Genomic DNA, 55,455 nt, shown 5'->3' with positions numbered 1-55,455 from the left:
GATATCCACACCCATCTCGACAAGGGCCATATCTGGGCGCGTAACAACAATCCCGACGGCACCTTCATGGGCGCCCTGACCGCCGTCGGCACCGACCGCGCCACACACTGGAATGCCGAGGACGTGCGCAAGCGCATGGAGTTCTCTCTCCGCTCCGCCTACGCCCACGGTACCAGCCTGATCCGCACCCACCTGGATTCGCCGGCGCCGCAGCACCTGATCTCCTTCGAGGTCTTCGCCGAAGTGCGCGATGCCTGGAAGGACAAGATCGCGCTGCAGGCGGCGGCACTGTTTCCGATGGACGACATGGTCAACGAGGCCTATTTCGCCGAACTGGTCGCCATCATTCGCAGAACCGGCGGATTGCTCGGCGGCGTGCCGAAGATGGGGCCTGACCTGGCTTGGCAACTCGACACGCTGCTGCGCGCCGCCGCAGACAATGGCCTCGACGTCGATCTGCATGTCGATGAAACCGATGATCCGGGAGCCGAGACGCTAAGAGCGATCGCAGAGGCGGTGCTGCGCAACAGCTTCACCGGCAAGGTCACGGCAGGCCATTGCTGCTCGCTCGCCCGGCAGGAAGACGAGGTTGCGAAGCGCACCGTCGATCTCGTGGCAAAGGCTGGAATATCAATCATTTCGCTGCCGATGTGCAACGTGTACCTTCAGGACCGCTACCCCGGCCGGACGCCGCGCTGGCGCGGGGTGACGCTGCTCAAGGAGCTGGCCGCGGCCGGTGTCGAGACCGCGGTCGCCTCCGACAATACTCGCGATCCCTTTTATGCCTATGGCGATCTCGATGCCGTCGAGGTGTTCCGCGAGGCGGTGCGCATCCTGCAGCTCGACCATCCTCTGGATACCGCTGCGCGCGTGGTGACGACATCGCCGGCCGGCATTGCCGGGCGCCCCGACATGGGCCGTATCGCCGTCGGCCGGCCGGCCGATCTGGTGCTGTTCAGCGCCCGCCGCTGGAGCGAATTCCTCTCCCGTCCGCAGTCCGACCGCGTGGTGCTACGCCGCGGCAAGGTCATCGACCGCAGCCTGCCTGATTACCGTGAACTCGATAGTGTTGTTGGAGCCTGACATGCCGGATTACCAGAAGATCAAACAGGAACTCGAAGGCATCGCCGTCGAGGATAATCCGGCGCTGGTGCGCCAGAAGAGCCGTGATTTCTACTGGTACTCGCCGATCCTGAAGGCGCAGCTCGACGGCGTCACTGCCGATCTGGTCGTCACGCCGAAGAACGAGGCCGAGGTGATCCGAACGCTCCGGATCGCGTTTGCGCACGGCGTCCCTGTCACCCCGCGCGGCGCCGGCACCGGCAACTACGGACAGGCCATGCCGCTGTCGGGTGGCATCGTGCTCAACCTCGCCGCCATGGACCAGGTCAAGGAGATCCATCCCGGCCGGGTGATCAGCGAGCCGGGCATCGTCATCGCCCAGCTCGACAAGCAGACCCGGGCGCATTCCGGCCAGGAGCTGCGCTTCCACCCCTCGACCGCGCAGACGGCGACGATCGGCGGCTTCATTGCCGGCGGCTCCGGCGGCGTCGGCTCAATCACCTGGGGCGGCCTGCGCGACATCGGCAACATCATCCGCCTGCGCGTCGTCACCATGGAGGCCGAGCCGCGCGTGCTCGATCTCACCGGCTGGGACCTGCAGAAGGTCAGCCACGCCTATGGTACCAACGGCATCATCACCGAGATCGAGATGCCGCTGGCACCCTCCTACGACTGGGTGGACGTGCTGGTAGGCTACGACGACTTCCTGGACGGCGTGCGCTATGCCGATGCGCTGGCCAAGTGCAACGGCATCCTGGTCAAGGAAATCGCCCCGATCGCCGCCCCTATTCCGCACAGCTATTTCACCCGCCACAAGCCCTACATCCGCGAGGGACAGTCGGTCGTGGTGCTGATGATCGCGCCACATTCGATCGACGCCTTCGAGGCCTTCACCGTGTCGCAGAAGGGCGAGGTGATCTTCCGCTCCGACAAGGTGGAGAGCATGAAGGGCATTCCGCATGCCTACGAGCTGGCATGGAACCACACGACGCTGCGGGCGCTGAAGGTCGATCCCGAGTTCACCTATCTGCAGGTGCAGTATCCCGGCCCCGACCACGTGGCCAAGGTCGCCAAGATGGTCGAGATCTTCGGCGACGAAGTGCCGGGCCATCTCGAGTTCATCAAGTTCAACGGACAGATCCAGTGCTCGGGCCTGCCGCTGGTGCGCTACACCACGGAGGAGCGGCTGGAGGAGATCATCAGGATCCATCAGGAGCATGGCTGCCCGATCTTCAACCCGCATCGATACACGCTGGAGGAAGGCGGGATGAAACAGACCGACAAGGTGCAGCTCGCCTTCAAGCACGAGACCGACCCCAAGGGGCTGCTCAATCCCGGCAAGATGATCGCCTGGGAAAACCCGGACTTCGATTTCACCGCCGGCGAGAACTATCTCTTCCCCGGTCTGGCATCGGTGATGGAGACCGCATGAGGGTTCTGGTCCTTCATTCGCACCCGGTGGAATCGAGCTATGGCAATGCGCTCTACCGGCAGACGTTGGAGAGCCTGAAAGCGGCGGGGCACGACGTCGACGACTGCAATCTCTATGCCGAGGAATTCGATCCGGTGCTGTCGCGCCACGACCGGCTGGTCTACCACGACTACCCGGAGAATACCGAGCTGGTGAAGGACCATGTCGAGCGGCTGAAGCAGGCAGAGGGACTGGTGATCGTGACGCCGGTGTGGAACTTCGGCTTCCCGGCGATCCTGAAGGGCTATTTCGACCGCGTCTGGCTGCCCGGCGTCTCCTTCGAACTCGTCGACGGCAAGGTGGAATCGCGGCTGCGGCACATCCGGAAACTCGGCGCGGTGCTGACCTACGGCGCCACGCCGTTCCGCGCCTTCGCCGCCGGCAATCCGCCGAAGAAGATCGTCAAGCGCGTGCTGCGGGCGCAGATCAACCCGGTGCGCCCGGTGACCTTCCTTGCCCACTACGACATGAACAACTGCACGGCGGAATCGCGGGCAACGTTTCTCGGCAAGGTGAAGACGGCGATGGAGCGGTTCTAGAGCGCCTGCCCCGCCATGCCCGCGCCCTTGCGAAAGGTGCGGCTGGAGACGGAGATCGGATTGCGGGACGGGTCACGGGCATTGGCTTAGAGATAGCCGTCCGCCTGATGCAGCGGACCAAAGACCAGTCCCCGCGCCGCACTTTTCGCGCAGAAGCCGGCGCGGCGTCCTCGACGGCAAAGATCAGCTTGACCGTCGACTGCCCCGGCGTCACTGCCCTGGCCGCCTGATGCACCATGATCCGGCCGCCGGTCTCGTGGAAGAGCTCGATTGTCATCGGATGCGTGCCTTGAATCCAAATACCTTTTTGTAGAATTCGACGTTGCTTCGAGGTGCCTGGCGTAGATCACCACGCCTGACAATTGCACGGTCATCGGCCATCCTCCCTTCTCACGTCCCGCCTAAGGCATCACCTTGGCCGCCGTCACCTCCACCTCGACAAGGAATTCTGGCCGGGTGAAGCCGCTGACGATGATGAGCGTCGAGACCGGCCTTGGATCGAGCGTATAGCGATCGCGTACAGTCATATAGGCCGGGAAGTCCTCTCGCCTGGTCACGAAGCCTGAGATGCGGATAACGTCGGCAAAGGTCATGCCGGCGTCGTCAAGGATCGCGCCGATCGCCTTGAAGCAAAGCTCCGCCTGCGCGGTGACATCTTCGGGGATGGTATCGTCAAGCGCAATGCCGAGCTGGCCCGAGGTGACCAGCAGCGACGCTCCGGCGGGTGCCAGCAGGCCATGATTGTAGTTTCCGAAGGGCTTGCGGACGGAAGACGGATTGAAGGTATTCTTCATGAGATAACCTATATAAAGCAATATTTTGAACGTGCTTCCTCATGTTAGCTTTCGAGGATCAGCCCACCTTGTTGGATGCGAATACAATACTGGCATCGCTGACGATGGCAACATGCCCGTAAAGCCTGGCGGGCCGCCATCGCATCGCCGCGCATGATCGCGGTGACGGTGACATCGTGCTCGTCATATTGCCCTCAGGCTTCCTGCCGTCGAGCACGTCCATACAGTTTGGTCGAGGTTTGACCCCCTCCGCGAGATCAGCTGGCTCGTCGGTATGGCCGACCACGCCGCTCACCTCCGGAAGCACGCCGGGCCAATTGGGCGCCTTGCAAGAAACGCAAAATTGGATCGCGCCTCGTAGCGGAAACTCATTTCGCGGCTGGAATGACGCAGAGCGTCGACTTTCCCTCATTCACCGCAGCCACCGACAGCTTCCGGTCGAAGGTTGCCAGCCGGCCGCCATGAGCTCTGGCGAGCCCAAGAAGATAAGTATCCGTCACCTGTGCCGTGGTCAGGATTTTTGCAGGATCGATGTCCTTGGTTCCAACCAGTCTTACATCGTCGTTCCAGAATGTGTGGCCGGGCAGCTTCGTCAATTTGGCGATGATTGGCGCAACGTCAGCAGGCGAGCCTGGAGAATTTGGATATTTCGGACTGCCAACAATTCGGACGACACCGTTCTCGGTGATGGGGCAGGTCGCCCAGCCTGCTTGGCCTGTCGAGGCGAACCAATCATGTGCGTCATCATGCGCAACATGACCCGGATCGATCAGCGCGATCAGTACGTTGACGTCGAGCAGGTAGATCACGGGAGCTCGTCACGCAACGCGTTGACAATTTCAAGCGTCACCGGCTGCGCATCGGGACGGGGCGACAGCAGAGGAATACCGTTCCGTTCACCTCCGGCTTGCGGCCGCCGCAGGGATCGCCGGGCGAGATCGGAGATGATTTCGCCAACGCTGCGGTGCTGTTGCTGCGCCATTGCCTTGGCTGCGCCGAGAACATCGTCGTCAATCGCCAGTGTCGTTCTCATTGCCGCCTCCATTCTGTGCATCAATCATCACGCATCATATAGACGACAACCGCCAGCATCTCAAGGGAAGTCGCAAGGCTCAATGCATCGATCGGTGAACGCTGATGCGCGAAAAACAGCTCCGAAGCGAAAGAGCGTCTTGGGCCGCGCCCGCGCAGTCCGTGGTCCTTCCCACGCTGAAGGCCGTTGGCTGGAGTGTCGTCACCGCCTGCATGCCATTCGCCACCGCCGTAAGCTTGCGAAACGCCACTGCAAAAGTGTGGCCCGGTGATTGTCTCCTTCGGGCCGACAGGCGACAACGCCGCGGCCGCCGGAACGCGCCAGAGGCGGTCATCGTACGGATTGAACTTTCACGCCTGTTCAAAAGATTCAAGTCCAGCCCCCTTCAGCCAGGACCTGAAGGAGCGTAGTTCGGGATTGATCTGGCGCAATGCGTCGAGATCGGCGTTCCCCGCCAGTCGTCCGTCGTCCACAAGTTACGGGCCGTGATGGTATCGCTGGCGATCTCGAAGGTCTGCGCTGCGAAGCGGTTGACGCTTTTACGTCAGCTAATATCTCAGAAAGTCTCCCTAAGCATCGAAAACATAAACAAAAAAGGAAAGACTAGGAAACAGGCAGATGGGCTTTCTTTACAAGTTCCGCTTTGAGCAGCGCAGTCTCCAACCCTAGTTGGATGAATTGGCGGGCGTGTTTTGCGAGCGCGATGTTGTCATCCCAGAGGTTTCTCCAGATCGCAGTCTTAAGCGAAAGGTCCTTGTCAACGATCGTCGTGGAGAAGGATTCGAACGTCACGTAGTCGTTCCACCCAATCGCGACGAGCGCGTCAAAAATTGCCGCAAAATCAATGTTGCCCGTTCCGAGATATCCACGATGGCTTTCACCGATGTGCACATAACCGATCTTGTCGGCTGCATTTCGGATCGCAAGGCCGACGTCGGCCTCCTCGATATTCATGTGAAACGTATCGAGGTGAAGCAACACGTTCGACGCGCCAGTATCAGCGATGTAGGCCAAGCCCTGGGCTGCCGTGTTGAGCATATTGGCTTCGAAGCGATTGACGATCTCGAGATTGAGCGTGACACCCGCAGCCTTGGCTCGATCAGCAACCTTCGAAAGCGTCACAACGCTGGTATCCCATGCCCTCCGGGTAAGCGCCTGCTCCCGCTTCCCATGAGCTGAGCTCAGAATTCCAGCGAGTTTCGAACCTCCAAGGTCCCTAACAAGCGCAACAGCACGATCAAGAATTGCTTCGCCGTTGGCATTAACCGACTGGTCGCAGCTGGTGATATCGCCTTCCGGAGGAAGACCCATGCTGACAGCGACATCAAGACCAAGCTCCCGTAGCCGAGACGAAAGCCATTTTACGTCGACCTGTTGCGGATCAAGATACGAGAACTCTACGAGCTTGAAGCCGAGTTCGTGCGATCGGACGAGCGTCCGTTCAATCTCGTCCCTGGAAGAGCCGGCACTCCAGACAAACGAGTGAACACCGATTTTAGACATGGCAGCAGATTCCTGATTGGGTATCAAAGGAAACGACCCGCCGAGCCCATAGGCGTCGGCGGATCATCCGGGAGGAGACTTTAGCGAGCTGCAGTCCAGCCCTTGTAGTCCTTGATGTTGTCAGCAGTGATCAGTTGCGGATCGAGCAATACGGTGTCCTGGGCGGGCTTCTTGCCATTGAGGACATCGACCGCCAACTTGAGCGAGTCACCCGCCATTGTGTACGGATCCTGCGACGCGGAAGCCTTGATCATCGACTTGCTGCTCGCCAGCGACTTTTCGATATCTGGGGCACCATCAACCGCCGTGAGGAAGAATTCATTGCGGTTCAACTGCTTGGCAGCCAGTTCCGCGCCGATGGCGGTCGGATCGTTGATCGCAAAGACGGCGTCGATCTTGTCGAAGCGTGTCAGCAGACCCTGCATCACAGCCAGGCCACCGTCGCGCGAGCCCTGGGCGTTCTGATCGTCGGACAGGATCTTGATGTCCGGGCTCTTGGTCAGGACGTTCTTGCAGCCCTGAACTCGATCGATAATGGACGAGGAAGCAGGTCCATTGATGATGACGACGTCACCCTTGCCCTTGAGCTGGTCAACGATGTACTGGCAAGCTTCTTCACCCGCCTTGATGTTGTTGGTCATGACCGTGACGTCGGCCCCCGGCGCGGACACGTCGAACGCAGCAACGATGACGCCCGCTGCCTGAGCTTTTTTGACCGCAGGCGCGATCGCCTTTGCGTCAACGGCGTTCAACATAATGATGTCGACGCCAGCGGCGACAAAGCTGTCCATCTGCGAGACCTGCTTATTGAGGTCATAGTCAGCCGACACTGAAGTCACCTGCACGTTTGGATTGATTTCTTTGGCGCGGTCTTCGATGCCTTTAATGGTCGCCACGAAGAATGGATTTCCAAGAAGACCAACCGAGATGCCGATCTTTTGCAGGTCTTTCGCCGATGCAGGCATCGCAATGGCCGCAGCAACCGCGGTACCCATGAGCAGTTTCGAGATCAAACGCATACTTTCCTCCATAATGGCGCTCCCAGCGCCAGTGATCCGGCAAACCCCGGTCCCATCAGCCGCACGTCATGTGCGGCTAAGCCCTTTCAACCGATAGCGGTCGAGCGCTACGGCAACGATGATGACAAGCCCCTTGATAATGTACTGCCAGATGTCAGACACACCGACGAGGATGAGCCCGTTCGACAGCACCGCAATAATAAGAGCGCCAATTAGCGTTCCCCAGATGGAGCCGACCCCACCGACAAAGCTGGTGCCGCCGAGGATGACAGCGGCGATGGCGTCCAGTTCATAAGCCTGGCCAAGCTGCAGTCCGTTGGCAGCGTAAAGCCGCGCGGCTGACATCACGCCACCGACGCCGGAAAGCAGGCCGGACATCGAATAGACAAACAGGAGAACCAACGGCACCTTGATCCCGGTCAGGCGTGCTGCCTCGACGTTGCCGCCGACGGCATAGATCCAGGTGCCGAGCACCGTTCGCTTGAGAATGAACCAGGAGATAACGATGGTCGCGAGCGCGATGATCGCAAGCCAAGGAATGCCGAACAGCGATCCGTTTCCAATGAAGTCGAAAGGCAGATCGGCATTGAATACCGTGGTATCATTGCCGAGAAGACGGGCAATCCCGCGCATTGCGGTAAGGGAACCCAGGGTCACGATGAACGGCGGCAGCTTGAGGAAGGATATGATGACGCCGTTGACGACACCGCAGGCAAGGCCAACGCCTATCGCAGCCGGGATGCCAAGCATCCCTATATCGGGCCACAGCGATACAATGACCCCCACCATAGCGGACGCGGCAAGGATGGAGCCAACGGACAGGTCGATGCCGCCCGTCAAAATGACGAATGTCATGCCCGCGGCGAGTACCGTGTTGATCGACGCCTGCTGCGTGACGATCGAAAGGTTGTTGACGCTGAGAAACCGTCCGCTCAGTAAGTGGAACGCGATCGCAAGAATGACGAGCACAGGCAACATGCCCAATGCCGTCAATGTGGAGCGGAACCTCGCCTTACTGGCAATCGGCTGATCGGTCGATGTCGCGGTCATGGTTTCTATCCCGTCGTTCTATTATCGTTTGCCGTCAGGCGTGCTGTTCCGATGACCCGGTGGAGAATGCCATGATGGCTTCCTGGCCAATCGGGCGATCCGGCGTTCCCGTCACCTCTCCCGCTATCCGCCCCTCCCGCATCACCAGCACACGGTCCGCAATGCCGATGATCTCAGGCAGGTCGCTCGAGATGACGACAATGGCGATGCCTGTCTGGGCGAGTTCATCGATAATCCGGTAGATTTCGGACTTTGCCCCGACATCGACACCGCGTGTCGGTTCGTCAAAGATGATCGCACGTGGCTTGGTCTCCAGGAGACGGGCGATAAGAGTTTTCTGCTGATTGCCGCCCGACAATGCGCCAACGTTGATCGAGGCGCTCTGCGTCCGGATCGAAAGCGCGGAGATCGCTTTCGCCGCCCGCGCTTTCGCGGCCGCGAAATTGAGGATGCCGCCGCTGGCAGCGTCATTGCCGATAACACCGATGTTGATGTTTTCGCTGATCGTCATGTCGAGAAACAGTCCAAGGCCCTTTCGGTCTTCCGTCAGATAGGCGATCCCGGCGTCGAGTGCGTCACGCGGTCCGGAGATGAAAAGTTCTTTTCCATCAAGCGAGACGGAACCCGACGTCCTGGCGTCCGCGCCAAAGATGAGCCTCGCGAGCTCCGTACGGCCGGAGCCAACCAATCCGGCGATGCCAAGAACCTCTCCGGCACGTGCCTCGAACGAGCATTCATGGACCCGTCGATCATCTCCGAGATCACGGACGGATAGAACCGCCTTTGCTGATCCTTCGGACGAACGATGTTCTTTCTTGTAAAATGAGGAAAGATCGCGGCCGACCATCATCGATACCAGCTTCGCGGCGGACAGTTCGGAGCGCTCCAGGGTCCCCACGAACGCGCTGTCGCGAAGCACGCTGACGCGATCGGCAAGCTGGTAGATCTCTTCCATACGGTGGCTAATGTAGATAATCGCGATACCTTGCGCCTTGAGCCCAGCGATCACATCGAACAAGCGATCGGTCTCCCGGGAGGTTAGGGAGGTGGTTGGCTCGTCCATGACAATGATGCGGGCATTGGTGGTGAGCGCACGTGCGATCTCGACCATCTGACGTTCGCCAAGCGATAGGGAGGCGACCAGTTGGGACGGACCGAACTCGATCCCGAGCCGCTTGAGAATCGGCTCAGCGCGTTCACGGGTGGTCGTCTTGTCCAGGACGCCGTAGCGGGACGGCTCCGCACCGAGGAACATATTTTGCGCGACCGTTAGATTGGGCGCTAGCGAGAGCTCCTGGTAGATGACGGAAATTCCGAGTGCCTTGGCCTTTATCGGATCGCCCGTGACAATCTGATTGCCGTCGATGAGGATCGATCCACCCGCATCGGCGGTATAGGCTCCCGACAGCACCTTCATGAGCGTCGATTTGCCCGCGCCGTTCTCGCCCATCAGTGCGTGCACTTCGCGGGGATGGACCGTCAACGACACGTTCGACAGGGCTTTCGTGTTGCCAAAGGTCTTGCTGATGTTGCGCATCTCCAGGACGGGCGTGCGCGCCTTTGAAAGCTTGACGACATTACTCATGCGAAAAGCTCCTTTTTATCTTGTCCGCTTTCACCAACCCGATCGATTTCGATCAAGGCTCGCCAGGCATCCCGGTATGCTTCCAGGCCAAATACATCGTGTGGTGCCGCTCTGATTGTTTCGTCGACGAACGGACTGGATCCGATTTGGTCAAACACCAGAGCGGCAGCTCCAAACGCGCTTCCTTCAGCGTTGGCACTTGTGAACACGGATTGGCCCGGCCGCAGTTGCGCGAGAAGCGCTGCGAAGAGCCCGGTCTTGACGAGCCCGCCATCTATGACGATCGGGTTGGCGGAGCGCATGAGATCGAGCGAAAGGTCGGTCATCAACGCGACATAAAGGAGAGCTGCGGCGGCACGCTCCTCCCCCTCGACGGAAGGACCGACAAAACGACCTTCACGGCCTTGCATCGGTCCGCCCGGCGCGAACGAGGGCAGAGCAAAAACGCCCCTGGAGATCACCGACACAATAGCTTTTCGACTAACAGGTTTTTTCCAACCGCCACTGGCGATGTCGTATTCACGGCCGCCCATAAAGCGGATCGTTGCCACGGGCTGATGGTCGACCGTCACATTGGCGAGCATGTCCCGCTTTTCGTCGAGAGCATCCAGTGGGCAGGATGGGTTGAACACAATGACCCACGTTCCCGTCGACACCAGTGTGAAGTCGGTAAAACCGATCGAACGATAGAAGTAGAGCGCCGAATTGCTGTCATGCACTCCGTTGTGCACGATAACGTCCGCATCGTTTCCGTTGGTCAACTCCACCTTGAACGAGCCGAGTTCCTCGCCCGCACGCACAAGCCGAGGCATTTTCGACCGCCAACCTTGTCCGTCGACAAGACTGCTGAAGTCGTTCTTCAATGGAGCCCAGAGGTGGGAATGGCATCCGAGATAGGACACCTCCGAAACCCTGCAACCGGAGAATTTCCACGACCAGAACTGCGGGTACGCCAGAATGGCGTCTGACTTCGCCACAATCCCGCCTTCACGGTCCTCCAGCCAAAGGATGTGCCGTCCGTAGTTGAAACCGAGCGGCAATTTCGGGGAGAACGTCTCCCCGAAATGGGGAACGAGTATGTCGATGCGGTCAGCAACGGCGCGCGGCGGTTCCTGCTCGTAATCCAAGATCGGATGAACGAGTTCATCGGCGCTCACGAGCGCGAACGTGCACCCGTGACCTGAAAACATCACCCGGCCAACGCCGTGATCCTCGACCGCCCGCGCCAGCGAGACTTTCATCCATTGAAACAGCGCCCTGTCGTCGAGCACACGGACATCGCCGACGTCGATCCACTCGGGTTTGGTGCGTCCCTCCCCGATGACAGCGCCATCAGCAGAGATCACAAAGAGCTTCGAATTCGTCTTGCCCAGATCGAAGACGGCAATGGCGGATCGATCGGTCATTCCTGCTCTCCAGCATCGGCGATCAGAATGGTCACTCCCGCATCCTCAAGCATCTTTGCGCCCGCGTCCGACAGACCGTCATCGATCACGATCGTTCCGATACGCGAAAGTGGCAGGACCACATTACGGGGCCGGATCGAGAGCTTTCGACTATCGGCAAGAAGGACGATCTCGTCCGCGCAGCTGCTCAGTTCCCCGATTGCCTTGGTCAACAGCGGGTGGCTTTCGAGCAGGCCGTCGCTGCTGATGCCCTGTGTTCCGACAAAAAAGCGGGAGGCAAAGAAATCCGGAGCGCTCGCCGAGCGATCATGGACAATTCCGGGCTCGCGATAGAGCTCGCCGCCGGCCAATGTCAGGTGGCATGTGCCGTGTTCGCCCAGATAGGCGGCCAAGGGCATGGAGTTCGTGTAGATCCGAACGTTGCGGCGGGCCAGCTGGATGCCGAGCTGATAGCAGGTCGATCCAGCGTGAACGATGATGGAATCGCCATCGCGTACGAGAGATGCAGCTTTTAGCGCGATGGCCCGTTTTGCTTCGACCGCGATGTCTCGGTTTTCATCGTAGGGCCTTGCAGACAAACGCGCGGAGGTGATGGCGTCGGTAGCCGAAATTCCACCGTATACCTTACGAGCCTTTCCGACTTCATGCAGCTTGTCGATGTCGCGCCGTATCGTCGCTGGTGATACGCCAAGGCGCTCCTGGAGATCGCGAACAGACGCAAATGGCGTCTCGCGCAGCAAATCAGTGATCATCCGATGGCGATCAGAGTCGTTCAAACCAGGCCTCCACTGGCGCTTCTCCCTAGCGCAATGACGGACTATAATCACACAGCATCTCTGATCGCAACACGAAAGATGCTAATTCTTCACGGTTGACGATCTTTGGTCACCAAAATACAGTTGCGCTCGAAGTCGCTCAGCGCGAGCAAGGCGGCAATGGAGGAGAATGGCATGGCACCCCCGGACCTGCGCACCACACAGGCGTTCGAAGACTTCCTGCGGCTGTCCGCCGAGATCGGAAACGATATTCTCAAAACGCAGGGCGCTGGTGGAAACACGTCGATTAAAAGCGACGGGGTGATGTGGGTGAAAGCATCCGGAACATGGCTGGCCAACGCGGGCTCGCAGGACATTATGGTGCCGGTATTCGTCGAGCCACTGGTCAAGGCGCTGCGCGAGGGTGACGAAAGAGCTGAGAAGTCGACTGATTTTGTCGTTCAGGAGCTCAATACGAGCGGCCTGCGGCCATCGATCGAGACAAGCTTCCACGCGGCCCTGCAAAGTCCGGTCGTCGCTCACTACCACTGCGTCAATACGATCGCCCTCGCGGTACTTGTGCGGCGCGAGGAAGTTCTGGCTGCCCGGATGGAAAAAGTGCCAGATCTGAAATGGCTATCGATCCCCTACCGCCGTCCGGGAACGCCGCTCGCCCGGGAAATCGAAAAGGTTGCCGATGGCAACCCCGACGTGCTCATCCTTTATAACCACGGCATTGTCGTTTGCGGCGACACCGTCGCACAGGTCGCCGAGCGGATCGATAGAGTGACCGAGGCGCTCGGCGTAACGCCCCGTTCGGCTTCCGCGCACGATGGCGCCGCGTTGTCCGAAGCGTCTTCTGGCTCCGGTTTCCATCCCGCTGAGGATCCGGAAAGCCACGCCCCCGCACTCCTGACCGTAAACCGAGACTTCGCGCTGGGCGGCGCCATGTATCCGGATCACGTCATCTTTCTCGGCACGGAGATCGGCACACTGAAGGACGGGCAGACTGCTGCCGATCTTGAAGCGTCACGCCAAGCAGAAGGTCGCGACGCCCCAAAGATGGTGATCGTACCCGGCAAGGGTGTTCTCCTGTCCACCTCCCTGACTGCGGGTGGTGAAGTCATGGCGCGATGCCTGGCCGAGGTGGTTGGGCGTATCCCCGAGAGTGAAAAGGTAGCCTACCTGACGCCGGGTGACGAATATGAGCTTACCCACTGGGAGGCCGAGCAGTACCGCCAAGCGCTTGATCGCAAGACTGCCGGACAGTCCGCGTGACAGCGCGACGCGAAGACGCCGTAACCTTGGGGATTGATATCGGTACTTCGGGAGCCCGGGCAGCGGCTGTCGATCGTTTCGGCAACCCGGTCGGGTTCGCGGCCGCTCCCTTTGTGTCCGCGGAAGAATTTCGTCAACCGATGGCATGGTGGAGGTGCGTACGCGAAGCGATCGACGGTCTCACCTCACAGGTTGATCTTGCAAGCGTGCGCGGCGTCGCCGTCGATGGAACCTCGGGCACCGTTCTAACCATCGATAAGGATAATGCCCCGACGGGCGGTGTACTGATGTACAACGACCCCTGCCCGGACGCCGAAATCGTCACCCGGATATCGATGCATGCGCCACCGGCAAGTACAGCGGTTGGCGCGAACTCCGGTCTTGCTCGTGCAATCTTTCTGTCGAGCCAGAATGGCGTCGATGCTGTTGTGCATCAGGCCGACTGGATCGCGATGATGCTTGGGTGTCCAGGGCGCCTGAGCGACGAGAACAACGCTCTGAAATCCGGCTATGATCTGGTTTCGGAAGAATGGCCTGACTGGATTGAGGCTGCCGGGATGGATCGCATCAAGCTTCCAAAGGTCTTCCGGGCGGGAAAGCCAACTGCAGAAATGGCCGGATATCTCAGGGGCGCTGGAGTACCCAGGACTTCGTTCTTCCATTCGGGCACGACCGATGGCTGCGCGTCTTTTCTGGCGACCGGAGCCTCAAAGATCGGAGACGCTGTGACTGCGCTCGGATCAACCATTGTCCTTAAATTGGCCTCCGCCGAACCGATCAGCGCCCCGGAGTTCGGGGTCTATTCACATCGCGTAGGGCAGTTCTGGCTGGCCGGGGGAGCATCGAACAGCGGAGGCAATGTCCTGCGCGCCTTGATTGGTGATGCCCGCCTTGAGGAGCTGACGACAAAAGTCGATCCCCTAAACCAGCTGGGTCTCGACTTTTATCCGCTGCTCAAACCTGGCGAACGTTTTCCCGTCAACGATCCCAACTATCAACCGCGCCTTTCGCCCCGTCCAGCGGATGACGGCCACTTCTTCCAGGCAATACTCGAAGGCATGACCGAAATCGAGCGGTTGGGCTATCAGCGCCTGAGGGAATTGGGCGGCCCGGCGATTTCCAGTCTTAGAACTGTGGGCGGCGGGGCCCGAAACACAGCTTGGGCCAGCATGAGGGCGAAAGCCATGGGCGTCGAGGCGTTGCGGGCAAAGTCGGTGGAGGCAGCTGTCGGAACCGCATCTCTGGTCCTCGCCAATCTGGACATCAGAGATGCATAGTCCCCGCGAAGCTACCCTTCGCGAACTGATTGACGACTACGATGTCTTCTTCGTGGACCAGTTTGGCGTTCTCAGGGACGACAATGGTCCCTACGACGGCGCAATCGAAGCCCTCTCGCAGATCAAGGCAGCTGGCAAGACAGTCGTCATCCTCTCCAACTCGGGTCGCAGTGGCGACTTCAATGCCGACAGGCTCGTCAAGATCGGATTTGCGGCGGACGGTTTCGATTACTTCGTCACCTCGGGTGACGTTGCCCTCGACGTCCTGTCTCGACCCGCCTCCGCCCTGCCCGCGAACTCGAAGTGCCTTACAGTGTCTAGCGGCAGCGACAGCAACCTGGCTGACCGACTGGGATTGACCTCCACAAATTCGGCGCTCGACGCCGACCTTGTCATCATCTCGGGCAGTGAAGCCGAACGTGTTTCGATGGAAGAGTACCGTGAAATGCTGCGTCCGGCTGCGGAGCGAGGGTTGCCCTGCTATTGCACGAACCCTGACATCCACAAGCTTCATAAGGGATCGATAGCGCCCGGCGCGGGCGCCATTGCGAAACTGTATGAGGACCTGGGTGGAACTGTCGGCTGGCTAGGCAAACCTTACCCGGAAATCTACGAATATGCCCTCCAACTTGTTGGCAATCCAGATCGCCGAGGTGTCATCTGCGTCGGTGACAGTATCGAACACGATATCCTGGGCGCACAGACGGCGGGTCTGGCGTCGGTGCTGGTCCGCACCGGGATACTCGCAGAAATGAGCGGAGCGGAGCTCGATGAACTCATGTCGCGAGCCGGAGCTGTCCCGACCTACATTGTGCGTGAATTTCGGCTCTAGTTTTGAGCTTTCTGGAGGTTGTTCACTCGGAGCGGAGACCGGCGCTATAACACCCCTGGCGTGCGCCAGATAAGTAGCGCCGCCGGGTTGACCACGCAGGCGCGAATGGCGGTACGGCCACCCGCGCAGCTCTGATCAAGCCGGGGCTGACCGCATGGAATAGAACTCAATTGTCATGTCTTCGGCGAGCAGCCGATTGAGTTCAGGCAGAAAGGCACGCAGATAAGGCATGTCGAAATGGTCATCGAGTGCCTCCTTCGACGTCCAGTTCTCGTAGAGGAGCCAGATGGATGGATCGTTGTTCGATTGATGCAGGTCGTAGTTGAGGCAATCGGCCTCGCTCCGCGATGGCTCTACCAAGGCATACAGGTATTGGCCCAATTCCTCCGCAAACTCCGGCTTGGCCTTCAGCTTTGCAACGACAGTGAGTTCTTTTGACATTAAGCTTCCCTCGATGGGCGTTGGATTGACAAAGCGAGCTGAGCAGCAGGTCTGGACTAGCCCGAGACCGACCAGCCAATCCAGCCCCAGACTGAACCTGATGCCCGATCTCGCTGCTCTTCCATTTGCGTTAGATCGTGACGACAATTTTGCCAAACTGCTCGTTTGTTTCGAGATAGCGATGTGCCGCAACAATCTCCTCCAGCGGAAAAGTCTTGGCGATAATCGGTCGCAACGCGCCGGAACCCAGGCCTTCGAGTATAAACTCCATTGCCGCTCTCAGTCGGTCCGGATTGGTGAGCAATTCGTGCACCAGATATCCGCGTATTGTCAGTGTCTTGCTTAGTACGGCAAACAAGGGAAACGGCGTCGGATCGCGGCTTAGGCCGCCGTATTCGATCAGGACACCTCCCCGCGACATGGCCTGCGTCAAAGGTTCGAAAATTGGTCCACCGATTGGGTCCAGCACAACACGGGCCCCCTCCGCTCCTGTAATCTTCGCCAGCCGGCTCGCCAGATCCTCTTCGGAAAAGGCCACCACATGAGCGGCACCAGCGTCCAACAGCGCCCTCTTTTTTGCTGATGTCCGTGTGATGGCGATGGACGTGGCACCGATGCGGTTTGCCAGTTGAATGGCGGCAAGGCCGACACTGCTCGAGGCTGCGGTGATGACGACAAAGTCCCCATGGCGCAGTTCGGCAATGTCGATCAACGCGCCGTAGGCCGTCAGATATGGCATCCAAACGGAAGCCGACTGAACGGCGCTGAACGTCCCGGGCATCCTAACTGCCCTTTCAGCCGGGACATTGATCACTTCGCCATATGCAGGCCATTGGACCATCGAGACGGGGGGAACAATGCTTACCGCCTCGCCCTCCCGAAAGCCGCTAACCCCTGCCCCAACGGATCCAATGATCCCCGCCGCTTCAAGGCCAAGGCCGGAAGGCAGCGAAGGTGTTTCAATATAAGTTCCGGCCCTGAGTAAGGCCTCAGCCCGATTCAGCCCTAGGGCTTGAACATGGATCTGAACTTCCCCTGCACTGGGAAGCGGAATCTGGATTTCATCGATCCGCAGCACATTCGGATCGCCATGTTCATAAAAGCGCACAACGCGTGCCATTTGCAAATTCCTTACCAATTGCTTCGAATACAGTTTGTCATTGCGTCATCAGCGGATAAATTGGCGTATCTGCACAACAGTCGAAACCATTGGTTCTGAATATGGATCGCCTCACAAGCATGACTGTCTTCGTGAAGACCGTTGAAGTTGGGTCATTTGCCGCAGCCGCCAGCGTCCTTAATTTGTCAGCACCCATGGTCGGCAAACATGTGCGTTTTCTGGAGGATCGCGCTGGTGTGCGCCTTCTCAATCGAACTACCCGCCGCCAAAGCCTGACCGATTTCGGCCGGGTCTATTTTGAACGCTGCAAATTGATACTCGCGGAATCAGACGCGGCTGACGCGCTAGCCGCGGATCAGGCTTCTGAACCGCGGGGAAAATTGAAGGTGACAATGCCTGTGCATCTGGGACGACATTGTGTCATGCCAATCCTAGTGGGGTTCGCACATCGGCACCCGCATGTGGAGCTTGATCTGTCATTGAGCGACCGCATTTCGGATTTGGCGGAAGACGGCTTCGACCTGGCAATCCGTACCGGCGTCCCGGGAGATAGCGCCACATTGATGGGGCGCCGTTTGGCGCGCCAGCGGATGATAGTCTGTGCTTCCCCGTCCTATCTTGATTCACACGGTCGTCCAATGAGCGTCGAAGACTTGACGCAACATAGGGCAGTTACCTACAGGCGCTCCGGGCCTATTCCGCCATGGCAGTTCCCCATGGCCGACGGGTCAGCGGCCGACATTTTCCCTCCCACGCGGTATCGCTTCGATGACCTTGCCGCGATCGCTGATGCGGTCGCATCAGGAGCCGGTCTGGGTTGGCTTCCGTCGTGGCTTGTGCGCGAACGTATTCAAGAGGGTGCACTTGTCGAGCTTTTGCGAGAGCGCTCAGGCTACCCATATGATGTCTACGCCCTGTGGCTGCAGACCCCGCACCTTTCGCAGAAGGTCAGGCTGGCAATTGACACTCTGGCTACGGAATTGCCAAAGCTCGTGGACTAGCGACATCATATCTTCAATTTGATCAAAGAGGCGATGTGCCGCAAATCCAGTGACATTAAGCCGCTCCCGCTACAATCCACCGGCACGTTCTTCGCGTTCGAGATCACCGGCGACACAAGCACCCTGATACCGCTGCTCTCGGCCACAGTTTCCGCATACGCCGTCACCGCGCGATACTCAATCTCAGCATGAGCGTTGGCTGCACCCAGATAAGTTTGCGCGCGCCGGCCTACGCGACGGAAAGCGACTTCCGCTTCAGGCGATTTAGCATTTCCCACCTTCCGTTCAATCGTGGTACTCGCATCGTTTCAAAGTGAAGTTGTTGTGTATGAAAATCTCATGACGGACCGTGTCGCTTTCTGGCCAGATAGGAGGCTGGAGCGATGAGTGAAAAACGTAAGCGTGTGTACGAAGCATTGCTGGATGGGGCTACCGAAGGTCACTCAGCCAAGGAACTCTACGAATTCGTATTGAAGCGCTGCCCAAAGGCGACAAGCAAAAAGATTGTGCGCGCGTCTCTGCTTGCACTAACGGACCCTCACGTAACCGATAGGAATATCCTCCATACTATCTACGCTCTAGCGATAGCGCATCGAATGGACGAAGTCGGCGCGGAGTCCGATCCAGACGACGGTGAAGACCCAACGGAAAAAAGTCCGGTGCTCCGCAAGCTGAAGAAGAAGGCCCTCGCTTTAACAGCGCTGGAAGCCCACTCGGACTGAAATGTGCAGGCCTCTGATCTCCTGCACCGGCGCCTGACATCATCGGTTCATACGCGAATGGCATTGTGACCTCCCAGAGAGGTTTGATTATGGGAATGGGGTGATCGCTCTTGCTGACACCGCCATCCGAAGGACAATGCCAATGAACCGCACACTCCTGGCCGCAACGGTCGCTGCGCTCCTCAACGTGTCCGACTTTTGAGTCAACTAAGGCGGCTCCAGTTCCATCGACACAGCAACCCAACTCAACGGCAGTGAGTAAGCAACACACAGCGTCGACGACACAGGCGACCAATGGCATGCTTACTCCCCGAATGATGGATCGCAAGCGTCCGATGAATCCAATCTGTGCCCACGGTTTTAAGCCTCGCGCCCCGTCCAGCTGTCATTATTGACACGCTAGGGATTACATCGAACAGCACAGGGCTCGCTTCGACCGAAACGCTAAGCTTTGCGGATCGCGTGTCTCATTCGATGTTGAAAACAGCGGCATTGTCCTGCATCTCGCGCAGCCCTGTAGGACGCATGCCGCAGCTTCCCGTCGTGGGTCCAGGCGCGGTACTCGATCTCAGCAATGAGCGTCGGCTGCGCCCAGACGAGATCTTTGCGTTTCGGCAGAGGCGATCGGCGGTGTCTTCCGCTTCAGGCGATCGAGCATTGTGCGGAGCTGGAGCGCGTCGCGCTCTTTGTAGGGGTCCATTCCGGCCCAGTGGCCTCGACTTCAGCAGCGCCAAGCACGGTTCGACACGATCGGGCATCGGATCGAACGGTAGATGCGGCTGTGCCGGGTCGCGCGGCTTTAGCGCATGGGAGCGGAGAGGTTTGTCATCCGCCACTAGAGGCTTGGATCGACGCAGAGCTGCGCTAGCTGGCTTTCCTGATCTGATCCACGTCATCAGGCAAGACGTGCATGCCTGCCGCATGGGCGGCTTCCACAAAGGCAGCCCGTGCCGAGCTGGCATCGAGATACAACTGCATCGCTTCGATTGATGTCACCAAGGCCCGGTGAAACGAGGCAGACGACTTTGCGGGCCACTTTTCGCTGAGAAGGTAGGCTGCCAGATCGTCGACCGAATGCGCCTGACGATAGCTGTTGGTGCCATCAATCTCGACGTGGAGCGGCTCGATCGGAACCCGAACATGAAAATCTTCCATAGGGAACAACCTTATTGACATGTCGCGAGTCGCTAGATGGCACGTGATTCGTTTTCGTCCAGATTGACTCTTGGAAATGGGCAGAACAGAAAAGGAACATGAGCGAGTATCCGCCGGAATACAAAGGGCGAGGCTCGCGGCCGGGCGATACCGGACTGGACGGAAAGACGATGCAGGATTTGCAAGGCTGGGATGGGGAAGTGCAGGTCGGTCGCATCAGACGTTCCCAACGAGCTTCTCAATGGGATTAATTCCGTGGCGTGAAATGTGAAAAGGTTGGCAATTCGTACATCGATCGAGACGGAACGCTGAACCGGTCGTGTGACCTGAAGCGTATCTGATCCTCTCACCCCGTCCGCAAACTCAGTTCGGGTGGAAATCGGTCGCGACAAGAGAGCAGATCCCGGGCAAGGTCATGCCATTGCCCAGCTTTCGGGAAAGTCGGTTAAGTTGACGACGCCACTGGCGTCATTGCCCGAGCCATGCATTTCTTGTCGACATATTGCATACAGCATGTAATATGGTTGAAATCCTATTGGAACAACGATGGAAACAGTGACAAAAAGCAAAGCACTGGATGCAAGCCGTACACGCGGTTCCGGCACCCAAACAGTCTATACCACTATTCGGCAGGAGATTCTTGCCATGACGCTGGAGCCCGGCAGTCCGCTTGACGAAGTTAAGCTGTCTGACCGTTTCGGAATGTCCAGAACGCCCGTCCGAGAAGCGCTGCTGCGTCTGTCCGCCGATGGCCTCGTCACAACTCTGCCGAACCGTAACACTATCGTTGCAACTATCGACTTTGCCACCCTGCCCACCTATTTTGACGCGCTGACGCTGATGTACCGGGTGACCACGCGTGGCGCCGCAGCCAAAAGAAATCTGGCGGCGATGGCGCGGATTCGCGCTAGGCAGGACGATTTTGCGCGTGCCGTGGCGGCGCGCGACGCTTACGCCATGATCGAGGCCAACAGGGATTTTCACGTTGCCATCGCTGAGCAGGCGGGTAACCCCTATTACACGGCGTTCTTCTCACGCCTGCTTGACGAAGGTCGGCGAATTCTCCGACTTTACTACTCCACATTCGACGATAGATTGCCCCACCAGTATGTCGATGAGCATGAGGAGATGATTGCGGCGATCGAAGCCTGCGACATCGAAAAGGCCGATGCGCTGGCAATCGAACATGCAAGGCAAATCGTCAGGCAGATCCAGGAATACATCGCCCGTGAAACCAATAACGCGCGCCAGATCAGGATCTGACTTCCTCGTCAAACACCGCGCGCCGCGATACGCGTCGCGACATCGCTAGGTCCGCCGCACCAGGAACTGTGGGTGCATATTGCCGAGACCGATACCATTGTCATGGGTGCGGGATGATCGGGCCATGTCGACGCTCTATATAAGGGCCGATCGCCGCTCCGGCCGCCGTGTCGTCGGATATCGCGGTCGCGCGCAATGTGTCGATCCCCGTGGATCCGATCCGGATGGCCGGATTTTGTGAAGGCGGGCGCATGCTGAAATGTGCCGTTGTCAGCGTTCGGAAACCGGCCTCGTCTGCTATGGTCGCTTGACCCTGCCGATGACGGCCGGTGTTTCAGAAGTTCTCGTCGATCACGGCGTCTCGGTTTTTCTGTGCGCGACCAACAACGATCCCAGACTGGCAAAGCTCCATCTTGAAGCCTTGTTGGACAAGCAGGTCGATGGGATCATTTTTACGGCCACCCGCCTGGATTCTACGCCCCCGGTAGACCTACTCAACCTTCCCATTCCTGTTGTCTACGTCTTTGCGATAGCCCCCCGGACAGCGTGGTTTTCTTCCCCGACGATGTTCAGGGCGCCCGCCTGGCGGCAGAACACCTTGTAGGCCTTGGCCGGCGGAACATTCTTCACATCACCGGCGCGCAGGTTGGGCCGCCCGTCTGAGAGCAAGAACCTATCAGGAAACGCTCAGCAACAGCGGTGTGGTGATGTTCGGGGCCCGGACTGAAAAATGGGGGCATGCGGCTATTGAAACGGTCTTTTCGCGCAATGGCGCAAAACCAGATGCGATATTTTGCGGCAATGATCAGATCGCAAGAGGCGCGATCGACGCCTTGCGAGACTGCGGTGTAAAGGTTCCGGATGATGTCGCTGTCGTCGGTTTTGACAATTGGGAGGTCATCGAGCAGACCCGACCGTCGCTGACGACCATCGATATGGAGTTGAAGGAGCTCGGGCGTCGAGCCGGTCTTGCAATTCTAGCTCTCACCAGAGGTGAGCCGGTTGCGTGCGGGGTAACAACGATTCCATGCAGCTTGGTCGTGCGGCAAACGGACGAACTCGGTAGTGCGGTCGTTGGTACAACAACTTCCAAATTAGCGATGCGGCGCGCTCGAGCCGGTGGGCCGCTTCGCCTTCAATTGCAGGCATGCCGGTTCATTGAAACGGAGCCGTGCATTGCACACGTAGCGCTATCGATGAATAGACAGGACGACGCTGGTGTCGTGCTGTCGGGGAAATCTCGTGAATCGTCCCAGTGATGGCGCTCTGCGCGACGATCGCCATTCAACGCACTGCAAGCGCGCTACATCCGATCGATCGCGTGAACGTGCGTTCACATGGAGCCTCTTTTCCTGCCCGTCCTCAGTGCCCGTCACGAGGGACTTCCTCGTCGGGAGTATCGCCGGTCAGGTTCTTCCGATGGAAAATGAACAGGCCGGCGAGGACAATCACGGCGGAGCCCGCCACGATCTGGCTGTCCGGTAAATCCCCGAAAAAAAGGAAGCCCAGGACGATCGCCCAAAGTAGCAGGCTGTACTGCAACGGCGCCAATAGAGAAGCCGGGGCGAGCTTGAGCGATCGGGTGATCATCATATGGGCGCTACCGGCAACAATGCCGAGCGCCAGCATAGCTGTAAAATCGAGTGCCGAAACCGGGCGCCAGTTTCCGATGCTCAATACGAGCCCAGTGACGAGGGCGGCGACGGTCTGCCAGGTAACCAGCGTGACATCGCTCGTCTGACGCAGGCGACGGCTGAGGATAAGCGTCAGCGCGAAAGACAGACTGCCGACGAGCCCAAAAATCGAAGGCCACGACAACATCGCCGCCGAGGGCCTCAGCGCGATGACAACCCCTATGAAACCAACGATCACAGCGAGCCATCGGCGGCGGCCAATCGTCTCGCCCAGAAAGAAATGCGACAGAGCTGCCACGTAGATTGGCCCAGCCATGTAAAACGTCATGACATCGGCAAGGGGAAGATAGGCAACCGCCGCATAGAAGAACGCGACATCCGCTGTCGTCAGCACAATGCGAAGGAAATGCAGTGCAGGGCGTTCCAGACGCAAGAGCGCGTCTGTTCCCTGCCCGACGATCATCGGCGCCAAAATGACAAAGGAGCCGACAGAGCGCACCACCAATACCTGGCCAACAGAGAAGCTCGTCACCAGCCACTTGCCCATGGCATCATTGAGCGAGAAGAGGAAATCGCCGAGGAGCATAAAAAAGACCCCGACGAGCACCACATTGCCGGCGGCACCGGTCGCGCGAACGTTCATGATGCCTCCTGCCAATCACGTCATTTTGAGGGGCCTTTACCTGCTTCTGACAATTTTGCAAGGCGGATCGTTGTTGGACGTTTCGAGCGTGCCGATTCGGCGCCGGGCTTTTGCGGATGGGGGTGGGTCCGCGCAGGGCCAACAGCAATCCTGGTGCGCCAGCCGCAGCTTGCTCTGCACTGCTGCGATGCGCTGGCGGCATGGGTGCGACCTTGCTCGCCGACACGATGATCGCCATCTAAGATCGGTCCGACGAGATTTCACATCTCTAGTCCCCAACAAAACGACACCGACGCCAGTGCGCCAGACGCGCTTGGCCACGCGTGAGACAGTGGATGGATGATATGCATGGAAAGACCTTGAATGAGATGACCCTGCGCGAACGATCCGACATGATGGTCATGGTGGCAGATGCGCTGGAGGCGGTTGCCGAAGAGGCGGAAGAGCGCGGCGATGCACGCTCTGCTCAGAATTCGACATGTCTTGCGCGCACAGTTCGAGGCTGCGCTGTCGATCTTGGCGAGGGCGATCTGCGCGCCGCAGAACTTTTACTGGAGCACGGGATTACATTCGTCGCGACCATATCCGAACGCTTCGAGCGCACTGGAGCCTCCCAGGGCGCGGAGACGCGATCGCGTCACTGAATTTCCGCTTCGCCTCGTGGGTATTGCGATGTGATCGATCCGGCGTTGATGACCGCCTGGTCGGTCACTCGCTTTCAATGCCTGCCATCAGTCCGTCGAAAACCTCAATCATCGCGTCAGCAATCGCCTGGCCCAGCGCATTGCCGGCTTCGCCTATGGCCTTCTCGTCCATGTCGCGTGCCGCCATCGCCAGGGCGGTTCCTTCCTGGGAGACAATTTCGCGCGCGCGCTCGACCGCCCATTGAGCGAAGTCAGCGCGATTGTCGATGGTTACGGTTTCCATAGTTGGGTTCCTTCGAGGCTAGACTGAAGGTGCGTCATACCGCCTTACGTCGGACTATCGAAGCCCGAAGAGCCGGTTCTGGAGAAAAAATCCTTGAACCGCCAATGTGGTTTCGCGCAGGGCGAACCGAAGGGTGCGCGAACGCAATACCTGTCACGCGCACCACCAGTATGGTTCGCTGATCGTCAACATTTGATGAAGATCCATACGCAAGCCTAATCAACAGAAAGAAACGTCACAAAAGCGTGCCCTCGCCGCCGACATCTGCGGACCTGTCATGAAAATTGCATGTTTTCCTGCTTATCGATAGGGCATTGAGGAGAGCGACGCGATGAACAAATCTTGGGCCGAAAGCAAAGGCGCCATTGCCGCTAGTGCTGCCGACATCGAGAAGGCGGAGGCCATCGCAGCATTGCTGGTGCAACCAATCGGGCTTTTGCCTCAGGCATCAGGCGATCCGATCAAACCTTTCGCGATTGGCGTCTGGAACGACATTCGTATGCTGATGAAGCCGAATACGCCGGTCACTTCACTGCGCCGGGCGACATCCGCCTACACCCATTCCAAACGATACCTTTTAGCCTGCGCCCAGCCTGATGCATATCGGCATGGCATCGACGGCAATCCAAGCACTCCGGTTTCCGCCGAAGACCGGACCGCAGCACAGCTCGCCTTCTCGAAGTTGAAGAAAGGTGCGTCTGAGCCCCCGTCTCCTCCTCCGCAACCGGCCCAGCCGACACCCGATATATCGAGAGCCAACCAGATCCGCGCCGGCATCCTTGGCCGTAGCCAACGCAAGGCCAACTCAATCTAGGCGGCCCGCCGCATTCCAAGGCGCGCCACTTTGCAAAGCGCGGCCGGCAGTCAAGCCGCTGGGCTTTTCCGCGTCAGCAGGCAGACGAGATACGGGCCGCCGATGAGCGTGGCGAAGAGGCCTACAGGCACCTGATAGGGATAGATGACAATCCGGGACAGCCAATCCGCCACCATCAAGACCGACGCGCCGATCAGCATGCTGGCGAGCATCTGATGGCGATGCTGCCGGAAGCCGAGCAACCTCGCCAGATGGGGCGCGATCAATCCGGTCAGGGTCAGTGGACCGACAAGGAACGACGCAATGGCCGTCATTGTCGCGGCGATCGTTGCCAGCAGCAGCCGGCTGCTTCCGACTGAAAGCCCCAGTGAACCGGCCGAAGCACTGCCAAGGGTCAGCACCTCGAGCCAGCGACCCAGCAGGACGAGAGGTGCGGCAAATGCGACGACCGAAACGACGGCAATCCAGGCCTCGAAAGCACCTGCCCTACTCGTCGACCCCGACAGCCAGTTGAGCAGGATATAGCCCCGAATATCGCCTTGTGCGAGCACCATTGTCACTGACGCCATTGAAAATGCACTGATTGCAATGCCTGCAAGAAGCATTCGTTCGGGCGCAAAATGGGCACGTGCTGAAATAATCATCATGACGAGTAAAGCGGCCATCGCCCCAAGTGACATCGCGACCAGCATCACTACAGGCGAAGGAAACGCAAACAGGAACAATGCGATGGTCAAGCCGGCTCCACCACCTGCACTGACACCCAGCACTTCAGGGCTTGCAAGTGGGTTAGCGGTAACGCGCTGCATAATGAGACCTGCAACGGCAAGCATTGCTCCAGCGCCGCCAGCGGTCACGGCACGCGGGAACCTGAAGGGCAGTAAGTCGACGAATAGCTGTCCTGTCGCCAGGTGCCAACCGTCGGGTCCCAGTCCGATCGTCAGGGCCGCAGTCAGAACGACCAGCAAAGCGATCAGCAACAGGACAAGCGCCGTCGCGGGCCTTTTCCGGCGTATCGCAGAAAGCGCCTGGGCCGTCGGCGCCGCGGTCGAGTAAAAGCGTGGCAGAAGAAAGAGAAGCAGCGGTCCACCGAGGAGCGCCGTTGCTGCGCCCGCCGGCGCGATATCGGAAAATCCGGGTCCCAGCAGCTGCGCCAAGGCGTCGGTCAAAAACAATAGGGCAGCGCCCGTCAGGGGTGATGCGGTCATGATCTGCCTGGTTGTCCGGGCACCGAGAAGCCGCGCGACCGTCGGAGCGGCAAGGCCGACAAAACCGATGATCCCGACCAGTGCCGTCACCGAGGCCGACAGCCAGACACCGAGCGCAAGAACGACGAAACGCGTCGAATGAAGTGCGACGCCAAGGCCCCTTGCCCCGCTGTCGTCCAGAGAGAGCATCTGGAGTGGCCTCACAAGCAGCACGGCGACGCAAAAACCAAGCGCCACGCGCGGGACAAGCCAGATGACACCATTCCAATCCTGCTGGCTGAGCGAGCCCGCCCCCCAGATGTAGACCGACATGGCGTATTCGCCGCGCGCCAGGATGATCGTGGCGCTCAATGCCGAGGCAATCAGCGTGACGATCATGCCCGACAGTGCGACAGTCACCGGGTCGAGACCCCTTCGCCAGCTTAGTCCCAGAACGATTGCAACAGCGCCAATCCCGCCGGCAAAGGCGACGATCTCACGCGAGACGCCGACCAACAGCGGCGAATAGCTGATCGCGGCTGTCAGCGCCAATTGCGCACCCGAGGCGATGCCAAGCATCGAGGCGTCGGCGATCGGATTGCGAAGCACGCGCTGGAGGAGCGCACCGGAAAGCCCGAGCGCACCCCCGGCGACAAGGGCGAGTATTGCGCGAGGCAAGAGACTGTCCCAGAGCAGGATCGCATCGAGAGAAGCCTCGGCGGCAGGCAATCTGGGGCGTAACAGTACGAGTGCAGCGAACATCGCCACGCAAGTGCCGGCGATGAGCACGCCCATTACCGTAAGCGAAAACCGCGTGCGCCCTGCCAACATCCGATGGCTAGCCGTTCCATGCATGGGCGAGCCCTTCAATGAGGAGATCGGCAAAACGCGTCGCGGCGGGCAATGCACCATAGGGGTTGATCGACCCTAGGGTGAGGACGTGACGCTCGCGAACGGCAGGTAAGGCATTCCAGAAGGCGCTGGTGCTGAGGGCAGTCATCGCCTCGTCCGGCTGCGGCGGAATAAGGACGATCCAGGCGTCCGGCATCGAGGCCAGCGTCTCGATACCGACCGGTGCCATTGCCGAATACGCGCTCGCTCCTTGCCAGGCGTTCGTCAGACCAAGGCGCTTCAGCACCTCGCCGAACATGCTGTCGGAACCAAAGGCGCGATAGTGTCGTGCATCACCAAGATTGATCGGCAGGATCGGGCGCCCGTCGCCCATTGCTGCAACACCCCGATACCGCTGGAGTTTTGATGCTAGCTCCTCTGTCAACCGACGGGCGCTGTCCAGCCCCAGGCGGCTTCCGATCGCGATCGTCGCACGTTCGGCAAGGTCGAACGGGTTCTCACCGGGCAGGTAGATTGCGAGGCTCTCAACCGGCGCGATCCGGCCCATCAGGCCATCGGCCCAGGCGTAGAAGTTCGAGTTGAAGATAAGATCGGGCCGGACAAGGCGCAGCGCCTCGAGATTTGGCGTTCCTCGCAAGCCAAGATCGGCGACACTTCTCGGAACGACTGGCGTCACCGCGACGTCGCGGAACTGCCGCAGTTCGGTGCCGGCAACCACGTCAGCACCAATCGCGAGCAGCGTTTCCAGCAGTGCCCAGTCGAGCGTCGCGACACGCTGGGTCGGGGCCGCGCGTGTGACTGCGGGGGCGGTAAGTACCGCTGCCAACGTCATGAAATGTCTGCGTGTGAAATCCGTCATTGCTGCCAAGAAAATGCGACTGGAGGAAGGGGCTTAGCCTCTCCCATCCAGTCGCTTAGAACAAAACTTTACTTTAGATGTCAACTTACCATTTCTTGGCAAGCTTGAAGGTCACCGTCCGGGCATCACCATAGCCGCAGACGCTGAGGCCACTGCAACCGGATACATACTCCTTGTCGAAGAGATTGGTAACGTTGAGGGACGCAACCCAATTCTCTTTTTCGTACCGGATAGCGGCATCGAACAAAGCCGCGGCCGGAACCTTCGCTGTGTTTGCTTCATCTGCCCAGGACCAGCCCTGATAGCGCACGCCCGCACCGAAGCTCATGCCCTCGAAGGCACCGTTCGTGAGCGTGTAGTCAAGCCAAAGCGCGCTGGTTACTTTGGGCACTATGTAGGGTGACTTACCGATCAGGGCGATGTTGGCTTGGTTCTCGGTAACTTCCATATCGGTGTATGCGAATGAGCCGAGCAGCTTCCAGTTGTCATTCAGGTTAACCTTGGCTTCCAGCTCTGCCCCACGCGATTCCACCTCGCCCAGCTGGCTCTGCCTGAAATCCGGGTAGGTAACCGTATTGTTGTGCTTGGTGATATGGAAGACGGAGGCGGTGATCAAGCCATCGAAGAATGTCGGCTCGTATTTGACGCCGCCTTCGACCTGATAGCCGTCTTCAGGTTTCAAGGCACCGGAAATGCCGGTTCCAATTTGCGGATTGAAGAATGTGGCGACACTGACATAAGGGGTCAGGCCATTGTCGAACTCGTAGGCAAGGCCGGCACGGCCACTGGCTGCGCCTTCGTTCGTGTCGTAGCTGGTTCCGACAATCGAATCTGCATGTGTGTCAACAAAATCATAGCGACCGTTCAGCGTGGCCAGCCAGCCATTGCCGAAGTGTATCTGATCCTGGGCATAGATGCCGAGTTGCTGCTGTGTCACGACCTGATCGATCTGAACGTCGTTGGCCGGCTGCGGCAGCCCGTAGATCGGATTGGCGGGGCTGATCGGCGTTGCGGCGGCGGGCCATGTCGGCCACTTCTGGACGTGGTCCAGCCTGTAGTATCTGTAGTCGACGCCAACCATAACATTGTGTGTCAGGCCGCCAACATCGAATTCATTTTCGGCGCGGTTGTCGACCGAGAAGGTGTCGGCCTTGGATGTGCCCTCGAATCCAACGCGATAGAGCTTCGTCATACTCGTGTCGGTATAACCATAGGGATATGGTCCGATCTCGTGCTTGCTCAGATGTCCGTAGCGCAAATTCTGGGATACCGTCCAGCCGTTGTCGAACTCGTGATCGAATTCGTAACCGAGCATCTGCTGGGCGTAGTTGCCGTCATCGATATCGGGCTCCCCAAGGAATGTCCTTCGGTCGATCTTCCCGTACGGCGCATTCACGACCGTTCCTACATAGGGAAGGAAGCCGTTGCTTGAATGAACCTGATCGAGCGCTCCCACGTAGCCCCAGGCTGTAAAATTCGTCGCGTCGTCAGGAGAGATCGTCACCTGCGGCATGATGAAGCCACGCGTGTCCTCGGTATAGGCAACATAGTTGTCCCCACCGGCAAGCTTACCTGTGAGGCGGTAGGTCATGGTATCGCTCGAGCCGAGTTTGTCCGAAATGTCGAACCCGGTGAACGCGTTGCCGTTGGAGTTGATGCCGATCTCGGTGTAGTAGAGCGGGTCGTCCGTCGGACGCTTGCGTACAAAGTTCACGATGCCGCCGGGGTTCGCTCCACCCAGAAGTACGGATGATGGCCCTTTGAGGACTTCTACGCGTTCGAGCATGAACGGATCGATCTGGAAGCCGCCGAAGCCGTAGCTGAACAGCGACAAATTATCCATGAACACGCCGGTCTGCGTGGCGTTGAAGCCGCGAATGTAGAACCAGTCCGTATCGCCATCGTTTCCGTATGGCTGCGCAACAACGCCCGGCGTATAGAACAATGCCTGATCGACCTTGTTGGTGACGCCGCGATCGTCCAGCTCCTGCCTACCGATGACCGAAACCGACTGCGGAATCTCGCTGATCGGCGTAGCGGTCTCTGAACCCGTCGTCGTCGTTCTCGCGACATAGCCATTGACCGGCCCGGTGCCAGTTGACTGGGCAGAACCGTTGCCTGCAGAATTGCCGGCGCGCCCACCCTGGATAACCACCGGCTGCAGCTCCGTCGCATCCTGCGCCAGAGCCAAGGTTGCGGTGGCTCCGAACATGGCGACACCCGCCAACAGCTTTGCCTTGAAGATGAACCGGTTGGCTTTCGTGCCCATATCTACTACCCCACTCATGCCGTTGCCGTCGTCGCGACCGGCTTGGCCAATCCTTGCGAATAAGATGAGTGATTAACTCAATTTTAGTGGTGCAGCTTGTCGCGATCCGGGAAGAATTGAACGTTCTTGGGCAATTTTTCGTGGTGCAAGCAGATGCAATGGCCTCTGTGTCCCTCAGGCCACGCGCGACTTTTTCCAGTTGGCCGGCGTCGTGCCGATATTCTTGCGGAAGACCCGCGTGAAATGTGCCTGATCTGAAAAACCGGTTTCTGCGGCAATCACCATGAGCGGCTGCTCCCCCTGTACAAGGAGCTTCTTTGCCCGATCCAGCCGCGCATTCATTTGCCACTGATGGGGTGCCATTCCCGTCGACGCCTTGAAGGCGTGACTGAAATGGGACTGCGACAGGCCGGCGAGGACTGCCAGTTCCTCGAGTCGGATATTGCGCATGCAGTTTTCGTGAATGAATTCCGTCGCCTTGCGCAATTGCCAGGCGGCAAGCTTGCTGCGCTTGCGGGGAGCAATCTTTGCAAGATTCATGACATCTATGATGAGAGCGAGCGACAGGCCGTCGCCGTAGAGATCGTGGAGGGGTGCCGGGTTCAGGCATTCAGCAGCAATCAGCTGCGCAAGCGTCAGAATGCGCTCATCCGAAAATAGCAGCCGCGCATCCCTCAAACGCAACGGATCAAGGTCCTCCATCAACCGGCGTGCGACGATGTCGGCGTCAAAATGAAGATCGAGATGGCGCAAATACTGAACGTCAGTCAGGTCGGCCCAGAGTTCCAGACCTGCCGGCACATAGGAGATCGGACGCCGTTCGGTATCCTGTACTCCGCCCTCGCCTTTTGGAGCGAGCCTAACCTTGGAATTGCCTGGGCCTTGCAGGTCGAGAAGGATGAAAAGACGCGGATCGTCCGAGACATAGTAGCCGCCGGCATATGGCGCACATTCCACGTCCCACACATCAGCAACGATGCCGTTCCAGGATCGGCGATGAAGGTTGCCGACAACGGAAAAACCTTCGATCTTGTTTTGCATGCGCGGTTGAAATGTCATGAGCAGGAAATAGCACTATACCTTCGTTTATAACTCAAGTTTAGCGCATACGATTGCGAATGGCAATCTGCAACCACGCCAATCGCACAACGGCACGCTAGACACGGGTGACCGCGCCAATGACAATCCCGCTAGCCGCCTCGGATCGAGCCGCGCCAGATCAGCTCTGCCGTCAGCCGGACGGAATGCTCCTCGCCAGCGTCCTCGTCGGCCTTGGCAAGCCATTCGACGGCATGCGCCGCAATCATGGACACCGGTTGTGCAAACGTCGTCAGATCGTAAGAAGTCCACGACGCCTGCTCGATGTCGTCGAATCCCGCGATGCACAGCTGATCCGGGACCGAAATGCCGAACTGATGGCGCGCGGCGTCCATGAAGCCGCAGGCAAGAAGATCCGTCGCACAGAACACGGCGTCCGGCCGTTCCGTGCGGGTCAACATACGCTGCGCGAGCACCTTCCCAGCCTCGTATCCCGTCCATCCGTAGCGCTCGACAAACACCTCCATGCCAAGCCTTGCCGCGGCGGCAATGAAACCGCGCTCTCGGCCCATCAGGCTGGGAGTTCCCGCTTCGGAGTTGGCAAAGGCGAGGTTGCGGCATCCCGCGCGAACGAATGCCGTGGCGATCCTGCCTCCGGACTCGTAGTCATCCAGATTGATCTTGAGCGGCCCCGGCTGATCGTCGTCGCGATTGATCAGCACAAGACGCTGTCCATTGCGAAGGCAAAGCTGCGTGATGGACTTGTCGGGAAGGCCTGACAAGATGACCGACGCATCGGCACGGTAGCGAATTGCCTGACGCAACGCCCTGTCGACGCTGCCATCGGAGCGATCGGTATTGATCAGCATCGCGATCTTGCCGGCATTCTGGAGCTGTAGTGTCAGCTCGCGCAACAGGGCGGATCGGTAGGGCGTTGCAACATCCGAAACAATGAGGCACACAATGCCGCTCTCGTTGCGCATGAGGCCGCGTGCGAGATGGTTGACATGGTAGCCGAGTGCTTCGGCAGCCTCGAGGACGCGCCTGCGCGTGTCGGCCGAGACGCTGGCTCCCGGCGTAAAAGTTCGCGAGACCGCCGAGCGGGACACTCCTGCCCTTTCGGCGACCTCTTGCGCACTGACGAATAGTTTCGACGACATCGACGTGCTCCCGTTGCACATGATTTTGCACTATATTGCACTGGCGTGCAATACCGATCACGTTCATATTTGCGAAGCTTTTGTGAAAATAGTGTTGACATCGGTTCAGACGATGTGCACCGTTTGCACACGCTTGCAAAGCGACCGGCGTGGAGGCGCCGCTATCACCAGGAGGACAATATGCGACCGATTAAATTGGCCGCGGCACTGCTTGCCGCGGGGGTATCTTTTGTTGCCTTTTCAGCGAACGCTGCGGGCGACCTCAATCTCATTTGTTCGGCTGATCCCGTGGTTTGCGATCTGATGAAGGAACTGTTCGAGAAGCAGTCCGACATCAAGGTCAACATGGTCCGTCTGTCCGCTGGCGAGACCTATGCGAAGATCCGCGCCGAAGCCCGCAACCCGAAGACGGACATCTGGTGGGCCGGCACCGGGGACCCCCACCTGCAGGCCGCTACGGAAGGGCTGACACAGGAGTACAAATCACCACTGTTCGACCAGTTGCAGGAGTGGGCAAAGAAACAGGCGGAAAGTTCGGGCTTCCGGACGGTCGGCGTCTATGCCGGTGCGCTGGGCTGGGGTTACAATACCGATATCCTTCAGAAAAAGAGTCTCAAGGAACCCAAATGCTGGGCCGATCTCCTCGACACGTCCTACAAGGGCGAGATCCAGATCGCCAACCCGAACTCCTCCGGAACGTCCTACAACACGCTTGCGACACTCGTGCAGATCATGGGCGAGGACCAGGCGTTCGACTATCTCTCGAAGCTCAACGCCAACGTTTCGCAATACACCAAGTCGGGTTCCGCACCGGTCAAGGCGGCCGCCCGCGGAGAATCCACGATCGGCATCGTGTTCATGCATGACGCCGTCGCGCAAACGGTCGAAGGCTTCCCGATCAAGGCCGTCGCGCCGTGCGAGGGCACTGGCTACGAGATTGGTTCAATGTCGATCGTCAAGGGCGCGAAAAACCTGGACAATGCCAAGAAGTGGTATGACTGGGCGCTGAGTGCCGAGGCGCAATCGCACATGAAGGATGCCAAATCCTTCCAGCTCCCTTCGAACAAGTCGGCCGAAATTCCCAAGGAAGCCCCGAAGTTCGAGGACATCAAGCTGATTGACTACGACTTCAAGAAGTTCGGCGACCCGACTGTCCGTAAAGCGTTGCTTGGACGCTGGGACAAGGAAATCGGCGCGAAGGCGAACTAGGACCAAAACTGGCGCGGCCGGAGTTGGACCCTCCGGCCGGCTTGTCGTTCGAGATAACTCATTGGGATGCAGATCCGATCATGACCAATAGCAATCGCAGGCTGGATATCGCCCTGCTCGTTGGCGTCGCCGCATTGGTGCTTCTGCCATGGTACCGGATAGAGGGTGGCTTCTTCGGGCTCGGCTGGGCAGCTGGTTTCGCACGTGAGCCGTCCACGGCGCCCGGCCTGCTGGAGATCGTGCGCTACGGCCGCCCGTGGCTTGCGGCAGTAGTGGCGTTTCTCTTGATGGCAGGCACAGCACGCTTCATCTCTGCTCCATCCCGGCGCGGCGCGCTGCTTGCGTGGGCGGGCGGCCTTGGCGTTTTCTTTCTTGCCCTCCAGGGGTTGGCGATCAACTTCTCCGGTTGGAGCTGGACGATCAGCGAGACCCTGTTCGGCGCGCTTGCCGACGGCCAGCCCTCCATGGGCGCGGGCGCAATCGTCACCGGCGTCGTCTTCGTTCTCCTCTTTTCCTTCGGCCTTGCAGAACGTGGCGCCATGAAGGGCGATGTCTTCGTGGTGAGTGCGATCACGATGCTCGTTGTTCTGGTCGCGATCTTCGTGTTCTACCCCGTCGGCAGCATGTTCATGGGGGCGTTCCAGGCCTTCGATGGTTCGTTCAATCCGGATGGCTTCATCAGCAATATTCAGGACCCCTCCATCTGGAGCCTGAGCTGCCTGACGGGTGGCGATCGCTGCGGCGTTGCCTGGCGCACGCTCTTCCTGGCGATCATGACGGCCGGCGGCGCGACGTTGCTGGGTCTGTGCTTTGCGCTCGTTGCCACCCGCACGCGCTTTCCGTTCAAGACGGGGCTGCGTCTGCTCACCATTCTGCCGATCATTACCCCACCCTTCGTGGTCGGTCTCGCCCTGACGCTCCTCTTCGGCCGCGCCGGTGTCGTCACTCAAGCGGCCGCCTCGATCTTCGGCACGGAGCCCGGACGTTGGCTCTATGGTTTGACCGGCATCTGGATTGCGCAGGTCCTGTCCTTCACCCCCATCGCCTTCCTCGTCTTGATCGGCGTCGTCGAGGGCGTAAGTCCCTCGATGGAGGAAGCCTCGCAGACATTGCGTGCCGACCGCTGGCGCACGTTCTGGTGGGTTTCGCTGCCCTTGATGAAGCCGGGCCTGGCAAATGCGTTCCTGATCGGCTTTATCGAAAGCATGGCGGATTTCGGCAACCCGATGGTTCTGGGCGGCAGTCACGGCGTTCTCTCCACTGAGATCTTCTTTGCAGTCGTCGGTTCTCAGAACGATCCGTCGCGCGCCGCGGTGCTCGCAATGATCCTGCTGTTCTTTACCATGTCGGCATTCATCGCGCAGCGTTTCTGGCTGTCGGGAAAGAGTTTCGCCACGGTCACCGGCAAGGGTGACTCCGGCGTTCATATCGCCCTGCCCCGCGGTCTGTCGATCGCCGCGCATGGCCTCGTCATTCCCTGGATGGTCTTTACCATCGTCGTCTACGTGATGATTCTCTTTGGCGGTTTTGTGCGGACCTGGGGCCTGGACAACACGCTGACGTTCGAGCACTACATCAAGGCCTTCTCGATCGGGTGGCGTAATGACGGCGGACTTGCGTGGACCGGCGTTGCCTGGAATTCGTTCTGGACAACCATGGAGATCTCGCTGATCTCGGCGCCACTGACGGCAGCCGTCGGATTGCTCACCGCATACCTGATCGTGCGCCAGAAGTTCGTTGGCCGAAACCTCTTTGAATTCGCCCTGATGATGAGTTTCGCCATCCCGGGTACTGTCATCGGCATCAGCTACATCATGGCATTCAATCTGCCGCCGCTGGAAATGACGGGCACGGCCCTCATCCTCGTCGCGTGCTTCGTCTTCCGCAACATGCCGGTTGGCGTGCGCGGCGGCGTTGCAGCCATGAGCCAACTGGACAAAAGCCTTGACGAGGCCTCGCTGACGCTTGGCGCCGGAACGTTCCGGACGATCCGCAAAGTGATCCTACCACTGTTGCGCCCAGCCATTACCGCCGCACTGGTCTACTCGTTCGTGCGCGCCATCACCTCAATCAGCGCAGTGATCTTCCTGGTCAGCGCAGAGTACAACATGTCGACTGCCTATATCGTCGGCCTTGTCGAGAACGGCGAATACGGGGTCGCCATCGCTTATTCCTCCGTGCTGATCGTTGTGATGATCACGGTCATTACAGGCTTCCAGTTTCTCGTCGGCGAACGGAGGCTGCGCCGGGAAAACCGCGTGGGCAACGCGACCCGCAAAACTTCCGCACCCATCGGTCAGGAGAAAACCGCATGACCCTGAAATCCCAAGGTTCCGTCGTCTTCGAGAACGTTCGCAAGACCTTCGGCGCATTCACCGCGATACCGGACCTGTCCCTGACGATCGAGCCGGGTACGCTCGTCACCCTGCTGGGACCTTCCGGCTGCGGCAAGACCACCACGTTGCGGATGCTGGCGGGGCTGGAACATCCGTCGTCCGGTCGGATCCTTATCGGCGGCAAGGACGTGACGATGCTCCCCGCCAACGAGCGTGACGTGTCGATGGTGTTTCAGAGTTATGCGCTGTTTCCGCATATGACGGCGCGCGACAATGTCGCCTATGGACTGGAGTCCTCGGGCATCAAGCGGCAGGAAGCGCGCGAACGCGCAGAGGAAGGCCTGCAACTCGTGGGGCTTGCCGGAATGGGCAAGCGCTTGCCTGCCGAGTTGTCGGGTGGCCAGCAGCAGCGGGTCGCCGTTGCCCGCGCGCTCGTCCTGGAGCCGCAGGTTCTCCTTCTTGACGAGCCGCTCTCCAATCTCGACGCACGCCTGCGCCGGCGCGTGCGCACGGAAATTCGTGAACTGCAGCAGCGGCTGGGTTTCACCGCTGTTTACGTGACACACGACCAGGAAGAGGCGCTCGCCGTCTCGGACCGGATCATCATCATGAAGGACGGGTACATCGCGCAGCAAGGCGCGCCTCGCGAACTATATGAAACGCCGACCTCCGCCTTCATCGCCGACTTCATGGGCGAGGCAAATGTCATGGCCTGCGATGTCGTTGGTGTCGACGGGAACAATGCGACGATCAAGATCGAAGGTCTGCAGCACCGCGTCGTGGGCCGCAACGTGAAGACGGGACCGGCGCAGCTTGCGATCCGCCCCAACGCCATCACGCTTTCGCCACGCTTGGCCAGCAGTTCCTTCAACGGCCAGATTACCCACGCGGCCTACCTGGGCGATCACGTCGAGTATGAAGTCAAGACAAGCAATGGGACGCTGTTTGTTGTCGACCCGGCGGTCGAGAAGGCGCTCGATCCTTTGACCGAAGTCTCGATTGGCTTCAAGGATCGTGGTATCGCGATTATCAACGATTGAGTACAATTATCTGTTTTATAAAGGAAATGTTGTCATGACATCGCATGTCATATCAGGACTTGAAACGCGCCTGGCGCTCGCCGAGGCCGTTGCCCGTGAAGCGGGAGACGTCGCTCTCGACTACTTCAAGCGTCGCGAAACGCTTGTTGTCGAGACCAAAAGGGACCCGCAGGACGTCGTATCGATCGCAGACCGCGAAGTCGAAAACCTGATCCGTGCGAGGTTCCACGAAGCCTACCCGACCGATGGCATTCTGGGTGAAGAGTATGGGCTGACGCGCGGAACCTCTGGATTCACCTGGGTCATCGACCCGATCGACGGCACGAGCCCCTTCGTCAATGGCATGCCAAACTGGTGCGTATCCATCGGCCTCTTGTATGGCAACGAACCCGTCGTCGGCGTGATCTCGGCACCGTGCCATGATGAGCTCTATGCCGCTGCACTCGGCATGGGCGCGACACTAAATGGACATGCGCTAAAGCTCGATCCGGCTCGCAATATCAGAAATGCCGTCACCGGCATTGGCGCGAACAACTATGTGACCCCCGCCTTTGTCGCTAAGATGGTCGAAGATCTTCTGAGCGCGGGCGGCAACTTCATTCGAAATGGCTCCGGCGCGCTTATGCTCGCCTACGTCGCAGCCGGTCGCCTGGTTGGCTATTACGAGCCCTACATGCACGCTTGGGACTGCCTTGCCGGCTATTGCCTGGTCCGGGAGGCCGGCGGCTGGTTCCATCCCTTCCCGACCGAAGGCGAACAACTGACCAAGGGCTCGCGCGTCCTTGCCGCAGCGCCAGGCGCAATCGACGATCTGCGCAAGATTGCCGGCATCTGAGCCCTGCCTGTGACAGGCCATTCTGCTCCCTGTGGAGCGAGTGGCCAATACGCGCGTCAGGCAGCCTCAGTGCTTCATCAAGATCATTTTGCACAAGGCGGCAGAGAATAGGGGATGGCAGCCGGGCCATTGGCTGAATTTCTTGGAAAAGCGAAAAGGCGTCGGCGACGGAAATTGAACCGAGCCCATCCAGTGCTACGACAATCCGCACCCCGGCGCCCAGCGGCGTCGGGTGAGCCATGGCGCAGAGGTCTCTGGCAATGGACGTCGGGCCGACCTTGCCAAAGGAGAACGACCCGACACTATACTTGGACGACGTACGGTTAGGGACCGCTATCGAGGCTTCGTCCCTGTTAGCTCCTCATGCTCCGGCTTTAAGGCCCCTACGAGAGACGCAGGAAACCTGAGGCATGAAGCTGGACAAGCTGGACATAGGCGGAAGGTCCGCCTCGTCCCAGCCATCTATCAAGCTCGCTCTTGGGGAATGACGGGCCCGAGTGGTTCCCCTTGGAATGCTCCCCACACATCCTTGAGATCGAGCATTTTCCCGATCGTGCCTTCGAACCATGCCCCAACGGGAGTTGCCCCTTCCATGTCGAAGTATTCGACCGGCGCAGGGTCCGTGGCGGAGCTGGAATTCGTGCCTCCAGCTCCCTCGGCAGAATATCCACCCTCGCCCACCGAACCGCTCATACGCTCTGATCGTACCCCTCGTCGGAGGGCGATCAGCAACCTATATACGTGGCGACAAGCGGGCGGTATTAGCCGGCTGAACCGGAGACATGTATGAGCCGCGATCCATACGAGCTTTTGGGCGTAAAGAAGGACGCCACGCAGAAAGACATTCAAAGCGCCTTCCGCAAGCTTGCCAAGAAGCTGCATCCCGATCTCAACCCGGGCGACAAGAAGGCAGAGGACCAGTTCAAGGAGGTATCCACCGCCTACGAGATCCTGAGCGACGAGGAAAAGCGCAAACGCTTCGACCGCGGTGAGATCGACATGACGGGCGCTGAGCAGGCACCGCGCAGCTACTACAGGGATTATGCGTCACAATCCGGCGCAAGCGACCCCTATCACAATAGCGCTGGCTTCGCCGACTTCGGCGATCACGACGACATCTTCTCCAGCTTCTTTTCCGGCAGAGCACGGGGCGGACAGTTTCGCTCCAACGGTCAGGACCGTCACTACTCGCTGGAGGTCGATTTCCTCGATGCCGTCAATGGCACCAAGACCCAGATAAAACTGCCGGATGGACCAGCGCTCGACCTGCAGATTCCAGCCGGAACACGCGACGGCCAAAGCCTGCGCCTGAAAGGCAAGGGCGAACCCGGGATCGGCGGCGGCCCGCCGGGTGATGCGCTCGTCGAAATCCGGGTACGACCCCATCGTTTCTATGTCCGCGATGGCGACGACATCCGCTTCGATCTTCCTATATCGCTGTCCGAGGCGGTGCTCGGTGGCAAGGTGCGTGCGCCGACACCGTCCGGTCCTGTGAACCTGACATTGCCGCCGAATTCGAACGCCGGGAAGGTCCTGCGATTGAAAGGCAAGGGCGTCCCCAAACGCGGTGGCGGAGCCGGTGATGCCTATGTGACGCTGAAGATCGTCTTGCCGGACACGCCAGATCAGCAGCTCGTCGATTTCATGACGAGCTGGTCTCCGTCCAATCCGCAGGATCCGAGAAAGAGCATGGGAGAATAGCCATGAATGATCTTGAATTCCGCCGCTTCCTGAAGATCGATGTGACGGTGCTGGAGATCTGGATCGATCAGGGCTGGCTGCTTCCGCAAGCGCAAGACGGCAATCGCGAGTTTCGTGACGCCGACGTGGCGCGCGGACGCCTGATCCTGGATCTCACGCAGGAGATGGGTGTCAACGAGGCCGGCGTCGATCTCATCATGGACCTTGTCGACCAGATCCATGGCCTGCGCGGGACGCTTCGCGACATGCTGTCCGCCATGGAACAGCAGGACGACGAGGTGAAGCGCAGGCTTCGCGGCAAACTCGACGCCCTTGGCCGCATACGAGGTCGGTGAGAGGTCGGGTCGTGTTGCAATCGACTGCCGTCCAATGGGACCACGTTGACCAGAGATCCACGACGACCATGAGATTGACGGAAATATCAATCGACGAGCCTCAGATCCTTGCGGAAGAGTTCGGAAATCTCGACTACCCCCGCGGTGATCGAGCCACGCGTGCGTTTGATGAAATGACGACTATGAGAAAGATCGACGTAGGGGTGATCGAAGCGGCTCAGCGCCTGCCCCCGCACGATGGGGTGTGAAAACTCACGCCCCGACGAATGTCATGCCGCATGTTTGCAGTGTCATCTTTCAAAAACGCAAGATGCGACGCCTTCAGTGTCGGAGACTGCCGGCAGCGGCGAGCATTTCCGCCGCGGTTGGAAAGATGCCAAGGCTATTCGGCCCGTCCTGCGCTTCGATTTGCACCCAGCGAACGATGCCGTCGGCGTCGACGAGGAAGTGCCCGACAAGCTGAGTGGGGTGGCTTGCGAAAATCGCGTGGTCGGTTTCATCAAGCTCGAAGCCGTCCTTGGCGTTGAGTACGGGATTGGCCGACATTGGATGTAGGGCTTCCGGCAATTCGCCCGTCGGATTAATGCGCGCTGCCTCGAATTGCGCCATGCTTGCCTGATATGGCCATGCCGGCTGCTCGTGGCTGTCCTCGAGCAGGAACTCGCCACGCGGCACGCCGAAGGCCCGGTGCGTGGAGCAATCCTGGTCACATAGGAGCACGGCCGGCGTGGGCCGGTGGCCGAAATACCTGCGGGCACGCTCCACCGGCGTGTTGATCACGGCCAGGGTTTCCACTCCCGCGGCGCGCAGAGCGGGCTGCAGGGCACCGAGCTGTCCCACCTGACGCCGACAAAACGGGCAATGCAGTCCGCGGAAGAAGGCGATCAGAAACGGGTGACCGTGGAGGTTGGCGAGAGAAACCGTTCCTTCTTGATTTGCCGACGGAAGCGCAAAGGCAGGCGCGTATTCTCCCGGTTGCAGCGGGCGTCTCTGGCCTCCCATGGCATCTGTCCTTTGCTGGGATTTCAGGTGAAGGCGGGGATTGATGCAAACCCAAACCCTATCACGCCACGTCACGGCTCGCTATATCCGGATCACCGAGCAAATCAGCTCAAGATATGAACCTCCGACGTTTTGCGACTTCGCTCAGCCTCACGTTTCGGCGATACGATCCCAGAACCGATCTGATAGGCTGCGATCTGCGAGCCGCACATCGACACACTCCACACGAAGGTACGGAGCGCTCCGCTTGTCCGAAAGGTTGCGGCGACACCTCGACGATACCCTGTCCTGCCCAGGATCGCTTGCATGGCTTTCGGGTGGTACGCCATCATGGTGTAGAGACCGGAGATTTGTCGTCCTGGTCTCTGCATAAGACTGCGAATGAGGCGTCGAGCCGAGAGCGATCACGTCCCTTGACTCCCAAGGATGGCCGGTTCAGCCGCCAGAAGACGACAATCCGGAGGCAACGTAGGTCCAGCGAGAATGGGAGCGAGGCTACACCCCATCAACGAAGGAAAGGAAACGTCATGCAACCGATAACCCGCCGTATGTTTACCGCAGCCCTAGCAACGGGTGCCACTGTCGGCCTCCTTGCGAAGGGTGTTCGCGCCAAGGACATGGTCAAGGCGAAGAACGTCGTTCTTGTCCACGGCCTGTTTGCCGACGGCTCCTGCTGGTCGGACGTCATCGCCCGTCTTCAGAAAGAGGGTCTCAGCGTGACCTCGGTTCAAAATCCGCTGACCACCCTTCCCGATGCAGTCGCGGCCGCCAAACGAGTTCTCGACCGTCAGGACGGCCCAACGGTTCTCGTCGGGCACTCATTTTCAGGGATGATTGTGACCGAGGCCGGCGTGCATCCGAATGTCTCCTCTCTCGTCTACATCGCCGCACGTGCGCCTGACGCCGGGGAGGACTATACCGCGCTCGCCAAGACCTACCCGACACCTCCCGCATCTGCAGGCATCGTCTTCGACGGTGACGAAGGACGGCTCACTGAAGAGGCCTTCCTCCACGATTTCGCGGGCGATGTGCCCGAGGCGAAGGCCAGAGTTCTATATGCGGTCCAGGAACCCTTCAACCGGGCCTTGCTTACGGGCAGGACGACCGAGGCGGCCTGGCGTTCGAAGCCGAGCTTCTACGCCGTGTCGAAGAACGACCGGACCATCAATCCCGATCTCGAACGCTTCATGGCTAAGCGTATGGGCGCTAAAACCGTCGAACTCGAATCCAGCCACGTCTCAATGATTTCGCAGCCCAAGGCGGTTACCGACCTCATCCTTGAGGCGGCCGGTGTGCGTGCGTCGAACTAGAACGGCCGGATAAGCCAAGGCACTGTACCAACGGCGCTTCGCAGATAGCACCCGAACATGATCTGCTCATCCTGGGTCTTCTCCGGGCGGGGGAAGCCGTCCTTGGTCAGGATAGCATGTCGAGACCAATGTCGAGGGTGGGCGCGCTGTGCGTGCACCAGCCGACGGAGATCAAATCCACCCCGGAGGCGGCGATTGCAGCAGCTGTAGTGGGTGTTATCCGACCCGAGGCCTCTATAATTGCCCGACGATCAACAATGGTGACCGCGTCGCGCAATTGCGCAGGTGTCATGTTGTCGAGCAGCACGGCATCAACGCCGATCTCCATTGCTTCGCGCAGCTGATCAAGCGTGTCGACTTCGACCTCGATTTTCACCATGTGGCCGACACCCGCCCGGGCACGCCGGATCGCTTCGGCCACGCCGCCGGCAATCGCCACGTGATTGTCCTTGATCAGAACGGCGTCATTCAGGGCGAAGCGATGGTTCATGCCCCCGCCGGCGCGAACCGCGTATTTCTCCAGTGCCCGCAGGCCCGGCGTCGTCTTGCGGGTGCAGGCGATCGATGCCCGGGTACCCTTGACCGCCTCGACCAGCGCGGCTGTGACCGTGGCGATGCCGGAAAGGTGACCGAGAAAGTTCAACGCCGTCCGTTCGCCTGTCAGCAATCCGCGGGAGGGTCCGCTGATCGTGGCGACAATATCGCCAGCATTGACGACTGACCCGTCCTCAAGGTGGCGCGCAATGGTTACCGCCGGATCGACGAGCTGAAATGCCAGCTCGGCGGCGTCGAGGCCAGCAAGGATGCCCGGCTGCCGCGCAGCCATCACCAGAGAAGAGCAGTGTTCCGCCGGAATGACCGCGGCTGAGGTGATGTCTCCGGCAAGGCCGAGGTCTTCGGCAAGCGCGTTGCGCACGATTGGCTCGATGATCAGTCGCGGCAGGGGAGCAAAGGTCATGTCAGGCACTCCGGGCAAATGAATGGTGCGTAGCGCGCGCTATGTCGAGCGCAGCCGAAAGGGTCATTGTGAGTCGCTCAGCGCGGGTGCGCGTCAAGGGGAAATCTGTGCGCGCGTGGGCGCCGCGCGATTCCGTCCTCAGCATCGCCGAGACGGCGATCAATAGAGCCACGGCAGCTGGATCTGCGCTCGGGCTGGCGTCATCGGCCAGCGGCAGCAAAGCGGCGATTGCGTCTTCAAGACTGGCTCCATGACGCAGGACGCCGAGGTGGCGAGACACGATTGATCGAACGATTGCCGTCTGTGCGGGAGGCCGGGGCCGGATTGGTAGGATTCCCCCCAAGAAAGCCGCGCTCCTCATCGTGCCACTGATATCCTGCCCGGCGTGCATGCCCATCACCGCCGCCTCGAGCAGCGAATTGCTGGCGAGCCGGTTGGCACCATGGAGACCTGTGGAAGCCGCCTCGCCGACGACCCAGAGGCCGGTGACCGAGCTGCGCCCTCTGAGATCAGTTGCTACGCCGCCCATGTGGTAGTGGACAGCCGGGCGAACGGGAATGAGATCTGTTGCGGGGTCTATCTCCGACTCCCCGCACAGGCGATGAATAGTCGGAAAGCGCGAAGCAAACCGGTCACCGAGTGCCCGGCGAGCATCGAGGAAGACCCGCCGCCCTTGCGACAGTTCCGAACTGATCGCGCGCGCAACGATATCGCGGGGTGCGAGATCGGCACCGTCGATATCGGCCATGAAGCGTTCGCCTCTATCGTTGACGAGGACGGCCCCCTCGCCGCGAACTGCTTCGCTGACCAGCGCAAGTGGCCGACGCGCAGAATCGAGGCCGGTCGGATGGAACTGCACGAACTCCATATCGGCCAGTATCGCGCCGGCATTCGCGGCAAGTGCGATCCCATGACCGAAGTTGGAGACGGGATTGGTCGTGGCGTCAAAGAGACCGCCAATGCCGCCGGTTGCGAGCACAACACTCGGGGTCGGAATGACCGCCGCACCCGACGCGGCCGATACCAAAAGGCCAGTGATCACCGAGCCCTCAGTCAGCAATGCGCGGGCTTCGGTTCCTTCCAGCATTTTGATCGATGGCGTGCGCGCAACCGCGCTGAGAAGCGCGCGAATGATAGCCGCACCGGATCCGTCGCCATCGGCATGCACGATACGGCGTCGTGAATGCGCAGCCTCCAGGCCGAGCGACAGGCGCCCATCCCCGTTGAGATCGAAATGAACACCGGCCCGCTCAAGTGCTGCAATCGCTGCGGGTCCTTCAGCAATGATGCCAGCGGCGGCCTTTACATCACAGAGTCCGTCACCGGCAGCCAGCGTATCGGCGAGATGGATGTCGGTGCTGTCATCGCAGCCGACTGCAGCGGCGATACCGCCCTGGGCCCACACGCTCGATGTTTCTGCGCCGAGCGCTGCGCGCGTGACAATGACGACGGGCTGCGGTGCAAGCGTTAGCGCAGTCATCAGGCCCGCCAGCCCGCTGCCGACGATTGCAACGTGGCCCTCGAGCTCGTGGAGAACCGTGGTCATACCGAAAGCATCCGTTCGACCGCACGGCGCGCTGCGACGGCGATCGCCGGATCAACCGTCACTTCATGGCGGTTTTCCTCCAGCGCGGTGCGGATGTTGGCAAGTGTGATCCGCTTCATGTGAGGGCAGAGATTGCAGGGCCGGATGAACTCGACATCGGGGTGATGCACGGCGACGTTATCGCTCATTGAGCATTCGGTCAGCAGCACCACGCGCGCCGGGCGCCGGTTTGCAACATAATCGGACATAACTGCCGTCGATCCCGCGAAATCGGCTTCCGCCACCACATCAGGCGGGCACTCAGGATGGGCGAGCACCGTGACACCTGGATGGTTCTCCCGTAGCTGGCGGACATCGTCCGCCGTGAAAAGTTCATGGACCTCGCAATGACCGTGCCAGGCAAGGACTTCCACACTGGTCTCCCTGGCAATGTTGCGCGCGAGATATTCGTCCGGGATCATCAGCACGCGCGGCACGCCGAGCGACTCGACCACCTGCTTGGCGTTGCCCGACGTGCAGCAGATGTCGGATGCCGCTTTCACGGCGGCCGAGGTGTTCACGTAGGTGATGATCGGCACGCCCGGATGTGCCTGGCGCAGCAGCGCGACATCCGCAGTGGTGATGGAGTCGGCCAGCGAACAGCCGGCTCCCATGTCTGGAATGAGCACCGTCTTCTCTGGATTGAGGAGCTTGGCTGTCTCCGCCATGAAATGGACGCCGGCCAGCACGATGACGTCGGCATCGACGTCGATTGCCTTGCGCGCCAGCGCCAGGCTGTCGCCGACGATATCGGCAACCCCGTGAAAGATCTCCGGCGTCTGGTAGTTGTGCGCCAGAATGACGGCGTTGCGCTCCCGCTTCAGTCTGAGGATTGCGTCCACGTCGTCCTCGAAGGACATCCACTCTGCCTTGGGAATGACACGGCTGACACGCTCATAGAGCGATGACGCGGAAACGGGATGATTCATGGCCGACTCCTATTTATACTCTATCTGAGCATATCTTGGGCAAATAGATATTCTCATCATGAGCATATGTCAATTCCGGGAGAGCGGCAATTTCGATCCGGCAAGCGCGCGTTCCTCCAGCACGGCATGGCGATAGCGAAAAAGCTTGGCAGGGCGCCCCCCCGTTTCGCTCTCCGTCTCGCCAGTTTCCTCAACGAGTTCCTGCTGTTCGACGAGCCTTCTGAAGTTTTGCTTGTGAAGCGTCAGGCCGGCCAGCGCCTCGACAGTGCGCTGCAGCGAAAGCAGCGTGAAGCTGTCAGGCATCAACTCGAAGACGACGGGCCGGTATTTGATCTTCGCACGCAGCCGCGCGATGCCGGTTGCCAGGATGCGGCGATGGTCTGCAAACATTGCGCGCCCCGGATTGATCTGCGCTGGTGCGCCAGCCTCGACAACAAGCCCGGCCTCGTAAAGCAGCTCGTAGCGCTGCAGCACCAGATCCTCGTTCCAGCGGCTGTCGCCGAGACCGAATGCGAAGATCACACGGCGTAGGCGCTCCTCACGTCGACCGGGTTCGCTGGCTGCCCACGTCGTGAGGTGGGCAGTTATCCCCTCGAGGATTGGCGGCGAGCCGGCGCGTCTGTCCTCCCACGGAAAATACTCGTACCAACCGTGCCAGCCAGGGCGGCCGGCGCCGGGTGCTGCCTGCTCGCGCACGAGGCCGAGATAGCTGATGGAAATTGTCCTGCCGCCAAGAATCTCATTGTTTCGGTCGCGATCGGCGAAGGTATAGAGCTGCTCCAGGTAACCGACCGGATGGGCCGTCTGTTCTTGAACCCACTCCCTGAGGCCGCTTTGCAGCGTGCGGTGCCCCATCTCGAAAGGACCCGAAGGCAGGGCGTCGCCGGAGCGGATCGTCATGACACGCGGCTCACCACCTGTCGCGGCAGCGAGTACGGCAATCAGTTCGGCATGGGCAAATCCAATCGTCAAGATCGCACGAATCCTGTTGTTGTCGCCAGACAATCTCTGGCACAGGGAGCGGCAAGACGAAAGCTCGCCCTGCAGTGCGGCGGCATTTCCGGTGACTTGTCCGCCTGAAGGCGCGAAAACCAGGGCTGCGTAGTGTTGCTCCCAAAGTGAAATATCTCTGGTTGGTTTCTACGATGGTAGCTGCGCTAGGCTTCCTTGGGCTATCTTGGTCGGCGACGGCCAAATGCAGTTGCATCAATGGTGGGCAGCATGAGCGCGCTCCCGGTGCGGGCAAGCCCAGTTCGCGCGATCGAGGCAATAGCGGTCGCGCAACTCGTCAATCGACAGTTTTTTTCACCGGCACATCGGCTGACCTCCCGAGTGCGGCTCGATTTGGTTATCTGTTGCAAGACACATGAGACCCGCCTCACTAAAGGCTTGAAACACATCCACAATTGGGCTGTCCTTGGCGCGGCTTCTCCGATGTGAGGCATGCACTATGAAAACCCTTTCGGTTACGCGCTTACGACGTTCTTCCCCGGTTAGTGAACCCGGTGAAATTCTGGTGAAGGTAGCCGGCGATGTGTCCAGTCATGGACGCCGCGGTGATTGCACGCACGATACGGACCGCTACTGGTTATCCCCTCCCATTTGGTTTCATAGGTCCATGCCGGCGCAGCAGGAGGTTCGATTTGAGCAGCGCCAGGCACTCTCGACACGATCTGCTAAAGGATCGAACGGAAGGTTTGGCTGAGCCGGACACTCCGCTTCCGCGCGGGGAGCGCAGCGGCTTTTCAGAGGCAACGAGTGGCTTGAAGGCGTCTCGAGTTCGGCTAGCCTACCTTCTTCATCTCTTCCATATCGTCGGGAAGTACGTGCATCCCTGCGGCGTGTGCCGCCTCGACGAATGCCTTGCGGGCTGTTTTCGCGTCGGTGTAGAACTCCAATGCTTCCAGGGAGCGCATGAGCGCACGATGAAACGGTGCACCCTTGGCACCTGGCCAACCGGAACTCATAAGGAGCCCCGCCAGATGCTCGACCGTTTCGGCCTGCTGGTACCTCGCCACTCCGTCAATCTCGACGTGAAGTGGAGCAATGGGGATCCGAGTGCCATCCATAACGCTCTTAACCTTCTTGACATTCCGCGAGTCATTAAATGGCAACTGATTCGCTTTCGTCCAGTAACAGATTCATGTTCGACTTGACTCTTTCGTATATTGAGAACATAAAGGGAACAAAAGATGAGGTTCGCACATGACAAGGACAGAGGAAGTCATCGCAAACGCATTGGCCGTTGTGGCAGCATGCCGTGCAGAACGCGAACGCGATGCAGAGCGCCGGAAGCAAGTCTTCGGCAGGATTGAGATCGGCAGGCCCTTGCCGGTGATCAAAGGTCAGCAGCTTAGCCTGGACCTCCACTGATGCTGTCCATGAAAAATGAAGACGTCGATTTCGAGGTGCAGGCTGCGCTCGCGTGGCACGATGACGACGTACACGCCACAATCGCTACTCTGCTGGAGGACATCCGTCATTTGCGCCAACAGCTCGCGCTGGTGGAAGGCGCGATGAGCCGTGGCATGACACGCGGGTGGGTGCCGCGCTTCGATCGGTGATCACCTGCAGGATAGCGTCGGACCATACCCGTACTTGAAATGAACGGTAATCTGCCGATACGCCGGCTGGAAAAGGTCCAGATCAGGAAGATCCTGGAAGGATGGCGTCCTGTGAGCCGTCGGGCGCACCTCTCGCTTCATGCTGTCAGCCAAACACGGGGTCGACTTGTAGATGACCTCACCGTCTAACGTGGGCCACTCATGTCTGCGGCGGCGAAACCGGTCGATTGCAACGCTCGTATCATGCAAGCTTTTTTGAGCACCGCTATCTCGTATTTTCTTTTTCCGTGCGCCAGACTGCGCTGGAATTCACGGCCCTCTTCATGGGCGAGATCAAAGATCCAACCGACGTCGACAAGCTCGGGTTTGGCGACCCACGGAGACCAGGATGTGCAACCTATACCGCATGACCTCGAACCAAGAGGCTATACGGCAGTTCACCAGAGCCATGATCGACTCCTCCGGCAACCTCGAGCCGGAGGTCGAAGTCTACCCGGATCGGCTTGGGCCGGCGGTGCGCAATACGCCGGATGGCCGCGAGATCACAATGTTGCATTGGGGGATGCCCTCGCCGCCGGTCGTCACCGGCGGCAAGCCCGATACTGGCGTCACCAACATTCGTCGTGTGGAATCGCCACATTGGCGCGGCTGGCTCCGCCCGGAGAACCGTTGTGTCGTGCCATGGACTGAGTTTTGCGAATGGGAAGACACCAAGCCCAAGAAGACAAAACGCTGGTTTGCCCTCAACGATGATAAGCCGCTGGCCTTCTTTGCCGGCATTTGGACCAGATGGAACGGCGAGCGAGGTTCCATGAAGGCGCCTCGCTCAGGAAGCCATGAACTGTTCGGCATTCTGACATGTGAGCCAAATACGGTTGTCGCCACCATCCACCCGAAAGCCATGCCGGTAATCCTCACAAGTGAGGAGGAGATTGAACACTGGATGACTGCGCCTTGGGATGAAGCAAAGAATTTGCAGCGACCACTGCGCGACGACCGGATTGTCCTGCTACCGGTCGAAGCGTCAGGCTGACCATGAGCAATGACGACGAGCCTTGATCAACATCTCGCATCCTGCAGCACACGACGTACAAGTGGCATACGAGTTTCTCGCGGTGACAACGCCATCTGAGCCGATCCAGAGCGAGTGAGTCTGCGGGGGCTGTCAGCTACGGAACTAAACCTCTCGCCTGCAGTTTTCATCGCGGATCGCGTTGGGCGGAGCCCCAAACTCTCCGCACAAGCCCCCCTTGTTAGCCGACGCGATCCACCATCCCGGACATGTCTTCTCATTCGCGAGCCGGGCCGCCAGTCGGGCGCAAGCGGGCCTGCAGTACGTGGTGGTTTTTGACCGAGGGGTTGGTCAGGTGACATGCCTTTCGAGGGTAGTCAGACAACAAAGGGTCTCAGCGAGGCATTTGAAACCTCTTCTTGTATATGGCGCCAAACCAAGCCCGCGGGACCTGAGCTTTATCGATGTCTCAGTGCTGAGAACACTCTCATCACGAGACCGATGGGCGCGAAGATTACACCCAGCACCACAACCAGGACCGCGGCTGCCGCACGTTGAGGTAATGTGAGCTCCTTTGGGTCAGCTCCCTTCTTTGGGTCTTCACTCATTGGGGTCGCTGAGGTGACATGGCGGTTCCTCCTTCCGACGAAGGAACTACTAAGGGGGCGATCCAGTTCCCAAGGCTTATTGCGTCCGGGTCGTGGAACATCGCATCCACCATTCCACCCAATTCCTTTCAATGCGCATGCCTGCGGAAGTAACCTTACCGACTAACCATCGCTCGAGGTTCGAGTTGCCTGTTGATCTGGCGTCGTTACCTTGGTCGCAGCGGTAAGAAGGCAGCCGTGGTCTGAGTGGGGTCAGATCGGTACAAGCCCGCTCTGGCTGGGGCCCAGGGCGGGCTTTTTCTCTTCGGCCGGCAATCACCAGCAGCCTTGCGGTGATCCGAACCGATTATGGGAAGCCGCCTGGTTGGTGAACTGTCGGTCGTGCTGCAGGATCGCAGCCGCCGGATCAAGGCTTGGTTGAAGCCTCTCGAATGCTGCCATGCAATCAGCCGTGTCGCTGTCTGGCAGCCCGAAATCATGGCACCGAGCCGCAGCATCAAGAGAGAAGACGCCTGGCCATTGATATTTCCGCTTTTCCACGAAGCGTTTGACGGCAGGTCGAAGGGGATGAGTGCTCCCACTGCTTGAGCGAAGCCTCGCTAGTGGCGTTGATGTTCCTCGCCATTGAAAGACTTCAGGAAAACCGCCCGCCGAAGCGAGCCCTTGCGAGTGTTGCAATTCCGCACTCGACTCCCGATTGGAGCAATGCTTCAGTGATCAAGCTAAAGTGTTGGGAGTTGGCGATGTATTGCGAGTGGGATGAAGTCAAAGAGCGACGGCATTATCTGATAAAGTTCACCTCGGTCTGGCTTGCCGCTATCGCACTCGCGTTTCTTCCCGTTTGGTGGTTGGTACAGGAAACGACCTTCTAGCCTGTCAGAAAGAAAACGGCTGCAGCTCAGCCGTAGCCGGGATGTAAGCGATCTCAGCGTCGGCGTGTGTGTCATTGGTGTTCCTTATCGCGACTGTCCGGCACGCCAGAATGGATCATCTTTTAGTATATTCTAATTTTTAGCTTGAATTCTCGCTCGCATGCCTTTTTGATTGATGCGACGCGGGAGAATGGAAGATGGCGCGATACAAAGACAAACGCCGGTTTCGCTGCGAGGGCGAAGCAGGAAGGTCCTATGTCATTGTCGAGCAGATCAAGGAGGCCCGTGGGCTCGGCCTCCCAAGAACGGACTATATGACGGAGGACGGAGAGATCGCGAACCGTCTGGACGATGACCATTTCCTGATTCTCATGACCAAGGAGATAGTCAGCGTCCAGAAACGTCAGCGCAAAGGTCAGTACAATCAGCCGGTCTAGCAGTCCGACCCGTCACGCCACAGTGACGTCGGCGCCCGAGCGGTGTTCGTTCGAACAGGCTGTCGACTTGAGGAGCCCCCTGCGCTCGATTACCATGATCGTGCCGTGGTAATCGGACAAGTCGGTACCGCTGCCAGCATGTAGCAACCGGTGACACCGCACCGGTGTTGAAGATCGTGATATTCATCCCGGCGTGCATGTCTATATTGATACCGCTCAGGACCGGAATGATTCAGGTGCCGTGCCGATCAGCGCCGCATAGCTGGCCTTGGATGTAGTGTAGGTGGAGCCGGGTCCGAACGTCCAGCGTGCCTCCGGCGTCGAGTAAAATGTCAGCCCGGTCTCGCAAGGTGTCGTGGAGAACGGCGTGCTGTCGATGCCCTTGGCAGCCAGCAACTCGCTCATGGGCAAATTGATGCGCATCGGAGTTTGAATGGCGAAGTCGGAGCCATCCCAACCAGTTGAAATTTCTTTGGTCGTCGACAGAACCAATCACGTGAACGATGCGTATAGACAACGATCTATGGTTGTCCCCGAAACCCGGGGAGGCAGCAGGTCGCGCAATTCGGTTTCAGCTGGAAGTCAGGGGCAGCAGGCACATGAGCAATCAGGAAGAAAAATCGATCGGCACAATTGATCCGTTCAAATATCTTGGTTAGGTTGCTGTATAGCAAAAATATCGCGCCACAACCGGCGCGGAAAGGATAAGGCCATGAAAGACGGTCCTCACACAGTCGACGTCCATGTTGGAAAAACGATCCGCATCAAGCGCTTGATGCGCAAGGTGTCCCAGACAGAGCTCGGTGATCGCGTGGGTGTCACGTTCCAGCAGATCCAGAAGTATGAAAAGGGCTCCAATCGCGTTTCGGCCAGCATGCTGGTGGAAATCGCCGGCGCGCTGGAGGTCGACGTCCGTTCGTTCTTCGAAGATCTGGCCCCTCTGGGCACTGCGAACGACAATCCGACGCCAACCGAGGAATTTGTCGTGTCTCGTGACGGCGTGCTCCTGAATGCGGCTTTCCTCTCCATCAAGAACGAGCAGGTCCGCAAGAAGATCGTGAAGCTCGTGCAGGCAATTGCCGGCATGGACCAGTTGGATACCGAAGCTGCCGAATAAGGCAGCTTCGTAAAACTGCCGCTAATGACAATCGAGGACAACCAGGTTGTCCCGGGCGTCCTTCATTGCCAGCTTTGTCTTGGTCCCGACCAGCTTCTCGAGATTGACGTCAAGCTCGCGCTCCGGATCGATGCCGTCCCAATCGATGACCACTTGCAACAGCGCCATGTTCGCCAGGTGCGTCAGATTGTGAAGCTTGAGTTTTTCCGCTTCGTCCTTCGCGGCCGAAAGAAGGCGGAATATCCTGGCATATTCGCTACCCGTACCTTCGTCGCTCGTCTGAATGTTCATATGACCGCCTCTATCATCTCACTCCAGACACTGTTCTGGAGCTTTGGTCTCCATGGCATCATTCAGGCCCGGCGTTATTTCAGCGTTACAGGCGTGACAGCGTTCGTCACTTCCGCCCGAAGTGTCTCCCAGTGTGACGTCGCGGCAAATCCCCAACTGCGCTCGACCTTCGCAAACCCGCCATCGTTCAGGTAACGCAGGACGCACTCCGCGTCTGCGCGCTTGCGTTCGATCCTGTTTGACCGAATGAGGCGAAGGATCTCTCCGGCGCGGGCTTCGCTTGCGAAGGCACACCCCTCGACGGCCCTGGAATAGGTCCGGTCTGAGAAATGCAGCGCGCGGCCGGCGAGCAGCAACATCTTGCACTCGCCTGCAGACACGGCCCCTCGCCGGCGCAGCGCGTCGATCGTCGGCTCGTAGTCCACCCACGGAATCGAAAGCGGCAGCCACCCAAGCGCCTCTGGCGCATGAACAAGGGCGACCGCTTCGTCATCGATCAGACGTCCATCGGCATAGTCCTCAAAGATGCTTCCCAAGCCAATCATGCCAAAGGCGGCGCATTCGGCGGCCCGCAATGCACCCATGCTTGCTCCACCGGCCACCACCACGTTCTTCTGAAGCGCGTAGAGGATTTCCTTGTGCCACACGGAGGGCACTTCGCCGAAATAGCCATCGACAATGCCGATCGCCCGCGCACCGTCCTGCACGGCCTGGAGGATATCTCCGCGCGCCGCGGGAGGACGGAAACGGATGGACGGATGGGTTGTTTTCAGCTTGGCGAGATCGGCGCCGAAGCTCGGCCCTGCGAATATCACTTTCATGAGAAGGTTCCCTGCATGGCGCCGACGGCGCGCAACCCAAGCTGGATGAATTCGCCGCTCACATCGACCTCAAGGCCCGGTACGATAACCCGGACGACCGAGACCGGCAAACGCGGATGGGGCAGCGGCACTGCGACGACCTGCTCAATGCCTCTTGCCTGAAGGCGCTCGACAATGTGGCGGATATTCTCCTGAATGCTGCGTTGTGCCGGCTCGATGGCGAAATTCGGCGTTCTTGGCGCTTCGTCGCACAGATCGATGAGCTGCTGCATCGGCCCGTCGCCGTCCAGCTGCTGATAGAGCCGAGGCGAAAAGTCGTCGCGGCTCCCCGCGATCGCCGTAAGACGGCTCTGCGCTGCCTCTGTGATGGCGCGCAGCGCAGCGCGCACCGGATCTGGATGACAACCGCAACCACCGCACACATGGGTCCATCGGGCGTCTACGCGGTCACCGAGATTGTCCGGAATGATGACGGCAAGGAAGCTTGGCACGCCGATGTCGGTCGTCATATCGAGCAGCAAAAGGCGCATGCCCGCGCGTGTGATCCGATCAACGACAATGTCGACGATCGGATCACCGAACGCCGAGGGGTTGATCCGGCAACCGCGCAGCTGATCGTATGGACGCAGCTGTAAAAGCGCCCAGGCGTCGCGTTCAACCAGCTCGCAAAGGCCATGCAATACGGCCTCCGCCGGTCGATTTCCGGAGGCCAAACCGTCGCTCGATTGCTCGAATCCGACCGGCCGCGCACCGCGGTGATCGAGCCCGACAAGCGACCACGGAACGAAAACAGGCCTGTTGGAGATGATGTCGATGCCCTCTCCCCAGGCAATCGGGGCCGTATCGATATCCGAGGGCACGCAGCGCGCGACGGAATCGAGATCGATGATCGACGCCCCCTCGGCCTTCATGCCGTCCAGCGTTGCAACGATCAGGTCATTCGGCTGCATCTCGGCGATACGCGTTTCCACGGCTTCCATGGCAGCCGAGGTCATCGCCGCTTCCTCGTCAATGCCCTTCCCCTGAAAGACGGAGAGGGTGTAACTGTTCGGTCGCGTGGCGAAGGCAACGGGGATTTCGAGCAAGTCAAGTGCCGTCAAAAGACCCACGCGTGTAATGCCGAGCTCGGCAAAATGCGGCTTGATCGCCGAAAATGTCTGCCCAGGCGTCAGGGAGCGGTCGTGATAGGCATTGATGCCGGCCGCCGAGAGGCTGAGATCTTCGACCAAATCCTTGAGTGCGGCCTGGACAGACATTCGCAACACCTCAGCGGAATTTCAGGGCGTGGACGATGCTGGACGTGGCGTTCGTATCGAACTGCACTGAGTCCTGCTTAAGCGCAGCCTGCGCTGCTGCCGAAAGGCGAACGGTAGAGGATGCCGGCTTGATTTCTGTCGTGGTCATTCTTCTGACTCCTGCTGGGGCAGCACCTGGCTGCGGACAGAAGCAGGATGAACCTAATGCGTTATTCCGGCGTGACCGGGATTGGGCGGTTGCCGTAGCACCGGATGCCCCAGGTGTAACGCTTTAGGACAAACCGGCCATGCGAAGCCCGTCGATCAGCTGGCGCGTATCGTCGGGATTGCGGTCGGGTACGAACTGCCAGACGTCGTCCGTGCGAAAATCGGGGAAATTCTCAAGTACGATCGAGGCATAGCGGGCTGCGGACTTCAGATCGCCGTTCTTGGCATGGGCGGCGGCAAGCAGCCGCGAAGCCGCCGGGCGTTCCTTGACGCGGTCCAGAACTTCGATTGCCTTGGCATAATTCTCCTGGACGAAGTGGATTCCGCCGAGGTTCCAGTAG

The 55,455-nt window shown here is 59.4% G+C and carries 55 protein-coding genes and 3 pseudogenes (2 of these 58 cut by a window edge); 25 read left to right on the top strand and 33 right to left on the bottom strand.

What is annotated here, in order from left to right; translation table 11 throughout:
* The 3 genes in view from AC1D2R_RS23815 to AC1D2R_RS23805 are tightly spaced (at most 1 nt apart) and all read left to right on the top strand, a layout consistent with a single transcriptional unit that may run on beyond the window.
* Nucleotides 1–1,083, top strand: partial view of a cytosine deaminase gene (locus AC1D2R_RS23815; protein WP_477971125.1) — the 3' portion only. It extends 231 nt beyond the left edge of the window; the window shows 1,083 of its 1,314 coding nt (coding positions 232–1,314); its start codon lies off the left edge, out of view; it ends in the stop codon at nt 1,081–1,083.
* A 1-nt stretch (nt 1,084) separates the two neighbouring features.
* Entirely contained in the window at nt 1,085–2,494 is a 1,410-nt protein-coding gene (locus tag AC1D2R_RS23810; protein ID WP_477971123.1) for an FAD-binding oxidoreductase, read from the top strand.
* Nucleotides 2,491–3,072 carry an NAD(P)H-dependent oxidoreductase gene (locus tag AC1D2R_RS23805; RefSeq protein ID WP_477971121.1) on the top strand — a complete coding sequence of 194 codons (582 nt, stop codon included), beginning with the start codon at nt 2,491–2,493 and terminating at the stop codon, nt 3,070–3,072. The genes AC1D2R_RS23810 and AC1D2R_RS23805 overlap by 4 nt, the downstream gene beginning before the upstream one ends.
* Here AC1D2R_RS23805 and AC1D2R_RS23800 read toward each other — a convergent pair.
* The 10 genes and pseudogenes from AC1D2R_RS23800 to AC1D2R_RS23755 form a co-directional block, all read right to left on the bottom strand.
* Nucleotides 3,069–3,440: pseudogene (locus tag AC1D2R_RS23800) on the bottom strand (VOC family protein). The gene AC1D2R_RS23805 and the pseudogene AC1D2R_RS23800 sit on opposite strands and share 4 nt — an antisense overlap.
* A 33-nt stretch (nt 3,441–3,473) precedes the next feature.
* On the bottom strand, nt 3,474–3,866 hold the full coding sequence (locus tag AC1D2R_RS23795; RefSeq protein WP_477971119.1) for a RidA family protein: 393 nt from the start codon (nt 3,864–3,866) through the stop codon (nt 3,474–3,476).
* A 368-nt stretch (nt 3,867–4,234) separates the two neighbouring features.
* Nucleotides 4,235–4,675: a TA system VapC family ribonuclease toxin gene (locus AC1D2R_RS23790; RefSeq protein ID WP_477971117.1), complete on the bottom strand. Its 441-nt coding sequence runs from the start codon at nt 4,673–4,675 to the stop codon at nt 4,235–4,237.
* Nucleotides 4,672–4,899 carry a CopG family transcriptional regulator gene (locus AC1D2R_RS23785; RefSeq protein WP_477971115.1) on the bottom strand — a complete coding sequence of 76 codons (228 nt, stop codon included), beginning with the start codon at nt 4,897–4,899 and terminating at the stop codon, nt 4,672–4,674. The genes AC1D2R_RS23790 and AC1D2R_RS23785 overlap by 4 nt, the downstream gene beginning before the upstream one ends.
* A gap of 603 nt (nt 4,900–5,502) precedes the next feature.
* On the bottom strand, nt 5,503–6,402 hold the full coding sequence (locus AC1D2R_RS23780) for a sugar phosphate isomerase/epimerase family protein (RefSeq protein WP_477971113.1): 900 nt from the start codon (nt 6,400–6,402) through the stop codon (nt 5,503–5,505).
* Between the two features lie 80 nt (nt 6,403–6,482).
* Entirely contained in the window at nt 6,483–7,421 is a 939-nt protein-coding gene (locus tag AC1D2R_RS23775) for an ABC transporter substrate-binding protein (protein ID WP_477971111.1), read from the bottom strand.
* Nucleotides 7,422–7,487: 66 nt separating this feature from the next.
* Nucleotides 7,488–8,471, bottom strand: a complete 984-nt coding sequence (locus AC1D2R_RS23770) for an ABC transporter permease subunit (RefSeq protein WP_477971109.1) — start codon at nt 8,469–8,471, stop codon at nt 7,488–7,490.
* Between the two features lie 34 nt (nt 8,472–8,505).
* Nucleotides 8,506–10,056 (bottom strand): sugar ABC transporter ATP-binding protein, encoded by a 1,551-nt coding sequence (locus AC1D2R_RS23765; RefSeq protein WP_477971107.1) that lies wholly within the window; start codon nt 10,054–10,056, stop codon nt 8,506–8,508.
* Nucleotides 10,053–11,462: an FGGY-family carbohydrate kinase gene (locus AC1D2R_RS23760; RefSeq protein WP_477971105.1), complete on the bottom strand. Its 1,410-nt coding sequence runs from the start codon at nt 11,460–11,462 to the stop codon at nt 10,053–10,055. Before AC1D2R_RS23760 ends, AC1D2R_RS23765 begins: the two co-directional genes overlap by 4 nt.
* Complete coding sequence (locus AC1D2R_RS23755) at nt 11,459–12,238, bottom strand: DeoR/GlpR family DNA-binding transcription regulator (protein ID WP_477971103.1); 780 nt, start codon at nt 12,236–12,238, stop codon at nt 11,459–11,461. Before AC1D2R_RS23755 ends, AC1D2R_RS23760 begins: the two co-directional genes overlap by 4 nt.
* Before the next feature lie 174 nt (nt 12,239–12,412).
* Between AC1D2R_RS23755 and AC1D2R_RS23750 the strand changes: the two genes are divergently transcribed.
* The 3 genes from AC1D2R_RS23750 to AC1D2R_RS23740 are packed head-to-tail and all read left to right on the top strand — an operon-like array spanning nt 12,413 to nt 15,604.
* Complete coding sequence (locus AC1D2R_RS23750; RefSeq protein ID WP_477971101.1) at nt 12,413–13,495, top strand: class II aldolase/adducin family protein; 1,083 nt, start codon at nt 12,413–12,415, stop codon at nt 13,493–13,495.
* On the top strand, nt 13,492–14,772 hold the full coding sequence (locus tag AC1D2R_RS23745; protein WP_477971099.1) for an FGGY-family carbohydrate kinase: 1,281 nt from the start codon (nt 13,492–13,494) through the stop codon (nt 14,770–14,772). Before AC1D2R_RS23750 ends, AC1D2R_RS23745 begins: the two co-directional genes overlap by 4 nt.
* Nucleotides 14,765–15,604: a TIGR01459 family HAD-type hydrolase gene (locus tag AC1D2R_RS23740; protein ID WP_477971097.1), complete on the top strand. Its 840-nt coding sequence runs from the start codon at nt 14,765–14,767 to the stop codon at nt 15,602–15,604. The genes AC1D2R_RS23745 and AC1D2R_RS23740 overlap by 8 nt, the downstream gene beginning before the upstream one ends.
* A 135-nt stretch (nt 15,605–15,739) precedes the next feature.
* On the opposite strand, the gene AC1D2R_RS23735 is transcribed toward AC1D2R_RS23740, so the two are convergent.
* Nucleotides 15,740–16,045, bottom strand: a complete 306-nt coding sequence (locus AC1D2R_RS23735) for a putative quinol monooxygenase (RefSeq protein ID WP_477971095.1) — start codon at nt 16,043–16,045, stop codon at nt 15,740–15,742.
* Nucleotides 16,046–16,175: 130 nt separating this feature from the next.
* On the bottom strand, nt 16,176–17,165 hold the full coding sequence (locus AC1D2R_RS23730) for a zinc-dependent alcohol dehydrogenase family protein (RefSeq protein WP_477971093.1): 990 nt from the start codon (nt 17,163–17,165) through the stop codon (nt 16,176–16,178).
* A 101-nt stretch (nt 17,166–17,266) separates the two neighbouring features.
* Here AC1D2R_RS23730 and AC1D2R_RS23725 point away from each other — a divergent pair, with 101 nt between their 5' ends.
* Complete coding sequence (locus AC1D2R_RS23725) at nt 17,267–18,166, top strand: LysR family transcriptional regulator (protein WP_477971091.1); 900 nt, start codon at nt 17,267–17,269, stop codon at nt 18,164–18,166.
* Between the two features lie 383 nt (nt 18,167–18,549).
* Nucleotides 18,550–18,888, top strand: coding sequence for a hypothetical protein (locus tag AC1D2R_RS23720; protein WP_477971089.1), 339 nt, complete (start codon nt 18,550–18,552; stop codon nt 18,886–18,888).
* A 467-nt stretch (nt 18,889–19,355) separates the two neighbouring features.
* On the opposite strand, the pseudogene AC1D2R_RS23715 reads toward AC1D2R_RS23720, so the two are convergent.
* Nucleotides 19,356–19,576: pseudogene (locus AC1D2R_RS23715) on the bottom strand (ATP dependent DNA ligase); the annotation flags it as partial.
* 176 nt (nt 19,577–19,752) lie between these two features.
* Nucleotides 19,753–20,043, bottom strand: coding sequence for a DUF982 domain-containing protein (locus AC1D2R_RS23710; protein ID WP_477971087.1), 291 nt, complete (start codon nt 20,041–20,043; stop codon nt 19,753–19,755).
* Between the two features lie 555 nt (nt 20,044–20,598).
* On the opposite strand from AC1D2R_RS23710, the gene AC1D2R_RS23705 reads away from it, so the two are divergent.
* Nucleotides 20,599–21,306: a GntR family transcriptional regulator gene (locus AC1D2R_RS23705; RefSeq protein WP_477971086.1), complete on the top strand. Its 708-nt coding sequence runs from the start codon at nt 20,599–20,601 to the stop codon at nt 21,304–21,306.
* 298 nt (nt 21,307–21,604) lie between these two features.
* Nucleotides 21,605–22,358, top strand: a pseudogene (locus AC1D2R_RS23700) (substrate-binding domain-containing protein); the annotation flags it as partial.
* 310 nt (nt 22,359–22,668) lie between these two features.
* On the opposite strand, the gene AC1D2R_RS23695 reads toward AC1D2R_RS23700, so the two are convergent.
* Nucleotides 22,669–23,583, bottom strand: a complete 915-nt coding sequence (locus AC1D2R_RS23695) for a DMT family transporter (protein ID WP_477971084.1) — start codon at nt 23,581–23,583, stop codon at nt 22,669–22,671.
* Nucleotides 23,584–23,918: 335 nt separating this feature from the next.
* Here AC1D2R_RS23695 and AC1D2R_RS23690 point away from each other — a divergent pair, with 335 nt between their 5' ends.
* The gene (locus AC1D2R_RS23690) at nt 23,919–24,227 is read left to right on the top strand and encodes a hypothetical protein (protein ID WP_477971082.1); all 309 of its coding nucleotides are present in this window, start codon (nt 23,919–23,921) and stop codon (nt 24,225–24,227) included.
* Between the two features lie 64 nt (nt 24,228–24,291).
* Here AC1D2R_RS23690 and AC1D2R_RS23685 read toward each other — a convergent pair whose 3' ends face one another.
* A complete protein-coding gene (locus tag AC1D2R_RS23685) occupies nt 24,292–24,510 on the bottom strand; it encodes a hypothetical protein (protein ID WP_057468067.1) in 219 nt (72 codons plus the stop codon).
* 331 nt (nt 24,511–24,841) lie between these two features.
* Here AC1D2R_RS23685 and AC1D2R_RS23680 point away from each other — a divergent pair, with 331 nt between their 5' ends.
* On the top strand, nt 24,842–25,324 hold the full coding sequence (locus AC1D2R_RS23680) for a ProQ/FINO family protein (protein ID WP_477971080.1): 483 nt from the start codon (nt 24,842–24,844) through the stop codon (nt 25,322–25,324).
* Between the two features lie 50 nt (nt 25,325–25,374).
* Here AC1D2R_RS23680 and fhuB read toward each other — a convergent pair whose 3' ends face one another.
* From fhuB to AC1D2R_RS23655, 5 genes are all read right to left on the bottom strand, one after another.
* Nucleotides 25,375–27,366, bottom strand: coding sequence for a Fe(3+)-hydroxamate ABC transporter permease FhuB (gene fhuB / locus AC1D2R_RS23675; RefSeq protein WP_477971078.1), 1,992 nt, complete (start codon nt 27,364–27,366; stop codon nt 25,375–25,377).
* On the bottom strand, nt 27,350–28,222 hold the full coding sequence (locus tag AC1D2R_RS23670; RefSeq protein WP_477971076.1) for an ABC transporter substrate-binding protein: 873 nt from the start codon (nt 28,220–28,222) through the stop codon (nt 27,350–27,352). The genes fhuB and AC1D2R_RS23670 overlap by 17 nt, the downstream gene beginning before the upstream one ends.
* 85 nt (nt 28,223–28,307) lie before the next feature.
* Nucleotides 28,308–30,491 carry a TonB-dependent siderophore receptor gene (locus AC1D2R_RS23665; protein ID WP_477971190.1) on the bottom strand — a complete coding sequence of 728 codons (2,184 nt, stop codon included), beginning with the start codon at nt 30,489–30,491 and terminating at the stop codon, nt 28,308–28,310.
* Between the two features lie 174 nt (nt 30,492–30,665).
* Complete coding sequence (locus AC1D2R_RS23660; RefSeq protein WP_477971074.1) at nt 30,666–31,550, bottom strand: helix-turn-helix domain-containing protein; 885 nt, start codon at nt 31,548–31,550, stop codon at nt 30,666–30,668.
* Nucleotides 31,551–31,681: 131 nt separating this feature from the next.
* Complete coding sequence (locus AC1D2R_RS23655; protein ID WP_477971072.1) at nt 31,682–32,689, bottom strand: LacI family DNA-binding transcriptional regulator; 1,008 nt, start codon at nt 32,687–32,689, stop codon at nt 31,682–31,684.
* A 180-nt stretch (nt 32,690–32,869) separates the two neighbouring features.
* On the opposite strand from AC1D2R_RS23655, the gene AC1D2R_RS23650 reads away from it, so the two are divergent.
* The 7 genes from AC1D2R_RS23650 (at nt 32,870) to AC1D2R_RS23620 (ending at nt 40,393) form a co-directional block, all read left to right on the top strand.
* On the top strand, nt 32,870–33,898 hold the full coding sequence (locus tag AC1D2R_RS23650; protein WP_477971070.1) for an ABC transporter substrate-binding protein: 1,029 nt from the start codon (nt 32,870–32,872) through the stop codon (nt 33,896–33,898).
* Nucleotides 33,899–33,978: 80 nt separating this feature from the next.
* Nucleotides 33,979–36,213 (top strand): ABC transporter permease, encoded by a 2,235-nt coding sequence (locus AC1D2R_RS23645; RefSeq protein WP_477971068.1) that lies wholly within the window; start codon nt 33,979–33,981, stop codon nt 36,211–36,213.
* Nucleotides 36,210–37,274: an ABC transporter ATP-binding protein gene (locus tag AC1D2R_RS23640; protein WP_477971066.1), complete on the top strand. Its 1,065-nt coding sequence runs from the start codon at nt 36,210–36,212 to the stop codon at nt 37,272–37,274. The genes AC1D2R_RS23645 and AC1D2R_RS23640 overlap by 4 nt, the downstream gene beginning before the upstream one ends.
* 34 nt (nt 37,275–37,308) lie before the next feature.
* Complete coding sequence (locus AC1D2R_RS23635; RefSeq protein WP_477971064.1) at nt 37,309–38,109, top strand: inositol monophosphatase family protein; 801 nt, start codon at nt 37,309–37,311, stop codon at nt 38,107–38,109.
* Between the two features lie 786 nt (nt 38,110–38,895).
* Nucleotides 38,896–39,810: a DnaJ C-terminal domain-containing protein gene (locus AC1D2R_RS23630; protein WP_477971062.1), complete on the top strand. Its 915-nt coding sequence runs from the start codon at nt 38,896–38,898 to the stop codon at nt 39,808–39,810.
* A gap of 2 nt (nt 39,811–39,812) precedes the next feature.
* Nucleotides 39,813–40,145, top strand: coding sequence for a chaperone modulator CbpM (locus tag AC1D2R_RS23625; RefSeq protein ID WP_477971060.1), 333 nt, complete (start codon nt 39,813–39,815; stop codon nt 40,143–40,145).
* Nucleotides 40,146–40,213: 68 nt separating this feature from the next.
* The gene (locus tag AC1D2R_RS23620; protein WP_477971058.1) at nt 40,214–40,393 is read left to right on the top strand and encodes a hypothetical protein; all 180 of its coding nucleotides are present in this window, start codon (nt 40,214–40,216) and stop codon (nt 40,391–40,393) included.
* Between the two features lie 73 nt (nt 40,394–40,466).
* On the opposite strand, the gene AC1D2R_RS23615 is transcribed toward AC1D2R_RS23620, so the two are convergent.
* On the bottom strand, nt 40,467–41,147 hold the full coding sequence (locus AC1D2R_RS23615; RefSeq protein WP_477971055.1) for a redoxin domain-containing protein: 681 nt from the start codon (nt 41,145–41,147) through the stop codon (nt 40,467–40,469).
* A gap of 527 nt (nt 41,148–41,674) precedes the next feature.
* Here AC1D2R_RS23615 and AC1D2R_RS23610 point away from each other — a divergent pair.
* Nucleotides 41,675–42,457: an alpha/beta fold hydrolase gene (locus AC1D2R_RS23610; RefSeq protein WP_477971053.1), complete on the top strand. Its 783-nt coding sequence runs from the start codon at nt 41,675–41,677 to the stop codon at nt 42,455–42,457.
* 106 nt (nt 42,458–42,563) lie between these two features.
* On the opposite strand, the gene nadC is transcribed toward AC1D2R_RS23610, so the two are convergent.
* The 5 genes from nadC to AC1D2R_RS23585 form a co-directional block, all read right to left on the bottom strand.
* The gene (gene nadC, locus AC1D2R_RS23605) at nt 42,564–43,415 is read right to left on the bottom strand and encodes a carboxylating nicotinate-nucleotide diphosphorylase (RefSeq protein ID WP_477971051.1); all 852 of its coding nucleotides are present in this window, start codon (nt 43,413–43,415) and stop codon (nt 42,564–42,566) included.
* 1 nt (nt 43,416) lies between these two features.
* Nucleotides 43,417–44,961, bottom strand: a complete 1,545-nt coding sequence (locus AC1D2R_RS23600) for an L-aspartate oxidase (RefSeq protein WP_477971049.1) — start codon at nt 44,959–44,961, stop codon at nt 43,417–43,419.
* A complete protein-coding gene (gene nadA / locus AC1D2R_RS23595; RefSeq protein WP_477971047.1) occupies nt 44,958–45,929 on the bottom strand; it encodes a quinolinate synthase NadA in 972 nt (323 codons plus the stop codon). The genes AC1D2R_RS23600 and nadA overlap by 4 nt, the downstream gene beginning before the upstream one ends.
* A gap of 69 nt (nt 45,930–45,998) precedes the next feature.
* The gene (locus AC1D2R_RS23590) at nt 45,999–46,901 is read right to left on the bottom strand and encodes an NUDIX hydrolase (protein ID WP_477971045.1); all 903 of its coding nucleotides are present in this window, start codon (nt 46,899–46,901) and stop codon (nt 45,999–46,001) included.
* 812 nt (nt 46,902–47,713) lie between these two features.
* The gene (locus tag AC1D2R_RS23585; protein ID WP_477971043.1) at nt 47,714–47,998 is read right to left on the bottom strand and encodes a DUF982 domain-containing protein; all 285 of its coding nucleotides are present in this window, start codon (nt 47,996–47,998) and stop codon (nt 47,714–47,716) included.
* 136 nt (nt 47,999–48,134) lie between these two features.
* Here AC1D2R_RS23585 and AC1D2R_RS23580 point away from each other — a divergent pair, with 136 nt between their 5' ends.
* The 4 genes from AC1D2R_RS23580 to AC1D2R_RS23565 all read left to right on the top strand — a co-directional run bounded on the left by AC1D2R_RS23580 (nt 48,135) and on the right by AC1D2R_RS23565 (nt 51,422).
* A complete protein-coding gene (locus AC1D2R_RS23580) occupies nt 48,135–48,302 on the top strand; it encodes a hypothetical protein (protein WP_477971041.1) in 168 nt (55 codons plus the stop codon).
* Entirely contained in the window at nt 48,302–48,493 is a 192-nt protein-coding gene (locus AC1D2R_RS23575) for a hypothetical protein (RefSeq protein WP_477971039.1), read from the top strand. The genes AC1D2R_RS23580 and AC1D2R_RS23575 overlap by 1 nt, the downstream gene beginning before the upstream one ends.
* Before the next feature lie 388 nt (nt 48,494–48,881).
* Entirely contained in the window at nt 48,882–49,526 is a 645-nt protein-coding gene (locus tag AC1D2R_RS23570) for an SOS response-associated peptidase (RefSeq protein ID WP_477971037.1), read from the top strand.
* A 1,656-nt stretch (nt 49,527–51,182) separates the two neighbouring features.
* Complete coding sequence (locus tag AC1D2R_RS23565; RefSeq protein WP_477971035.1) at nt 51,183–51,422, top strand: hypothetical protein; 240 nt, start codon at nt 51,183–51,185, stop codon at nt 51,420–51,422.
* Between the two features lie 216 nt (nt 51,423–51,638).
* On the opposite strand, the gene AC1D2R_RS23560 is transcribed toward AC1D2R_RS23565, so the two are convergent.
* Entirely contained in the window at nt 51,639–51,827 is a 189-nt protein-coding gene (locus AC1D2R_RS23560) for a hypothetical protein (protein ID WP_477971033.1), read from the bottom strand.
* A gap of 307 nt (nt 51,828–52,134) precedes the next feature.
* Here AC1D2R_RS23560 and AC1D2R_RS23555 point away from each other — a divergent pair, with 307 nt between their 5' ends.
* Nucleotides 52,135–52,539, top strand: a complete 405-nt coding sequence (locus AC1D2R_RS23555) for a helix-turn-helix domain-containing protein (RefSeq protein ID WP_477971031.1) — start codon at nt 52,135–52,137, stop codon at nt 52,537–52,539.
* Between the two features lie 21 nt (nt 52,540–52,560).
* Here AC1D2R_RS23555 and AC1D2R_RS23550 read toward each other — a convergent pair whose 3' ends face one another.
* The 5 genes from AC1D2R_RS23550 to AC1D2R_RS23530 all read right to left on the bottom strand — a co-directional run.
* Nucleotides 52,561–52,830, bottom strand: coding sequence for a hypothetical protein (locus AC1D2R_RS23550; protein WP_037066692.1), 270 nt, complete (start codon nt 52,828–52,830; stop codon nt 52,561–52,563).
* A gap of 74 nt (nt 52,831–52,904) precedes the next feature.
* On the bottom strand, nt 52,905–53,651 hold the full coding sequence (locus AC1D2R_RS23545) for a TfuA-like protein (protein WP_477971029.1): 747 nt from the start codon (nt 53,649–53,651) through the stop codon (nt 52,905–52,907).
* The gene (locus tag AC1D2R_RS23540; protein ID WP_477971028.1) at nt 53,648–54,907 is read right to left on the bottom strand and encodes a YcaO-like family protein; all 1,260 of its coding nucleotides are present in this window, start codon (nt 54,905–54,907) and stop codon (nt 53,648–53,650) included. The genes AC1D2R_RS23545 and AC1D2R_RS23540 overlap by 4 nt, the downstream gene beginning before the upstream one ends.
* A 10-nt stretch (nt 54,908–54,917) precedes the next feature.
* Nucleotides 54,918–55,055 carry a hypothetical protein gene (locus AC1D2R_RS23535; RefSeq protein ID WP_477971026.1) on the bottom strand — a complete coding sequence of 46 codons (138 nt, stop codon included), beginning with the start codon at nt 55,053–55,055 and terminating at the stop codon, nt 54,918–54,920.
* 123 nt (nt 55,056–55,178) lie between these two features.
* On the bottom strand, nt 55,179–55,455 hold the final stretch of the coding sequence (locus AC1D2R_RS23530) for a BTAD domain-containing putative transcriptional regulator (protein WP_477971188.1). 1,634 nt of this gene lie beyond the right edge of the window; 277 of the gene's 1,911 nt are visible here — the last part of the coding sequence; the start codon falls outside the window, past its right edge — the gene reads right to left on this strand; it ends in the stop codon at nt 55,179–55,181.

This window comes from Rhizobium sp. P1_C7 (assembly GCF_056406295.1).
This window is presented reverse-complemented; position numbering and strand designations above follow the sequence as displayed.

What these genes read in the sequence shown, in the direction of transcription:
- AC1D2R_RS23535 (WP_477971026.1), bottom strand. Translation starts at nt 55,055, where the DNA reads ATGACCACGACAGAAATCAAGCCGGCATCCTCTACCGTTCGCCTTTCG.
- AC1D2R_RS23735 (WP_477971095.1), bottom strand. Translation starts at nt 16,045, where the DNA reads ATGTCAAAAGAACTCACTGTCGTTGCAAAGCTGAAGGCCAAGCCGGAG.
- AC1D2R_RS23615 (WP_477971055.1), bottom strand. Translation starts at nt 41,147, where the DNA reads ATGGGAGGCCAGAGACGCCCGCTGCAACCGGGAGAATACGCGCCTGCC.
- AC1D2R_RS23685 (WP_057468067.1), bottom strand. Translation starts at nt 24,510, where the DNA reads ATGGAAACCGTAACCATCGACAATCGCGCTGACTTCGCTCAATGGGCG.
- AC1D2R_RS23640 (WP_477971066.1), top strand. Translation starts at nt 36,210, where the DNA reads ATGACCCTGAAATCCCAAGGTTCCGTCGTCTTCGAGAACGTTCGCAAG.
- AC1D2R_RS23740 (WP_477971097.1), top strand. Translation starts at nt 14,765, where the DNA reads ATGCATAGTCCCCGCGAAGCTACCCTTCGCGAACTGATTGACGACTAC.
- AC1D2R_RS23655 (WP_477971072.1), bottom strand. Translation starts at nt 32,689, where the DNA reads ATGTCGTCGAAACTATTCGTCAGTGCGCAAGAGGTCGCCGAAAGGGCA.
- AC1D2R_RS23760 (WP_477971105.1), bottom strand. Translation starts at nt 11,462, where the DNA reads ATGACCGATCGATCCGCCATTGCCGTCTTCGATCTGGGCAAGACGAAT.
- AC1D2R_RS23570 (WP_477971037.1), top strand. Translation starts at nt 48,882, where the DNA reads ATGTGCAACCTATACCGCATGACCTCGAACCAAGAGGCTATACGGCAG.
- AC1D2R_RS23625 (WP_477971060.1), top strand. Translation starts at nt 39,813, where the DNA reads ATGAATGATCTTGAATTCCGCCGCTTCCTGAAGATCGATGTGACGGTG.
- fhuB (WP_477971078.1), bottom strand. Translation starts at nt 27,366, where the DNA reads ATGCATGGAACGGCTAGCCATCGGATGTTGGCAGGGCGCACGCGGTTT.
- AC1D2R_RS23775 (WP_477971111.1), bottom strand. Translation starts at nt 7,421, where the DNA reads ATGCGTTTGATCTCGAAACTGCTCATGGGTACCGCGGTTGCTGCGGCC.
- AC1D2R_RS23710 (WP_477971087.1), bottom strand. Translation starts at nt 20,043, where the DNA reads ATGGAAGATTTTCATGTTCGGGTTCCGATCGAGCCGCTCCACGTCGAG.
- AC1D2R_RS23725 (WP_477971091.1), top strand. Translation starts at nt 17,267, where the DNA reads ATGGATCGCCTCACAAGCATGACTGTCTTCGTGAAGACCGTTGAAGTT.
- AC1D2R_RS23545 (WP_477971029.1), bottom strand. Translation starts at nt 53,651, where the DNA reads ATGAAAGTGATATTCGCAGGGCCGAGCTTCGGCGCCGATCTCGCCAAG.
- AC1D2R_RS23695 (WP_477971084.1), bottom strand. Translation starts at nt 23,583, where the DNA reads ATGAACGTTCGCGCGACCGGTGCCGCCGGCAATGTGGTGCTCGTCGGG.
- AC1D2R_RS23680 (WP_477971080.1), top strand. Translation starts at nt 24,842, where the DNA reads ATGAACAAATCTTGGGCCGAAAGCAAAGGCGCCATTGCCGCTAGTGCT.
- AC1D2R_RS23810 (WP_477971123.1), top strand. Translation starts at nt 1,085, where the DNA reads ATGCCGGATTACCAGAAGATCAAACAGGAACTCGAAGGCATCGCCGTC.
- AC1D2R_RS23550 (WP_037066692.1), bottom strand. Translation starts at nt 52,830, where the DNA reads ATGAACATTCAGACGAGCGACGAAGGTACGGGTAGCGAATATGCCAGG.
- AC1D2R_RS23620 (WP_477971058.1), top strand. Translation starts at nt 40,214, where the DNA reads ATGAGATTGACGGAAATATCAATCGACGAGCCTCAGATCCTTGCGGAA.
- AC1D2R_RS23690 (WP_477971082.1), top strand. Translation starts at nt 23,919, where the DNA reads ATGGATGATATGCATGGAAAGACCTTGAATGAGATGACCCTGCGCGAA.
- AC1D2R_RS23635 (WP_477971064.1), top strand. Translation starts at nt 37,309, where the DNA reads ATGACATCGCATGTCATATCAGGACTTGAAACGCGCCTGGCGCTCGCC.
- AC1D2R_RS23650 (WP_477971070.1), top strand. Translation starts at nt 32,870, where the DNA reads ATGCGACCGATTAAATTGGCCGCGGCACTGCTTGCCGCGGGGGTATCT.
- AC1D2R_RS23665 (WP_477971190.1), bottom strand. Translation starts at nt 30,491, where the DNA reads ATGGGCACGAAAGCCAACCGGTTCATCTTCAAGGCAAAGCTGTTGGCG.
- AC1D2R_RS23630 (WP_477971062.1), top strand. Translation starts at nt 38,896, where the DNA reads ATGAGCCGCGATCCATACGAGCTTTTGGGCGTAAAGAAGGACGCCACG.
- AC1D2R_RS23540 (WP_477971028.1), bottom strand. Translation starts at nt 54,907, where the DNA reads ATGTCTGTCCAGGCCGCACTCAAGGATTTGGTCGAAGATCTCAGCCTC.
- AC1D2R_RS23750 (WP_477971101.1), top strand. Translation starts at nt 12,413, where the DNA reads ATGGCACCCCCGGACCTGCGCACCACACAGGCGTTCGAAGACTTCCTG.
- AC1D2R_RS23575 (WP_477971039.1), top strand. Translation starts at nt 48,302, where the DNA reads ATGCTGTCCATGAAAAATGAAGACGTCGATTTCGAGGTGCAGGCTGCG.
- AC1D2R_RS23670 (WP_477971076.1), bottom strand. Translation starts at nt 28,222, where the DNA reads ATGACGGATTTCACACGCAGACATTTCATGACGTTGGCAGCGGTACTT.
- AC1D2R_RS23555 (WP_477971031.1), top strand. Translation starts at nt 52,135, where the DNA reads ATGAAAGACGGTCCTCACACAGTCGACGTCCATGTTGGAAAAACGATC.
- AC1D2R_RS23780 (WP_477971113.1), bottom strand. Translation starts at nt 6,402, where the DNA reads ATGTCTAAAATCGGTGTTCACTCGTTTGTCTGGAGTGCCGGCTCTTCC.
- AC1D2R_RS23795 (WP_477971119.1), bottom strand. Translation starts at nt 3,866, where the DNA reads ATGAAGAATACCTTCAATCCGTCTTCCGTCCGCAAGCCCTTCGGAAAC.
- AC1D2R_RS23765 (WP_477971107.1), bottom strand. Translation starts at nt 10,056, where the DNA reads ATGAGTAATGTCGTCAAGCTTTCAAAGGCGCGCACGCCCGTCCTGGAG.
- AC1D2R_RS23785 (WP_477971115.1), bottom strand. Translation starts at nt 4,899, where the DNA reads ATGAGAACGACACTGGCGATTGACGACGATGTTCTCGGCGCAGCCAAG.
- AC1D2R_RS23580 (WP_477971041.1), top strand. Translation starts at nt 48,135, where the DNA reads ATGACAAGGACAGAGGAAGTCATCGCAAACGCATTGGCCGTTGTGGCA.
- AC1D2R_RS23645 (WP_477971068.1), top strand. Translation starts at nt 33,979, where the DNA reads ATGACCAATAGCAATCGCAGGCTGGATATCGCCCTGCTCGTTGGCGTC.
- AC1D2R_RS23565 (WP_477971035.1), top strand. Translation starts at nt 51,183, where the DNA reads ATGGCGCGATACAAAGACAAACGCCGGTTTCGCTGCGAGGGCGAAGCA.
- AC1D2R_RS23560 (WP_477971033.1), bottom strand. Translation starts at nt 51,827, where the DNA reads ATGAGCGAGTTGCTGGCTGCCAAGGGCATCGACAGCACGCCGTTCTCC.
- AC1D2R_RS23610 (WP_477971053.1), top strand. Translation starts at nt 41,675, where the DNA reads ATGCAACCGATAACCCGCCGTATGTTTACCGCAGCCCTAGCAACGGGT.
- nadA (WP_477971047.1), bottom strand. Translation starts at nt 45,929, where the DNA reads ATGAATCATCCCGTTTCCGCGTCATCGCTCTATGAGCGTGTCAGCCGT.
- AC1D2R_RS23730 (WP_477971093.1), bottom strand. Translation starts at nt 17,165, where the DNA reads ATGGCACGCGTTGTGCGCTTTTATGAACATGGCGATCCGAATGTGCTG.
- nadC (WP_477971051.1), bottom strand. Translation starts at nt 43,415, where the DNA reads ATGACCTTTGCTCCCCTGCCGCGACTGATCATCGAGCCAATCGTGCGC.
- AC1D2R_RS23770 (WP_477971109.1), bottom strand. Translation starts at nt 8,471, where the DNA reads ATGACCGCGACATCGACCGATCAGCCGATTGCCAGTAAGGCGAGGTTC.
- AC1D2R_RS23805 (WP_477971121.1), top strand. Translation starts at nt 2,491, where the DNA reads ATGAGGGTTCTGGTCCTTCATTCGCACCCGGTGGAATCGAGCTATGGC.
- AC1D2R_RS23600 (WP_477971049.1), bottom strand. Translation starts at nt 44,961, where the DNA reads ATGACCACGGTTCTCCACGAGCTCGAGGGCCACGTTGCAATCGTCGGC.
- AC1D2R_RS23660 (WP_477971074.1), bottom strand. Translation starts at nt 31,550, where the DNA reads ATGACATTTCAACCGCGCATGCAAAACAAGATCGAAGGTTTTTCCGTT.
- AC1D2R_RS23720 (WP_477971089.1), top strand. Translation starts at nt 18,550, where the DNA reads ATGAGTGAAAAACGTAAGCGTGTGTACGAAGCATTGCTGGATGGGGCT.
- AC1D2R_RS23585 (WP_477971043.1), bottom strand. Translation starts at nt 47,998, where the DNA reads ATGGATGGCACTCGGATCCCCATTGCTCCACTTCACGTCGAGATTGAC.